The sequence below is a fragment of the Proteobacteria bacterium CG1_02_64_396 genome, from assembly GCA_001872725.1.
Lineage (GTDB): Bacteria > Pseudomonadota > MNWR01 > CG1-02-64-396 > CG1-02-64-396 > CG1-02-64-396.
Genome location: MNWR01000081.1, coordinates 1 through 57,671, shown reverse-complemented (window position 1 = coordinate 57,671; position 57,671 = coordinate 1). Strand labels below are relative to the sequence as shown.

The 57,671-nt window shown below is 62.0% G+C and carries 49 protein-coding genes, 1 tRNA gene and 1 other annotated feature (1 of these 51 running past the window's edge); of the genes, 19 read left to right on the top strand and 31 right to left on the bottom strand.

Annotated features, from left to right (window positions below):
* Positions 1-541: the 5' portion of a UTP--glucose-1-phosphate uridylyltransferase gene (locus AUJ55_09675; protein OIO55918.1), read on the bottom strand. 371 nt of this gene lie to the left of the window's left edge; only the first 541 of its 912 coding nucleotides appear in the window; its start codon is at positions 539-541; the stop codon falls past the left edge of the window.
* A gap of 51 nt (positions 542-592) precedes the next feature.
* Entirely contained in the window at positions 593-1,081 is a 489-nt protein-coding gene (locus AUJ55_09670; protein OIO55961.1) for a cyclophilin, read from the bottom strand.
* A 206-nt stretch (positions 1,082-1,287) separates the two neighbouring features.
* Between AUJ55_09670 and AUJ55_09665 the strand changes: the two genes are divergently transcribed.
* From AUJ55_09665 to AUJ55_09645, 5 genes are all read left to right on the top strand, one after another.
* On the top strand, positions 1,288-1,641 hold the full coding sequence (locus tag AUJ55_09665; protein OIO55917.1) for a hypothetical protein: 354 nt from the start codon (positions 1,288-1,290) through the stop codon (positions 1,639-1,641).
* Between the two features lie 133 nt (positions 1,642-1,774).
* Positions 1,775-2,455 (top strand): hypothetical protein, encoded by a 681-nt coding sequence (locus AUJ55_09660; protein ID OIO55960.1) that lies wholly within the window; start codon positions 1,775-1,777, stop codon positions 2,453-2,455.
* A gap of 112 nt (positions 2,456-2,567) precedes the next feature.
* Positions 2,568-4,304, top strand: a complete 1,737-nt coding sequence (locus AUJ55_09655; GenBank protein ID OIO55916.1) for a lipid A export permease/ATP-binding protein MsbA — start codon at positions 2,568-2,570, stop codon at positions 4,302-4,304.
* Positions 4,301-4,924 (top strand): hypothetical protein, encoded by a 624-nt coding sequence (locus AUJ55_09650; GenBank protein ID OIO55915.1) that lies wholly within the window; start codon positions 4,301-4,303, stop codon positions 4,922-4,924. Before AUJ55_09655 ends, AUJ55_09650 begins: the two co-directional genes overlap by 4 nt.
* 8 nt (positions 4,925-4,932) lie before the next feature.
* A complete protein-coding gene (locus tag AUJ55_09645) occupies positions 4,933-5,553 on the top strand; it encodes a hypothetical protein (GenBank protein OIO55914.1) in 621 nt (206 codons plus the stop codon).
* A 216-nt stretch (positions 5,554-5,769) separates the two neighbouring features.
* Here the strand turns inward: AUJ55_09645 and AUJ55_09640 are convergent, their stop codons facing one another.
* From AUJ55_09640 to AUJ55_09630, 3 genes are all read right to left on the bottom strand, one after another.
* Complete coding sequence (locus tag AUJ55_09640) at positions 5,770-6,891, bottom strand: hypothetical protein (GenBank protein OIO55913.1); 1,122 nt, start codon at positions 6,889-6,891, stop codon at positions 5,770-5,772.
* A 231-nt stretch (positions 6,892-7,122) separates the two neighbouring features.
* Positions 7,123-8,526: an adenosylhomocysteinase gene (locus AUJ55_09635; GenBank protein OIO55912.1), complete on the bottom strand. Its 1,404-nt coding sequence runs from the start codon at positions 8,524-8,526 to the stop codon at positions 7,123-7,125.
* Positions 8,527-8,541: 15 nt separating this feature from the next.
* Positions 8,542-8,626, bottom strand: a binding site (S-adenosyl-L-homocysteine riboswitch).
* Positions 8,627-8,644: 18 nt separating this feature from the next.
* Positions 8,645-9,817, bottom strand: coding sequence for a methionine adenosyltransferase (locus tag AUJ55_09630; protein OIO55911.1), 1,173 nt, complete (start codon positions 9,815-9,817; stop codon positions 8,645-8,647).
* A gap of 220 nt (positions 9,818-10,037) precedes the next feature.
* Here AUJ55_09630 and AUJ55_09625 point away from each other — a divergent pair, with 220 nt between their 5' ends.
* A complete protein-coding gene (locus AUJ55_09625; protein OIO55910.1) occupies positions 10,038-13,430 on the top strand; it encodes a hypothetical protein in 3,393 nt (1,130 codons plus the stop codon).
* Between the two features lie 27 nt (positions 13,431-13,457).
* Here the strand turns inward: AUJ55_09625 and AUJ55_09620 are convergent, their stop codons facing one another.
* The 8 genes from AUJ55_09620 to AUJ55_09585 form a co-directional block, all read right to left on the bottom strand.
* Positions 13,458-14,768, bottom strand: coding sequence for a hypothetical protein (locus tag AUJ55_09620; protein OIO55909.1), 1,311 nt, complete (start codon positions 14,766-14,768; stop codon positions 13,458-13,460).
* A complete protein-coding gene (locus AUJ55_09615) occupies positions 14,749-15,909 on the bottom strand; it encodes a hypothetical protein (protein OIO55908.1) in 1,161 nt (386 codons plus the stop codon). The genes AUJ55_09620 and AUJ55_09615 overlap by 20 nt, the downstream gene beginning before the upstream one ends.
* Positions 15,910-15,914: 5 nt before the next feature.
* Positions 15,915-17,291: a glutamate--tRNA ligase gene (locus AUJ55_09610; protein ID OIO55959.1), complete on the bottom strand. Its 1,377-nt coding sequence runs from the start codon at positions 17,289-17,291 to the stop codon at positions 15,915-15,917.
* A gap of 125 nt (positions 17,292-17,416) precedes the next feature.
* Entirely contained in the window at positions 17,417-18,331 is a 915-nt protein-coding gene (locus tag AUJ55_09605; protein OIO55907.1) for a hypothetical protein, read from the bottom strand.
* Between the two features lie 7 nt (positions 18,332-18,338).
* Positions 18,339-19,931: a hypothetical protein gene (locus tag AUJ55_09600; GenBank protein OIO55906.1), complete on the bottom strand. Its 1,593-nt coding sequence runs from the start codon at positions 19,929-19,931 to the stop codon at positions 18,339-18,341.
* Positions 19,915-20,121: a hypothetical protein gene (locus AUJ55_09595; GenBank protein ID OIO55905.1), complete on the bottom strand. Its 207-nt coding sequence runs from the start codon at positions 20,119-20,121 to the stop codon at positions 19,915-19,917. The genes AUJ55_09600 and AUJ55_09595 overlap by 17 nt, the downstream gene beginning before the upstream one ends.
* Positions 20,122-20,132: 11 nt before the next feature.
* Positions 20,133-22,439: a hypothetical protein gene (locus AUJ55_09590; protein ID OIO55904.1), complete on the bottom strand. Its 2,307-nt coding sequence runs from the start codon at positions 22,437-22,439 to the stop codon at positions 20,133-20,135.
* A 2-nt stretch (positions 22,440-22,441) separates the two neighbouring features.
* Positions 22,442-24,883 carry a hypothetical protein gene (locus AUJ55_09585; protein OIO55903.1) on the bottom strand — a complete coding sequence of 814 codons (2,442 nt, stop codon included), beginning with the start codon at positions 24,881-24,883 and terminating at the stop codon, positions 22,442-22,444.
* A 369-nt stretch (positions 24,884-25,252) separates the two neighbouring features.
* Here AUJ55_09585 and AUJ55_09580 point away from each other — a divergent pair, with 369 nt between their 5' ends.
* Both AUJ55_09580 and AUJ55_09575 read left to right on the top strand, forming a co-directional pair.
* Positions 25,253-26,080 (top strand): hypothetical protein, encoded by an 828-nt coding sequence (locus tag AUJ55_09580; GenBank protein ID OIO55902.1) that lies wholly within the window; start codon positions 25,253-25,255, stop codon positions 26,078-26,080.
* 628 nt (positions 26,081-26,708) lie between these two features.
* Positions 26,709-27,704 (top strand): hypothetical protein, encoded by a 996-nt coding sequence (locus AUJ55_09575; protein ID OIO55901.1) that lies wholly within the window; start codon positions 26,709-26,711, stop codon positions 27,702-27,704.
* On the opposite strand, the gene AUJ55_09570 is transcribed toward AUJ55_09575, so the two are convergent.
* The 11 genes from AUJ55_09570 to AUJ55_09520 all read right to left on the bottom strand — a co-directional run bounded on the left by AUJ55_09570 (position 27,701) and on the right by AUJ55_09520 (position 36,570).
* A complete protein-coding gene (locus tag AUJ55_09570) occupies positions 27,701-27,937 on the bottom strand; it encodes a hypothetical protein (protein ID OIO55900.1) in 237 nt (78 codons plus the stop codon). The genes AUJ55_09575 and AUJ55_09570 overlap by 4 nt on opposite strands.
* Positions 27,930-28,325 carry a hypothetical protein gene (locus AUJ55_09565; protein ID OIO55899.1) on the bottom strand — a complete coding sequence of 132 codons (396 nt, stop codon included), beginning with the start codon at positions 28,323-28,325 and terminating at the stop codon, positions 27,930-27,932. Before AUJ55_09565 ends, AUJ55_09570 begins: the two co-directional genes overlap by 8 nt.
* Positions 28,322-29,056, bottom strand: a complete 735-nt coding sequence (locus AUJ55_09560) for a pyridoxine 5'-phosphate synthase (GenBank protein ID OIO55898.1) — start codon at positions 29,054-29,056, stop codon at positions 28,322-28,324. Before AUJ55_09560 ends, AUJ55_09565 begins: the two co-directional genes overlap by 4 nt.
* A gap of 23 nt (positions 29,057-29,079) precedes the next feature.
* Positions 29,080-29,736, bottom strand: coding sequence for a hypothetical protein (locus AUJ55_09555; GenBank protein OIO55897.1), 657 nt, complete (start codon positions 29,734-29,736; stop codon positions 29,080-29,082).
* On the bottom strand, positions 29,733-30,650 hold the full coding sequence (locus AUJ55_09550) for a GTPase Era (GenBank protein OIO55896.1): 918 nt from the start codon (positions 30,648-30,650) through the stop codon (positions 29,733-29,735). The genes AUJ55_09555 and AUJ55_09550 overlap by 4 nt, the downstream gene beginning before the upstream one ends.
* On the bottom strand, positions 30,647-31,312 hold the full coding sequence (locus AUJ55_09545; protein ID OIO55958.1) for a ribonuclease III: 666 nt from the start codon (positions 31,310-31,312) through the stop codon (positions 30,647-30,649). Before AUJ55_09545 ends, AUJ55_09550 begins: the two co-directional genes overlap by 4 nt.
* Positions 31,312-32,073, bottom strand: a complete 762-nt coding sequence (locus AUJ55_09540; protein OIO55895.1) for a signal peptidase I — start codon at positions 32,071-32,073, stop codon at positions 31,312-31,314. The genes AUJ55_09545 and AUJ55_09540 overlap by 1 nt, the downstream gene beginning before the upstream one ends.
* Positions 32,074-32,136: 63 nt before the next feature.
* Entirely contained in the window at positions 32,137-33,942 is a 1,806-nt protein-coding gene (locus AUJ55_09535) for an elongation factor 4 (GenBank protein ID OIO55894.1), read from the bottom strand.
* A 94-nt stretch (positions 33,943-34,036) separates the two neighbouring features.
* On the bottom strand, positions 34,037-34,369 hold the full coding sequence (locus tag AUJ55_09530; GenBank protein OIO55893.1) for a hypothetical protein: 333 nt from the start codon (positions 34,367-34,369) through the stop codon (positions 34,037-34,039).
* Positions 34,370-34,462: 93 nt separating this feature from the next.
* Positions 34,463-36,490: a hypothetical protein gene (locus tag AUJ55_09525; protein OIO55892.1), complete on the bottom strand. Its 2,028-nt coding sequence runs from the start codon at positions 36,488-36,490 to the stop codon at positions 34,463-34,465.
* A gap of 3 nt (positions 36,491-36,493) precedes the next feature.
* Positions 36,494-36,570 (bottom strand) — tRNA-Arg (locus AUJ55_09520).
* A gap of 379 nt (positions 36,571-36,949) precedes the next feature.
* Here AUJ55_09520 and AUJ55_09515 point away from each other — a divergent pair.
* The 9 genes from AUJ55_09515 (at position 36,950) to AUJ55_09475 (ending at position 44,286) form a co-directional block, all read left to right on the top strand.
* Complete coding sequence (locus tag AUJ55_09515) at positions 36,950-37,762, top strand: hypothetical protein (GenBank protein ID OIO55891.1); 813 nt, start codon at positions 36,950-36,952, stop codon at positions 37,760-37,762.
* Positions 37,763-37,797: 35 nt separating this feature from the next.
* Positions 37,798-38,136 carry a transcriptional regulator gene (locus AUJ55_09510; GenBank protein ID OIO55890.1) on the top strand — a complete coding sequence of 113 codons (339 nt, stop codon included), beginning with the start codon at positions 37,798-37,800 and terminating at the stop codon, positions 38,134-38,136.
* A gap of 4 nt (positions 38,137-38,140) precedes the next feature.
* Positions 38,141-39,781: a hypothetical protein gene (locus AUJ55_09505; protein ID OIO55889.1), complete on the top strand. Its 1,641-nt coding sequence runs from the start codon at positions 38,141-38,143 to the stop codon at positions 39,779-39,781.
* 63 nt (positions 39,782-39,844) lie between these two features.
* Positions 39,845-41,260 carry a type I glutamate--ammonia ligase gene (locus AUJ55_09500; protein OIO55888.1) on the top strand — a complete coding sequence of 472 codons (1,416 nt, stop codon included), beginning with the start codon at positions 39,845-39,847 and terminating at the stop codon, positions 41,258-41,260.
* 256 nt (positions 41,261-41,516) lie between these two features.
* A complete protein-coding gene (locus tag AUJ55_09495) occupies positions 41,517-41,984 on the top strand; it encodes a hypothetical protein (GenBank protein OIO55887.1) in 468 nt (155 codons plus the stop codon).
* A 68-nt stretch (positions 41,985-42,052) separates the two neighbouring features.
* Entirely contained in the window at positions 42,053-42,832 is a 780-nt protein-coding gene (locus AUJ55_09490) for a hypothetical protein (protein ID OIO55886.1), read from the top strand.
* A gap of 169 nt (positions 42,833-43,001) precedes the next feature.
* Positions 43,002-43,541, top strand: coding sequence for a hypothetical protein (locus AUJ55_09485; protein OIO55885.1), 540 nt, complete (start codon positions 43,002-43,004; stop codon positions 43,539-43,541).
* A gap of 108 nt (positions 43,542-43,649) precedes the next feature.
* The gene (locus tag AUJ55_09480; protein ID OIO55884.1) at positions 43,650-43,910 is read left to right on the top strand and encodes a hypothetical protein; all 261 of its coding nucleotides are present in this window, start codon (positions 43,650-43,652) and stop codon (positions 43,908-43,910) included.
* A gap of 109 nt (positions 43,911-44,019) precedes the next feature.
* On the top strand, positions 44,020-44,286 hold the full coding sequence (locus tag AUJ55_09475) for a hypothetical protein (GenBank protein ID OIO55883.1): 267 nt from the start codon (positions 44,020-44,022) through the stop codon (positions 44,284-44,286).
* Between the two features lie 674 nt (positions 44,287-44,960).
* On the opposite strand, the gene AUJ55_09470 is transcribed toward AUJ55_09475, so the two are convergent.
* Together AUJ55_09470 and AUJ55_09465 are read right to left on the bottom strand one after the other, a co-directional pair.
* Positions 44,961-45,779, bottom strand: a complete 819-nt coding sequence (locus AUJ55_09470) for a DNA-formamidopyrimidine glycosylase (GenBank protein OIO55882.1) — start codon at positions 45,777-45,779, stop codon at positions 44,961-44,963.
* 84 nt (positions 45,780-45,863) lie between these two features.
* On the bottom strand, positions 45,864-48,224 hold the full coding sequence (locus AUJ55_09465) for a hypothetical protein (GenBank protein ID OIO55881.1): 2,361 nt from the start codon (positions 48,222-48,224) through the stop codon (positions 45,864-45,866).
* A 152-nt stretch (positions 48,225-48,376) separates the two neighbouring features.
* Here AUJ55_09465 and AUJ55_09460 point away from each other — a divergent pair, with 152 nt between their 5' ends.
* On the top strand, positions 48,377-50,953 hold the full coding sequence (locus AUJ55_09460) for a hypothetical protein (GenBank protein OIO55880.1): 2,577 nt from the start codon (positions 48,377-48,379) through the stop codon (positions 50,951-50,953).
* A 301-nt stretch (positions 50,954-51,254) separates the two neighbouring features.
* Here AUJ55_09460 and AUJ55_09455 read toward each other — a convergent pair whose 3' ends face one another.
* From AUJ55_09455 to AUJ55_09445, 3 genes are all read right to left on the bottom strand, one after another.
* A complete protein-coding gene (locus AUJ55_09455; GenBank protein OIO55879.1) occupies positions 51,255-51,638 on the bottom strand; it encodes a Co2+/Mg2+ efflux protein ApaG in 384 nt (127 codons plus the stop codon).
* A gap of 23 nt (positions 51,639-51,661) precedes the next feature.
* Positions 51,662-53,215, bottom strand: a complete 1,554-nt coding sequence (locus AUJ55_09450) for a hypothetical protein (GenBank protein OIO55878.1) — start codon at positions 53,213-53,215, stop codon at positions 51,662-51,664.
* A gap of 76 nt (positions 53,216-53,291) precedes the next feature.
* Positions 53,292-54,188 carry a hypothetical protein gene (locus AUJ55_09445; GenBank protein OIO55877.1) on the bottom strand — a complete coding sequence of 299 codons (897 nt, stop codon included), beginning with the start codon at positions 54,186-54,188 and terminating at the stop codon, positions 53,292-53,294.
* A 144-nt stretch (positions 54,189-54,332) separates the two neighbouring features.
* Between AUJ55_09445 and AUJ55_09440 the strand changes: the two genes are divergently transcribed.
* Entirely contained in the window at positions 54,333-55,178 is an 846-nt protein-coding gene (locus AUJ55_09440; protein OIO55876.1) for a hypothetical protein, read from the top strand.
* An 8-nt stretch (positions 55,179-55,186) separates the two neighbouring features.
* On the opposite strand, the gene AUJ55_09435 is transcribed toward AUJ55_09440, so the two are convergent.
* Positions 55,187-56,593: a hypothetical protein gene (locus AUJ55_09435; GenBank protein OIO55875.1), complete on the bottom strand. Its 1,407-nt coding sequence runs from the start codon at positions 56,591-56,593 to the stop codon at positions 55,187-55,189.
* A complete protein-coding gene (locus tag AUJ55_09430; protein OIO55957.1) occupies positions 56,574-57,257 on the bottom strand; it encodes a DNA-binding response regulator in 684 nt (227 codons plus the stop codon). The genes AUJ55_09435 and AUJ55_09430 overlap by 20 nt, the downstream gene beginning before the upstream one ends.
* Positions 57,258-57,671: the final 414 nt, after the last annotated feature.

Genomic DNA, 57,671 nt, shown 5'->3' with positions numbered 1-57,671 from the left:
CCTCACCACCTGGACGGATCACCCCATAACGGCTGATCTCGTCGTCGGGCACCTCTTGTACCGCCAGCAGCGCCCCCCCCCGATAGGCCGAGACCATCTGGGCCAGCGCCCCGGCTCGGTCGCTGAGGATGAAATCGTCGGCCAGAATCACCGCAAAGGGCTCGTTGCCCACCAACGCCTCGGCGCACAACACCGCATGACCTAGCCCCAACGCCTCACCCTGACGGGTATAGACCATGCGAATGCCCGGAGGGGGCATCTCGGTCGCCCGAGTCAGCAGTACCTCTTTGGCGGCGCGACGCAGCGATTCTTCGAGTTCAAGGGAACGGTCGAAGTGGTCTTCCAACGCCGTTTTGCCCCGCCCGGTAACAAAGATGATTTCGTCGCACCCCGCTGCCACCGCCTCCTCAACCGCATACTGCACCAGCGGTTTATCAACGATGGGGAGCATCTCTTTGGGGATTGCCTTGGTGGCGGGCAGGAACCGGGTTCCCAACCCGCCGACGGGAAAAACCGCCTTGCGAATCGTGGGGATCGTCACGATGGATTCCATGGGTTTGCGCTGAAACGACGAGAAATGGCGACGAACCGATCAGTTCTGAACGCGAACCGCCTTTTGGATGACCACCGGATCGACCGGCACATCGCCATGACCCCGTTTGGAGGTGGTGCGCACCTTGGCAATCTGATCGACCACATCCATCCCCTCGACCACCTTGCCGAAGACGCAGTAGCCCCAACCGTTGGGGGTTTTGCTTTTGAAATTGAGGAAGCTGTTATCGACCAGATTGATAAAGAACTGGGCGGTAGCGCTGTTGGGATCGGAGGTGCGGGCCATAGCCAGGGTGCCACGGTCGTTCTTCAGACCGTTGTCGGCCTCATTGGCAATGGGGGCCTTGGTCGGAGGCTGATTCATGTCGGCATCAAAGCCCCCCCCCTGAACCATAAAGCCGGGAATGACCCGGTGAAAAATCTTGCCGTCGAAAAAGCCGCTGTCGACATAGGCCAAAAAGTTGGCGACCGTCTTGGGGGCTTTGTCGGCATCCAGGGCGATTTTGATGGTGCCCAGGTTGGTGGTCATTTCGATCACGGGGGACTCTCCTGCAGAGGCTGTATTAGCGGAAAAAAGAAGGGCAATACCCAGCCAGACCGAGGTCATGAAGGCCGATACACGCATCAATTGGTTTCTCCTATAGTAACGTTTGAAAACGGCGGACCCAAATCGGGACGCGCGCTGCACACGAAAAGAGGTGTCGGCCCGACAGCTCGCCAACCCTTGGAGGCACCGTGGAACGTTACCGCATTGTCCAGGCCCAGCGCTTGAGAATTTATCTAACCGAGGACGACCATCGCCCCGGCGAACCCCCGTTGGCCGAGAAACTCCTCGATTTTTTTCATACCCACGGCCTGGCCGGCGCCTCGATCTTTCGGGCGGTAGCCGGTATCGGTCGCAGTGGAAAACCCCACATCACCAGCCTGCTACGCCTGAGCCAGGCGCTCCCGTTGGTGGTCGAGGTGGTCGACGATGCCGACCGTATGCGGACCATCCTGCCCCAGCTGGTCGCTCTGCTCGAAGGGACCCACCCCTTTTCCCTCGATCCGGTCACCCTGTTTCAGCCCGATACCAATACCGACGTTTGACTTGAGGGAATTCTGGAAAATCGTCCGGCATGGTCCCATCATGCACCTTCTGCTTGGGTTTTTCCGATTCGATCCCATCGCGACTGCGCTTGTAGCGACCGTGTAATTCCGGGGGGGCACGGCCTTGTTGAACATTGTTCATCGACTCAAAAACGTACCGATTTTCCAACGCTTGACCGACGATCAGCTCAAACGGATCGAGTCGTTGGTCACCCACCGCTGTTATCCCCGCGGGGCGATCATCGTCCACGAGGGGGAGATCGGCGACAGCATGGAGATCATCATCAAGGGTTCGGTGAAGGTGGTTTATTTCACCGGCGAGGGGCAGGAGGTCATCCTCTCGACCCTGGAGCCGGGGCAGTTCTTCGGCGAAATGAGCCTGCTCGACAACGAGCCCCGCTCGGCCACCGTCATGGCCCAGGAAAAAACCGAAACCCTGCATCTGCAGCGCGAACCCTTCCTGAACATGATGCGCAACAACCCCGACATGATGATGGATCTGATTCAAGAACTCGTGCGACGCATACGCTTGACTTCTCGGGTTCTGGAGCGTCTATGCACCATGGATGTGGCCCATCGCTTGATGGATTTTCTCATCGAGCTCTCCGAGCGTCACGGCGCCGCCTTCGACGAAACCCGGGTGCGCCTCACCCTGCCAACCCACCAAACCATCGCCAATCAACTGGGCACCAGCCGCGAATCGATCAGCCGCACCATCAGTCAACTACGCCGCGATGGCCTGATCGAGGCCTCCGAGGGGCGCGACGTGTTGATCGACATCGAAAAGCTGCGCGAAGGGATGGACCTGCTCTGAATATTCCCGTCGGCGATCCACCACTTGCTTGGAACGACATCGCCGTACATCGCAGCACGGGGTCGGGGGGTGGAATCATCCCTCCCCGACCTCGCCACGTTGAGAACCCTGCATGAACCACCTGCGCCGCCTGCTCCAGTATCTGCGCCCCCACGTTTCGACCCTGATCCTCGCCATGCTCTGCATGGTGGTGGTGGCCGCCGCCACCGCTGGAACCGCCTTCGTCATTCAGCCCATTCTCGACGACGTTTTTGTCGCCAAGAACGAGCAAGCGCTGGTGATTCTCCCTTGGATCGTCATCGCCATTTACACGACCAAGGGGGTGGCCTATTTCGGGCAGGGTGTGTTGATGGCCAAAACCCGGCACTCGGTGATCGCCGCGCTGCGTAGCGACCTGTACACCCACATCCTCTCCCTACCCATGACGGTCATCGACCGTCAGGGTAAGGGGCAATTGATGAGCCGGGTCACCTATGACGTGCTGACCATCGAGGCGGGGTTAACCATGCTGGTGACCGGCGCAGTGCGCGACCTGCTCACCGCCCTGTTTCTGGTCGCCCTGGTCATCTACCGCGATCCGCTGCTCGCCTTTTACACCCTGATCGTCTTCCCCCTGGCGATGATGCCGGTGGTCATCATCGCCAGGCGCATCAAAAAGATTGCTCAGCAAACCGCCCAAAACATGGGGATGTTGACCTCCCGCCTTGAAGAAACCCTGGGGGGCATCCGAATTGTTAAAGCCTTCGGCATGCAGAGGCACGAGGCGGGACGTTTCCGCAAGATGGTCGACGAGCTGGCCCGCCTGGGCATCAAGACCGAGACCTACAACACCACCTCTTCCCCGATTGTTGAGATGTTTGCCTCCTTCGGTATTGCCTTGGTGGTTTACTACGGCGGCAGCAACGTCATCGCCGGCACCACCACCCCCGGCAATTTCTTTTCGTTCCTCACCGCTCTGTTGATGGTCTATGAGCCGGTCAAACGGCTGTCGACCTTCAACAACAAGATGCATGAGGGATTGGCGGCCGCTGACCGGGTGTTCGCCATCATCGATAGCCCCCCCGAAACCAACACCGGGCAGCGCCTTTTGAACCGTCCCACCGGCGACATTGCCATCAAGGGGCTGCGTTTTGCCTACCCCGACAGCAAGGAGGAGGCGCTCAAGGGGATCGATCTGACCGTCAGGCAAGGGGAAGTGGTGGCGCTGGTAGGGGCATCGGGCTCGGGCAAGTCGACCTTGGCCAACCTGATTCCCCGTTTCTACGACCCCCAGGGGGGGAGCATCGAAATCGGGGGGGTCGACATCCGCGACATGGAGCTTGAATCGCTGCGCGGCGGCATCGCCCTGGTGACTCAAGAGGTGATCCTCTTCAACGAAACCCTGCACGAGAACATCGCCTACGGTCGTGACGACGTCTCGCCCGAGCAGGTGCGCGCCGCCGCCGCCGACGCTTTCGCACTGGAATTCATCGAGCAAATTCCCGAGCGATTCGAAGCGCTGGCCGGGGAGCGGGGGGGGCGACTCTCCGGGGGGCAGCGGCAGCGGGTCTCCATCGCCCGGTCGCTACTCAAGGATGCCCCGATTTTAATTCTCGACGAGGCGACATCGGCCCTCGATAGCGAATCGGAAGCGATGGTGCAGCAGGCGATTGATCGGCTGATGGTGGGGCGCACCACCCTGGTGATCGCCCACCGCTTGTCGACCATCCGCCACGCCGACCGGATCGTGGTGATGCAGCGCGGCGAGATCGTCGAAGAGGGCAAACACGACGAACTTCTGGCCCGCAATGGCGCCTACGCCGGGCTGTACCACATGCAATTTCGCGCCGAACAGGCGGCTACTTCATGAAGATTCATCCCAGGGTGATCGAAACGGTGCTGGCCGCCTACCTTTGGCTGTCCTTCAAGACCCAACGCTGGCAGGTCACCGGCACCCCACCCGAGGGGCAGGCCATCATCGTTGCTTGGCACGAACGGCTTTCGCTGTGGCCCTTCTTCACCCCCAAACGCCCCACCCAGTGCATCGTCAGCCAGCATAAAGATGGGGAGCTGGTTACTCTGTTTATGCGTCGTTTCGGCATCGAATCGGTGCGGGGATCGGGCAACCGAGGTGGCGCCAGCGCACTCCGGGGATTGCTCAAGGCGGCCCAGGAGGGGTTCAGCCTGGGTATTACCCCCGACGGCCCAACCGGACCGCGGCGTCAAATGGCCCAGGGGACCCTTGAGGTGGCGATGCGATACCACATCCCGGTGGTTCCCATGGCCTATGCCACCAGCCGTTTCAGGCAGGTGACCAAGGCGTGGGATCGCCACTTCGTCCCGCTACCCTTCGGTCGCGGGGTGTTTGTCTGGGGGGAAGCGGTCGATCTGGATGGGCTGAGTAAGGAGGAGGCCCAAGCCAAGGTGACCCAGGCGCTGAACGAAACCACCGCCCAGGCCGACGCGGCGGTCGGCATCGTCACCATCTAGCCGCCTCCATGACCCTATCACCCGGCACCACAGCCCGGCTAATCGCCCTGTATGTCTGGCTGATTCGCCACACCGTGCGCTGGCGGATACTCGGCGCCCCTCCCGAAGGTCAGGTTGTCATCGTCGCTTGGCACGAGCGGTTGAGCCTGTTCCCCCTTTTCGCACCGCGCCGCCCCACCCACTGCGTCATCAGCAACAGCCGCGATGGCGAGATCGTCTCGACCTTTTTCCACCGTTTCGGCATCGAGGCGATTAGAGGGTCGGGGAGCAAGGGGTCTGCCGGGGCGATTCGAGGGTTGCTGCGTTCGGCTCAAGAGGGGGTTTCCCTCGGGATCACCCCCGACGGCCCTCGCGGTCCACGTCGCTCCGTGGCCCAGGGGGCGGTCGAGATTGCCCAACGCTACAAGTTACCGATTGTCCCCTTCGCCTTCGCCACCAGTCGCTTTCGCCAGTTGCGCTCTTGGGATCGTCACTTCCTGCCGCTCCCCTTCGGTCGCGGGGTCTTTGTTTGGGGGGATCCGGTCGATCTCGGGGGGCTTTCAAAAGAGCAGGCCAAAGCCAGGGTGGCGGCGGCACTCAACGAGGTCACCGCCAGGGCCGACGCAGAGGTCGGCATTACCACGATCTAACCCGGATTTTTCATCAATTTGCCCGATGATCGCGTAGGAGCTTGTTCGCACTGGGGATTTTGCAAAAACGGAGCGTCGTCGTTCATACGGACTGTTTTTGCAAAATCCCCAGTGCGGACACCAATAAGTAGGCGCCTTGAGGCGAGAAACAAGCCAGGGCAGAACAATATTGATGAAAAATCCGGGCTCCATCGGGTGGGACCACCCTGTGGGGGGTTACAACGCCTGAACCCAGACGAACCCTCCCCCCTGCCCGAATCCAGTCACCTGCCCCCGATACAACCTTCCCATGGTCGCCAGCACTTGGTCTTGATAGGCCACCAGTCGCACATCGGCCTTGAAGGGGTCCCCCCCGTTCAGAGGCGCCACTCGGTGGGGGGGGGCCAGCCGTTGGGCCAAGTAGTTCTGACCACTCAGGCTTTCGAGTTTTTTGCGGGAGATCGAACGCCCCATGTAGACCCCCCGACTGCCAAAGCGGGCCGCCGGTTTGAAGACCAAGCGGTTGCGGTTTTGCCAGACCCACTCGGGATCACTCTCGTCGAGCAATCGGGTTTCGGGGATCACCCCGCGCAGCTGCGCCCCCTCCTCCTCTGTAAAGCCCAGCCCCTCCAAGAACCCCTCTTGCCGCCACACAGCAAACCGACCCTTGTCGCCGATCAAACCATAGGTTCGGGGATTTGGGGTCAGGCAGACCTCTCCATTCAGGTAGGCGGTCCGGATCGCCGCCATCACCGGCTCCTCTAAATAGAAATCGGTATGACGGTTGTAAATCAGGTCGATAAGCCGTCCGTCGGGGGCGATCAGCCCCCCTGCCCCCCCTTGGATTGCCTCGGGTGCCAGGATCAGTGTCGCAATCCCCGCCGCCTCGAACATCGCTTGAAACAGTCGCATCTCGGGGTAGAGAAACTGCCCCTCGGGGGCCTCGTCGACGATGGCGATCAGGCCGGGACGCCCGGACACCCCCCCCCGGCCCCGCCGCCATAAATCCCATTCTTGCTCGAACATCGCCGCCACCGGTCCGTCGCGCCACCCTTCTGGGGGGAGGCAGCGGCTGAGGTAGAGCATGCCGCCGGCGTTGGTGTTGACCTCAATCAGGGTCGGCATCCCCCCCTCGGGGTCGTCTGCGTCGAGGTGGAAGTCGTACCCCATCATCGCCGAGTGGTGTCCGGGATCGAATCGAGCCACCTCGGGCAGCAGTGGCTCAATCTCGCTGCGGTATTCGGGCAGGGTCGAAAGGCGGTGGATCAGGGAGACGGTTTGCCGCATGACCTCCATAGCTCGGGAGGAGGCCGGAATCGATTCGGGGACGGTGTCGTCGCGCAATTGGCGGCAGTTCATGAAACCCCCTAAAAAAGATGGCGGAACGTGGTTTGGCATAGGGTGGATCAACACGGTGCATTCACCAAAACAGGGGTGGGCAGCCATATAGGGAAAAGGTGGATGCGCTGCGCTTATCCACCCTACAACAACATCTACCTTACCAACCCGGAGAAGCAGACCCTCAGCCGACAACAAAAGGGCGGGTCCGAAGACCCGCCCTTAATGGCGACATCATCACCGGGCTTAGGCTCAATACCGGTAATGATCGCTCTTGTAGGGCCCCTCCACCGGCACGTCGATGTACTTGGCCTGCTCCTCGGTCAAGACGGTCAACTTGGCCCCCACCTTGGCCAAATGCAGGCGGGCGACCTCTTCGTCGAGCGCCTTGGGCAGGGTGTAGACCTGGTTGCTGTACTGGTCGCCCTTGGTGAAGAGCTCGATCTGGGCCAGGGTTTGGTTGGCAAACGAGTTCGACATCACGAAGCTGGGGTGGCCGGTGGCGCAGCCCAGGTTCACCAAACGCCCCTCGGCCAGCAGGATGATCCGCTTGCCGTCGGGGAAGATGATGTGGTCGACCTGGGGTTTGATGTTCTCCCACTCATACTTATTCAGGCTGGCAACGTCGATCTCGTTGTCGAAGTGGCCGATGTTGCAGACGATCGCCTGATCCTTCATCGCCGCCATGTGGTCGTGGGTGATGACGTGGTAATTGCCGGTGGTGGTGACGAAGATGTCGCCCAGCGCCGCGGCTTCATCCATGGTCACGACCCGGTACCCCTCCATCGCCGCCTGCAGGGCGCAGATCGGATCGATCTCGGTCACCCAGGTGGTCGCCCCCATGCCGCGGAAGGCCTGGGCACACCCCTTGCCGACGTCGCCGTAGCCGAGCACCACGCAAATTTTACCGGCGATCATCACGTCGGTGGCCCGCTTGATGCCATCCAGCAGCGATTCGCGGCAGCCGTAGAGGTTGTCGAATTTCGATTTGGTGACCGAGTCGTTGACGTTGATCGCCGGGAAGGGGAGATCGCCCCGGGCCGCCATCTGATACAGACGATGGACGCCGGTGGTGGTCTCCTCGGTCACACCCTGAATGTTGCCCTTGATGCGTGAATAGAAGGTGGGATCTTCGGCCAGCTTGGCCTTGATGGCGGCGAAGAGGAACTCCTCTTCCTCGCTGGTGGGGTTGGCGATCACCGAGGGGTCGTTCTCGGCCTTGGATCCGAGCACTACCAGCAGGGTGGCGTCGCCGCCGTCGTCCAGAATCATGTTGGGGGTGCCGCCGTCGCCCCACGCCAGGATGCGGTGGGTGTAGTCCCAGTACTCCTCAAGGGTCTCCCCCTTGTAGGCAAACACCGCAATGCCCTGGTCGGCAATGGCGGCGGCGGCGTGATCCTGGGTCGAGAAGATGTTGCACGACGCCCAGCGCACCTGCGCTCCCAGAGCCACCAGGGTCTCGATCAACACGGCGGTCTGGATGGTCATGTGCAGGGAGCCGGCGATGCGGGCCCCTTTTAGGGGCTGTTCGGCGGCGTACTTGGCCCGGATCGCCATCAGACCGGGCATCTCGGTCTCGGCGATGCGGATCTCTTTGCGGCCCCAATCGGCAAGCGACAGGTCCGCCACCTTGAAGTCTTGATGGGCAGCACTCATGGCATGCTCCTCTTCGGTTGGCGGGCGCCGTTGCAACAAGGATGGGTCCCCGGCGAGCCTGGCAGCGGGAGATCCCGCCGTCGCAACGCCCCTCGCCGGGGAAAATCTCAAACGTGGATCAGAGTCCGGCCCGGCTGCGCAGCGAGGCGATCCGGTCGGTTTTTTCCCAGGTGAAATCGGCCAGCTCGCGGCCGAAGTGTCCATAGGAGGAGGTCTGCCTGTAGATCGGGCGCAGCAGATCGAGCGCCATGATCAGCCCCTTGGGACGCAGGTCGAACTCCTCGCGCACGATCTGAGCAAGACGGGCTTCGTCGATCTTGCCGGTGCCGAAGGTGTTGACCATGACCGACAGCGGCTTGGCGACCCCGATGGCGTAGGCGACCTGAACCTCGCAGCGGTCGGCCAGCCCGGCGGCGACGATGTTTTTGGCCACATAACGGGCCATGTAGCAGGCCGAGCGGTCGACCTTGGTGGGATCCTTGCCCGAGAAGGCGCCGCCGCCGTGGTGGCCGAACCCGCCGTAGGTATCGACGATGATCTTACGACCGGTGACGCCGCAGTCGCCCACGGGGCCGCCGATAACAAACCGCCCGGTCGGGTTGATGTAGTACTCGGTATCGGCGTGCAAAAAGCCGGTTTCGCCCAGCACCGGTTTGACGACCTCTTCCATCACCGCCTCTTTGACCTGGGCGTGGGTCGCCTCGGGGGTGTGCTGGGTCGAGACGACGATGGTGTCGATCGCCACCGGCTTGTGGTTTTCGTAGCGGAAGGTGACCTGAGTTTTGGCGTCGGGACGGAAGAAGGGGACGGTGCCATCGTGACGGACCCGCGCCTGCCGCTCGGCTAGACGGTGGGCGTAATAGATCGGCGCCGGCATCAGGGTTTCGGTCTCGTTGCTGGCATAACCGAACATCAACCCCTGGTCGCCCGCCCCCATGTCGGGATCGAGCCCCTGCCCCTCGTTCACCCCCTGGGCAATGTCGGGCGACTGTTTATCGATCGTGACCAACACCCCGCACGACTCCCAATCGAACCCCATGGCCGAAGAGTTGTAGCCGATCTCCTTCACTGCCTGGCGGGCGATGGCGGGATAATCGATGTTGGCCTTGGTGGTGATCTCACCGGCCACCACCACCAGACCCGTGGTCACCAGGGTTTCGCAGGCGACCCGCCCGTAGGGATCTTGGGCAAGAATGGCGTCCAGAATCGAATCGGAGATTCGGTCGGCAACCTTGTCGGGGTGGCCTTCGGTAACCGATTCGGAGGTAAAGAGGAAGTTACCCTGGCTCATGGATGTCCACTCCAAAGATAAATGTATGTCGCGGCGAGGCTAATCGTCCGAAGTCGAGACCCCGGGCCTAATGCACAAAAGGGGCGGGATTCTAGCCAAGAGCATCCCCTTTGGTAAGGGCCGGTGACGAGTGCTGCCATTGCATTGCCCCGAATCAGGTCACCCCCCAAGATCGCGGGGGCGGCTGCTTCGGCCTCAAGACAATTTCAAGGAGTCGATCATGAAGATCGGGTGGACGCTGGGTGGTGGTGTACTGGGGCTATTGGTCGCGGGCCTCGTTGGGCTCCTGCTCGGGGCTTTCCTGGGATGGGTCATCGCCTATTTGCTCGACCCTGGCCGGGAGGACGAAAAGACTCCGTCAACCCCGGTTTCCTGGCCTCTTGCCACTTCGCCGACATCGACCCCCTCCACCCTTGAGGAACGGGTGACCCATCTGGAATGGGCGCTGGAACAGGCCCACAAACGGATCGAACGGCTGGAGCGGGCCCGTTTGGGACTCAAGGTCGAAGAGGAGGGGGGGGCGGCGGCGCCCTCCTCCACCCTGCCGCCCCGTACCACTGCTTCAACCCCGGCTCGGCAAACCGCCGCCATGGCGAGCGATCCGCGCATCCGCCAGGCGGATCCCCGCCCCGCCCCTTCGCCGGTCGCCCCTTCGCCGGTCGCCCCTTCGCCGGTCGCAACCGCACCCAAACCGCAGGAGCGCACCCCCACCCCGCCCCCGTCCTTCCAACAGAAACCGCCGACACCCCCCACCGAAAGCTGGACGTCGGTTTGGGCGCGCTGGCTCAGCGAAAACCTGGTGGCCAAGTTGGGGGTGGTGATCCTCTTTTTCGGGGTCGGCTTCCTGCTCAAGTACGCCTATGACCACGCCGTCCTCCCCCCCTGGAGCCGCCTGCTCGGAGTGGGGGTTGTTGCGGTCGGCATGTGGGTGGGGGGAGCCCGGATGCTGGCGGGGCGTCGGCTGTACGGGTTGATTCTGCAAGGGGGCGGGGTGGGGCTGGCTTACCTCGATGTCTACTTCGCCCTGAAAACCTTCATCCTGATCGGCCCCACCGCCGCCTTTGCTCTATTCATGGCGTTGGGGGTGGTCACCCTGGTGCTCGCGGTGCGTCAGGATGCCCCCTCCCTGGCGGTCCTAGGGCTGATCGGCGCCTTCCTAGCCCCGATCCTGGCCGCTACCGGCAGCGGCACCCACATCCTGCTTTTCTCGTATTACACCCTGCTCAATCTGGTCATTCTGGGGGTCAGCTGGTTCAAGTCGTGGCGGGCGCTGAATCTGGTCGGCTTTTTCTTCACCTTCGTCGTGGCGCTGACCTGGGGGTGGTTTTCGTACCGTCCCGAACACTTTGCCACCGTGGAGCCGTTCCTGATCGGCTATTTTGCCATCTATCTGGCCATTCCGATCCTGTTTGCCCAGCGTCAGCCTCCCGAGCTCAAGGGGTGGGTCGACGGCCTGTTGGTGTTCGGCACCCCTTTGGCGGTGGCGGCTCTGCAAGCGGGATTGGTACAGGGGATGGAGGGGCGTCCCCTGGCCTGGAGCGCGGCGGGAGCCGCACTGCTCTACCTGGGGTTGGGGCTGGCGCTGCTGCGCCGCGAAACGCTGCGGCTGCTGGCCGAAAGCGAGCTGGCCCTAGCCATCGCCTTCACCACCCTGGCCTTCTATTTCGCCTTCGAGGGCTACCCCACCTTCGCCCTATGGACGCTGGAGGGGGCGGGGGTGGTTTGGCTCGGGATCCGGCAAAACCGCCCCCTGGCCAGAGGCTTCGGCATGCTCCTGCAAGGGGGGGCTGCGGGTTATTTTCTGCACCTGCATGGCAGCTACGACGAATCCAACCCCTTCTTCAACGATTTCATCCTCGGTTGCAGCTTTATTGCCCTGGCCGGTTGGCTCACCGGTTGGCTCTACCACCGCTACCGCGACCAGCTCGACTCCGATTTTGCCCCCCCCGACATCCTTTCGACCTCGACCAGCTTCTGGGCCGCAGCCTGGTGGTTGCTCGGCGGGCTCCATCTGATTTGGCAGGGGATCCTCCCCCACGACTACCTCCCTGCCGCCACGCTGGCCTGGAGTAGTCTGCTCTTCGCAGCCAGCCAGTGGCTGGCCCAGCGTCTCGATTGGGCGGGACTGCGCCGGACCACCCATCTGCACACCCTCGTGGTGTTGTTGACCCTCTTGGGCGCCATTCGGGTGGCGGTGGTCGGCGACACCCACCCCCTGGATTGGGGGGGGTGGGTGGTCTGGCCTGTGGCGTTGGCGATCCACTTTTGGATCTTGCATCGCCAACACGACCTTGCTGAGGAGGGATTTTTGGATTTGCGCGGCGCCATCGGCTGGCTGGCCATGGTGGTACTGGCCAGTTGGGAGGCGCTGTGGTGTCTGACCCATGTTCACGAGGGGTGGGCACTGGGGTGGAGCGCGCTGGGATGGGTTGCCGCCTACCTGCGCTTCCGACTGCGCGAGCAAGGGGATACAGCCAAAGCGCCCCTGGCCGATGCCGCATTGATGTGGTCGCTGGCGGTGGGGGTGAGCGCCTGGTATGGCCTGTGTAGCCAATGGTTGAGCCCCGAGGCGCGTCCCGGCGCCTTGGTGGGGGGGATCGCCGTGGCGACCTGGTTGTTCGAGAGGGGGGGGCAAATCCTGTCGTGGCCCTCGCTGCGCCGCGCCACCCTGCTGTTGCTCCCGATCCTAGCTTGGGGTCTGGTGGATATGGCCGCAGGCGGCGGCCACCCTGGCAGCGCCTGGAGCTGGGGGGGCTGGCTGCTCGCCCTGGTCAGTCTGTACGACGTGGCCCTACGCCAAGAACGTGAAGAGACGGCATGGCAAACCCCGTTGCGGCACCTGACCGGCTATACCGTCGCCCTGGTGCTGATCGCCTGGGAATGGCACTGGCAGATCGAGCGGACCGGTTGGGGCGACGGTTGGCAAGGAGCCGGATGGGGGATGCCGCTGGCCTTGGGGATCGCCCTGCCCGCTTTACTGCGTCGTTGGCTCCCCTGGCCGCTCAACCGCCATCACACCACCTATCAGGTTCATGCCCCCCTTCTCTGGGCCATCCTTGGACTGCTCTGGAGTCTGTCGAGCTGGATCAACCACCCCGGCGATCCCTCCCCCTTGCCCTATCTGCCGCTGCTCAACCCGTTGGATCTAACCCAAGTGGCGATCCTTGCCGCCCTGCTGGCTTGGTGGCGGGCCATGCCGCAGCAAGATGAGACCCCTTGGCCCCATGGGGCGATGGTTGTGGCGGTGCTCGGGTTTGGTTGGCTCAACGCGGTGGTGGTGCGCAGCGTCCATCACTGGGGCGACATCCCCTTTGCTTTTCAACCCTTGTGGCACTCGATCCTGGTGCAATCGGCGCTGTCGCTGCTGTGGAGCGTCAGCGCCCTGGCTTTGATGCTCTTCGCCACCCGTCGGGCCATCCGCTGGCAATGGAGCGTTGGCGCCACGCTGCTCGGGATGGTGGTCCTTAAGCTTTTTGTGGTCGACATGGCCAATACCGGCACGGTGGCGCGAATTGTTTCGTTCATCGGGGTGGGGGTTTTGCTGCTACTGATCGGCTACATCGCGCCGGTACCGCCGGGCGATCAAGAGGCGGGCACTCAGGGGGAAGGTTGAGAGGGGAAAATCAGGCCGCTGAGGACTTTAGCGCATCCCCAACTGCTTCATCTTATTGAAGAGGGTTTTGTAGCCGATGCCGAGAACTCGGGCCGCCTCGGCTTTGTTGCCACCGGCCCGATCAAGGGCCGCCTGAATCGCTTGGCGCTCCGCCTCCTGCTCGGCCGCCTTGAGTCCACCCACCCGGATGGCGGGGGAACGGGGATCGGGCAGGGGGATCCCCAGCATCACGGGATCGGGTGCGGTGTTGGGGGGGGTCATGACGACCAAGCGCTCCATGACGTTGCGCAGTTCGCGCACATTGCCGGGCCAGTCGTAGTGGTTCAGGGCGGCCAGCACCCCCTCCTCAAGGGGGGGGGCGGGGCGGGCAAAACGCTGGGCCGCCTGCTGCAACAGATGGCGGGCCAGAATGGGCAGGTCGACCAGCCGGTCGCGTAGGGGGGGAAGACGCACCGGGAACGAGGCGATGCGAAAGTAAAGATCTTGCCGGAAGCGCCCCTCAACCGCCCCCTCTTGCAAATCTCGGTGGGTCGCCAGCACCCAGCGCACGTCGGCCTGCCGCTCCCCGCCCCCACCCACCGGGCGGTAGGTACCGTCCTCCAACACCCGCAGCAGTTTGGCTTGTAGCGCCAGCGGCATCTCGCCGATCTCATCGAGCAGTAGCGTCCCCCCCGCCGCCTCGCCGATCAGCCCAATCGAATCGCGCTCGGCGCCGGTGAAGGCCCCCTTACGGTGGCCAAAAAGCTCCGATTCCAACAACGCTTCGGGCATTGCGGCGCAGTTGATGGCCACCAGAGGGCCGTTGCGTCCGCTGCGTTGGTGCAAAATCCGGGAGGCGACCTCTTTTCCGCTGCCGGTCGGCCCTTGCAGCAGTACCGGAACAGGCAGTGGAGCCAACTGGCAGAGCTGCTGATAGGCCATCTTGGCCAGCGGCGCCTCCCAGACCCCCTCCTCAGTTCTCTTGCTCTCCTGCTTCTCGCTCCCCGACTGCCTTGCGCCCAGCAAACTCTCGACCCGCTGGCGGATCTCCTCGGGGGCGACCGGTTTGGCCACGAAGTCGTCGGCTCCGGCCCGCATCGCCGCCACCGCCGCCTCGATGTCGGCCTGACCGGTCATCATCACAATCGGCCCCTCAAACCCCTTGGCCCGCCATTTGGGGATCGCCGCTACCGCATCGCCGTCGAGCAGAAAACGGTCGGTGACCACCGCGTCGGGACTATCGCGAAAGTCGGCCTCCCCTAGGTTTTCGTACGAGCGTACCTTCCAGCCCCAGTCGCGCATCGCCTGGGCCATCCGAGTCCGCAACGCGGGGGTGTCTTCAAACAGCAGAACGCGCATGACCCGTATCCGGAATCGAGAATTCGATGCAAGCGCCCCGCTCGGCTTGGCAAAGCCGGGCCTGCCCCCCATGGGCCAGCGCCACCTTATGCACCAAGGCCAGCCCCAGGCCGGTCCCACCGGGACGGGCGGTCGCAAAAGGGGCGAAAGGATTGTCTTGCACCAGTTGGGGCAATCCTGGCCCCCCATCCTCGACCACAAACCACCAATACCCCGGCTCGCGTCGTACCGACAGGATCAAGGGTACCCCCTCCCCCCCCGCTTGCAGGGCGTTGTCGATCAGGTTGCGCAGTGCCCGACGCAGCCAAGCGCCGTCCCCCACCGCGGTGCAGGATTCCCCATCGGGAATATCTACCTGCAACTGCGGCGCGACCTCGCGATAGGGGGCGACGATCTCGGTCAGGAGGATGGGCAAATCGAGGGGGCGACGTTCAATGGGCAGGGGGCGGGCAAAATCGAGCATACCGTTCATATGCCCAACCAAATCGTCGATCTCAACCTGAAGCGCCTCTTGTAACGCGGTACACCCCTTGCCTTCGCTGGCGATCAACATTTGCAGCGATTGCAGGGCGTTGCGCACCTCGTGGGCCACCAGGGAAACACCCGATCCCATGGCGGCCAACCGCGCCATATCTTGGCGGCGGCGCTCCTCAAGACGGAGCTGGGTGACATCGCGGATTTGCACCCAGATCAACCGCGTCTCGTTGGGCAGGCTGAGATGTTCTTCGCGGATTTCGAGAATGCGCTCCCCCTGGCCGTCGTGGCTGGGGAAGGTTTGCTCCCGCACCCCCTCCCCATCGCGGTAGATCGAGGGCAAGTGGGGATGGGAGGGGGTCGAACGGTCAAGGTAGGGTTCGGCGGGGGGATTGCTGAGCACCACCGCCCCCGCTTCGTTCAAAAGCACCAGGGGATCGGGAAAACGTTCCAGCATCTGCCCCGCCAGGCGGCGCGCCTCGGCCCGTTCTTTTTCGGCGCTGGCCAAACCGTTGCCCATGACAGTCATGAGCGAAACCGCCGCACCGGGCAGGTGTTCCTCTTTATGTTTTTGCTTGCGCAGCCAAACGAACAGCTGATGCACCGCCAGGAGCATCAGCACCGCCGGAATCACGAAGCCAAAATAGAAGATCCAAAATGGGGACAAGCCTGTTAAACCCCCTGTTCTTCGGTGACTGTATCGACCGCCGCCTGCATCCGTTGGAGCGTCGTCTGCCGCCCCATCAACTCCAGGGTTTCGTAAATACCGGGGGAGACGGTTCGACCGGTCACCGCAACCCGGGCCGGCTGGGCGATTTTGCCCATCTTCACCCCCAGTCGCTCGGCCACCCCGTGAAACACACCGCCAATCGCCTCGCGCTCCCACACGGTTAGGGCTGAAAGCCCCGCGATCAGCGCCGACAGCACCGGCGCCGCATCCCCCTTGAGATGTTTGGCCTGGGCCGCCGGATCGATCTCGATACCCTGTGCGAGGAAAGGGAGCACCCCCTCGGCAACCTGACGCAGGGTTTCGCTGCGGGGTTGCAGTTCGCGAATCAAGGCGCCCCACCAAGCGCGGGGACGATCCCCGACATCCTGACCCAAAAGGGCCAGCTGCTCCCACAACGGCTCAATCAGGGTCTCGGGATCGCGTTCACGCAGATAGTGGGCGTTGAGCCAAAGCAACTTTTCGGGATTGAAAGAGGAGGCCGATTTACCGACGTGATCCAAATCGAACAGCGCCTCTAACTCTTGGCGCGAGAAGATCTCTTGATCGCCATGGGACCAACCCAGCCGCACCAGATAGTTGACCAGCGCCTCGGGCAGGTACCCCTCCTGCCGGTACTGAGTCGCGGCCACCGCCCCGTGACGCTTCGAAAGCTTGGCGCCGTCGGCGCCGTGGATCAGTGAAATATGCCCGAATTGAGGGGGTTCCAGGCCAAGAGCCCGGTAGATCTGCATCTGCCGGGGGGTGTTGTTGAGGTGGTCGTCGCCCCGAATAACGTGGGTAATCCCCATATCGGCATCGTCGACCACCACCGCCAGCATGTAGGTCGGGCTACCGTCGGAGCGCAACAGAATCAGATCGTCGAGCTCGGTATTGGCGAACACCACCCGCCCCTGAACCAGATCGTCGACCACCGTCTCCCCCTCGGTGGGATTGGCCAAGCGCACCACATAGGGGGCCCCTTGAGGGGCATCGCTGCGATGGCGACAACGACCGTCGTAGCGAGGTTTTTCCCCCTTGGCCTGCTGCGCCTCCCGCATTGCGGTCAGCTCCTGGGGTGTGCAGTAGCAGCGATAGGCCCGGCCCTCCGCCAGCAAACCCTCGGCGGCGGCGCGATGGCGCTCAATCCGGGTCGACTGGAACAGCGGCTCCTCGTCGGGGTTGAGATCCATCCAGTTCAAACCATCCAAAATCACCTGCACCGCCTCGGGGGTGGAGCGTTCCCGGTCGGTATCCTCGATGCGCAACAGGAATTGCCCCCCGTGACGGCGGGCAAACAGCAGATTGAACAGCGCGGTGCGGACCCCGCCGATGTGCAACATGCCGGTAGGGGAAGGGGCGAAGCGGGTGCGGACGGGTGCGGACAAGGGAGCCTCTCAAAGCAACGGGGTACAAAAATAAAAAACCGCCGCGATCATGACACATCCCCCCGGTACAACGAAGGCGCTCAAACGGTGCGATTGCGGGGATGGCGTTGGTGGTGGACCTGCTGCAAACGGTGGTTGGCGATGTGGGTGTAGATCTGGGTGGTGGTCAGGCTGGCATGACCCAACATCGCCTGAACGGCACGCAAATCGGCCCCATGGGCCAGAAGATGGGTGGCAAAGCAGTGACGCAGGGTGTGGGGGGAGATCCTCCCGGGGTCGATCCCGACCGACAGGGCGCGCCGCTTGACCAGACCCCACAGCGCCTGCCGGGTCATCACTCCCCCCCGCGTGGAGGGAAACAGTGCTCCCTCCTGCAACATTCGGCCAGGCGCCAGCAAGGGACGCCCCTCCAGCAAATACCGGGTCGTCGCCTCAATGGCCCGTTCCCCCAAGGGGACCAACCGCTCCTTGCCCCCCTTGCCCCGAACCACCAAAAAACCTGGATCGAGCACCACCTGGTCTTGGCGCAGTCCCACCACCTCGGAAGCACGTAGCCCGGTGGCGTACATTAGCTCCAGGATCGACCGGTCGCGGCTGGCCAAAGCGGTTTCGGGCCAGACGGCATCGAGCAGCAGGGCAACCTCCCCCTCCTCCAACACCTTGGGCAGGCGGCTGGGCAAGCGGGGACGTTGCAGCAGCGCAGAGGGGTCATCCTGCCGCACCCCTGCCGTGACCAAAAAGGAAAAGAGGGAGCGCATGGCAGCGATGCGCCGCCGCAGGGTCGAGGGTTTGGCCCCCTCCTGGGCCAACCGCCCCAGGTAGCGCCCCAGATCGACCCGCTGCGCCGCTTCGAGGTCAAGTCCTTGCTCCACCAAAAAATCGCACAGATCGCCGATATCGCGGCGATAGGCCTGCACACTTTGGGGCGCATGGCCGATGGCCAGCTCCCCGCTCCACCAGTCGACCCAACCCCGCCAGGCGAGCGGATGGCCCACTTGGGTCTCAGCCACCACGTCGCCAAGGTGGGTGGGGGGAAGGCAGGCGAACTTGGCGGCGGGGTACAGGGCCGACCTTGCGACCGCTCGCAGCGATGGGTGTAGCCATCGATTCAGGTTCGACAATGGCCTGACCACTAGCAGTTTCAGCAAGCGCCGTTTCCCCCCGTTGTTGTTTCAACATCTGAAGGGAGGCGACCACCAATGCTGTGGCAATCATGAAGGGCTCCATCACCCGGACGATGGCGAAGGTATTGGAGCCCACCGCATGGGCCAATAGGCCGATCAGGGCCGCCATCAAGCCATGAGCCACCCCTTTAAGGAGAGGATCGTCGGTTTCTCGGTAAAGCGCCTTGGCCTGTTTAAAAATGCGCACAAGCAACACACTAAAAAACAGAAACCCCATCGCCCCACTTTCGGCCAGAACCCGGACGTATTGGGCATCAACGAAGCGATATCCGGTGGCGCCGAAACCGATGACCGGGTGTTTGAAATAATCGCGGGTCAGGACGTTTTTCCACGATTCCAACCGCTCGGTGGTCGAGGTATCGACCGTCACCCCCGCCACCTCGACCCGCTGATAACCAATGGCCTCCCGCTCGCTTTGATTAAAGGTGTAGGAGATTCGATCAATGACCCGGTCGGGCACCACAAAGGGGGAAACCGCAAGAATCGCCAAGGTCGCCATGGCGATTTGTCGCTTGTTCTCGGCATAAAACCAAAATGCCACGTAGGCCATGGCTGCCGCCAAATACCCAGCGCGCGATTCGGTATAAAGGAAGGGGGGAAGGGTGAGCATCAAAAAAACGAACAGGATCAATCGGTTTTTTCCGGTGACCCCTTTGTGCCAATAGACCCCGGCCATCAGCCCCATCAGCAATACCAAATACCCTGAGAAGGTATTGGGCTCCCCCTCCTCCCCCTCGAAAGGGGCGCTAACCCGACCCCCCGAGGGGATCTGCATGATCCCTAGAATCGAAACGACCGCGCAGGTGACGAACATGATCGTCAGGAACCGGCGGACATCCTTCGGCCCCTCGACCGTGTTGATCACGGCAAAATAAATCAGAAAAAATTCCAGATACTTCAGGGCGTACATCAACGCCACAAGTGGCGAAGAGAGCCTTCCCTCAACAAAGGCCATGGTGGTGCCCAGCGCCACCACCGCCAGATACCCCTTCATGGGTCCGTTGAGCACGGTGGAACGCAGAAATCCTAAGTCCTTGCGCACCGCCATACGTGCAAGCCAGGCAAAGGCAATCAGAGCCAGCAAAAGGTCGTCGACCCGAATGGTGACGCCCCGCGAGGCGGTCGTTCCCACACCACCGCCACCCATCTGCAATTCAGGAGAAAGCAGGGTCGAGAGGATGAGGAGAACGACCGAAAATTGAATGGAGATAAAACAGGCGAGAAAAACTGCGGCCCCTAGAACCGCCACCATGGCCGCCACCACCGAAACCTGAATCAACAGGTAGGAGACGACGACCCCGAATACCAATAGGGCCAGGGCGACCGAAATGGGGGTGAGGGAGGCGGTCCCGCGGTTCCAGTCTTGAGCGCCGACGCCCCCCCTCAGGGGGAGGTTACTGCTGGGCTTCATGGGGCTGAACAACCACGCGGCCATGCTCGGAGGGGCGATCCATGGGGCGATAGAGATCCTTGGTCTCGACCTGTTGTCCGCAGCCCCGAATTTGAAACAGGAGCAACAACAGCACAACGCCGATCCCCATCAGCCCCGCAAATCCATGAATGGTGCGTCGATTGCGCACATACCACCGGGGCATGGTCATCGGTTTTCCCCCTATTCTTTACGCAAAAACAACCGTTTCACCCGCGACCACCCCGCCTCGATCGTATCGCCGATATCGGTCCACAGTTTTTCCATGGCCCCTTCGGGTTTTTTGCCCTCTTTGCGCCCATAGCCGTAGGCGTAATAGTTCTTCATCTTGTAGGCGGCGTAATCGCGAGAGATATCGGAATGCACTCCGTTGAGTGAAACCCCCAACAGACTGGCATTCACGTGCTGCAACAGGGTGTGGGTGCGACGTAGGGCCGAAGAGACCACCGAACCCACCTGATAAACCAACAGAACGTAATTCACCTTGGAGGCCAGAATCAGTGCATCGGTGGTATGAAGCACGGGGCTGACGTCGAAGAGCACCACATCGTATGCCTCGTGCACCTCCTCCAGGAAATGGTCAAAACGCTGCGAGTTGATGAGGTCGGTAGGGTTATGGGGGATTTGCCCCGAGGTGATGATCGACAGGTTATCAAGCCCAGGGGTACGCATGATCGCCTCAACCCCGATTTCGCCGGTCATCAAGTCGGTTACGGTGCGCACCACCTCACGCCATTCGAAACTCCCCAAAATCACATCGGAAAGCCCTGGTTCGCGTTCCACTCCGAAGGTGCGGTGTTGCATGGGTTTGCGCAGATCGCCGTCGACCAACAAGACCTGTTTGCCCTGCTGCGCCATGGAGACCGCAAGGTTGGCCGCCACGGTACTTTTGCCCTCCTTGGCCGATGAGGAGGAGACCATCAGCACCAGTTTTTCCTGGTCGATGGTGGCAAATTGAATATTGGTCCGCAGCGTTCGATAGGCCTCTGATAGGGTCGAATCGGGCGAAAAATGGGTAATCAGGCGCACCGCCCGCTCCAGCTCGTCGACCGACAACTCCCCTTTGTCCTCCCCCCCCTCCCTGCGTTTTCGGTCCCCCATCAAGAGGATCCGCGCCTCGTCCTGGGTCAATTGGGGAATGAAGCCGAGGACCGGCACCCCCAACAGACTCTCGATCTCGTCCACCGTGGCGATCGAGGTATCGAGGGTTTCCAGCAGCATGGCAAAGACCAGGCCCAACATCAGCCCAATCAACAGCCCCGCCACCATTGCCCCCTGAATATTAGGAGGATTGATGGGGACCGCAGGGGTCAAGGCAGGGCGGAGGATCGAAACCTCCTGCACCTTTTCGGCTTCGCGCAGCAGGATCTCTTGATATTTTTCTTGCAGCATTTCGAACAGGTTGTTGGTGATTTCGACATCACGTTTGAGACGTTCGAATTCAAGGACTTTTTCCGGCATGGCTTGGTACGAGGCCCGCAATTGGGCGGTCTCTTGGGTCAGCGCCTTAATTTTGCGCTCCCCCCCCATCACCTGGGCTTTGATTTCGTCGTGGATGCTGTCGAGGATCGAAGCGATCTGCTGGTCGATCTCCCGCACCTGGGGGTGATCGGGCATAAAATGCACCAGCAGCCCGTTGTGTTTCATGTAGAGCTCGACCAGGGAGCCGTTGAGTTTGTCGAACAGGGGACTGATCTCAATGGTCACCAGCCCTTCGAGAGGGTGACTGTCCCCTTCGGCCAAACGGCGATCCAATTCGTGGTAGATCAAATCCAATTCTGCCTGCCGTCGCCGAGCGGTATCGGTCTCCCCCTGCAAATCGGCTAAACGTTGCTCATATACGGTGTTGCCACCCCCGGAAGATTGGGTCAGCAGCTCGTTTTCTTCCTGATAACGGCTGACCTCCCGTTCCGATTTACGTAGTTTGTCGCCGATGCTCGCAAGCTGTTTCTCGATAAAACGCTTGGCCTCGATCACCTGAATGTTGCGGTCGAGCAGATTTTGTTGGCGATAAACCTCGGCCAATGTTTGGGCCAATTGTTGGGCAAATATTGGCGACGCCGAGACCGCCGAGATGTTGATGATGCTGCTCATCCCCTCCTGTTCGGCGCTGACCATCCCCTTGAGCGCAAGGATGGTCCCCATGGCCTCGGGATCGGCGCGGATCGCCTCGGTACTCTTCTTAGGGTCGATTTTCCCCAGGCGACGTGCCACCTCCTCAATCACCCCATAACTGGTAATCACCGAGATCTGGGTCGAAACCGAGTCGTATTCGTCGTACGAGAAGTTCTGTAGGAGCAGACCGGCCAGGTTGTTGAATTTTTCCAACTTGACCGAAGCGGTCGCCTCATAGAGCGGTTCTGGTTTGTTGATGTACGAAAAGAAGGTGCTGAATCCGAATAGAATCAGCGTCGACAAGATAATGATTGCCCGCCGTTTGACGACGATGAACCAGTAATCGCGCAGATTGAGTTCGTAGGTGGTCGCCATGGCTATTTGCCCAGCTGTTGAAGAATGTAGAGCTGGTAGAACACGCTCAAGGGCTGGGTAATCAGAGAGAACGAAGGCATCAACTTCTGGATGTAGGCATTCCAGTTGTCGATCGGACCGGTCGGCACCAAAACGATGTCATTGTTCTCAAGCAGGACGTTCTGACGTAGATCCCCCTCTTGCAGCAGACGGTTGAAATCGACCGCCAAAATGACGGGGCGGTCCTCCACCGTTCGCACCACCCGGACTTCGCTTAAATCGGCCGACGGTTTCCAGCTATCGGTCCGGGTTAACGCCTCTAAAAGATGAATTTGATCCTGGAAAGAGACGATGCCGGGCTTGTTGACCTCCCCCAACACAAAGATCTGGTTGGTGGTCATTTTCTGGGAGGGGACGATCACGGTATCGCCAGCATCCAAAACCAAATCCTGACTTTGGTCCCCCTCGTACATCGCTTTGTAAAGATTCACCACCATGGTCTTTTCGCCACGGCGTACCTGCACATGATTGAGGTCGGCGTCGCTGGTCGGCCCCCCTGCCCGGGAAATAAACTCAAGCAAACTCTCCCGCCCCGACATTTTGTAAGGGCCAGGGCCGGTCGGTTGGCGCAATAACGATTGCACACTGCCGAACAGGGTCACCACATGGGCTTTATGCTCCTTGACCTGAACATCGACCCGGGGATTGCGCACAATGTTGGACAACCGCTCGGTAATCACTTGGTCGATATCGGAAGGGGTCAACCCCTCCACCTTCAGTTTGTCGAAGTAGGTGAATGAAAGGGTGCCGTCGAACAACACCTCGGGGGTGAATGTGCTTCCCTGACTCCCTTCCCATAACGTGATGGTTAGAACATCACCAGGGCCGATCTTGTATTCGGGACGCCCCTCAACCATTTTGAAGATCTTGTTTTCGAGGATCGACATCCCATCCGCCGTTTGGCTGGAGCGGGGTATCGCGGCATCGCGTCGACTCACAGGCCGACGGAACATCTGCACCTCCACCCTCCGGTTTTGCCCCCATGCCTGTTCATCATGCCCTTCGACCAAGGGGTTTTGGTCCCCCAGCCCCTGCACCTTCATGCGCGAGGACTGCACCCCCATTTTGGCGATCAGATTGGCGACCGCTTGGGCACGCGCCAGCGACAGTTCGTGGTTGGAGGCAAAACGCTCGGAGTGGATCTGCCGTTCGTCGGTAAACCCGTCGATATGCAGTTCAAGGGAAGGATCGGATTCCAGATCCTTGGCCCACCGCTGGATTCGCAACTTGGCGGCCGGTTGTAGTTCGGCAATACCCGCATCGAAATAAACCCGTAGCGGCTCGCCCACGGTCACAGGCGTCAGATCCTCGTCGATCTGTACCTCAACCGGGGAGGGTTGCCCCTCGGACAACACCGAAAGGCCATCCCTATGGAACACGGCAAATACATCGAGCCGTTGGTTGCGCGAACCATCGGCCAGGGTTAAATCGTCCACAATGCCCCGGTCGGGCAACCCCATATCGACGCGCTGGAAACGACCACCGTCGTTGCGCCACTGCCAGAGCCCCTGGCCTGAAATCGAGCCTGCCAGGACATCCAGGTCGCCGTCCCGATCTAAATCGCCAACCCCCAGCGGGCCGAAGCTGCCGTTGACGGTTAAGATCTTCTCCTCCCAACCGGAAGGCGAATCCCCCCCCTGACGGAACAAGCGCACTCCACCCATATATGCGGTCGTTACCAGATCCAGACGTCCATCCCCGTCCATGTCGGCGGGGATCACCTGAACCAAATCACCCTCCGCCAAACGTTGACGCACCTGCCAACGACCGTCCCCATAGCCACGCCACAGAAATAGCCCTCCGTCGTTTCCCCCTGCGGTGGCCACCAAGTCGGGGACCGAATCGCCATCGATGTCGTCGACAACCACCCCGTGGAATAACCCGGTAACGGCGGGGCCAATGTTGCTCCCCCAATGCCCTTGCCCCACGTTGGGCCACACCTGAATGCCCCCCTCCTGGCTGCGGGTGGCATTAGGGGCGATCAGGTCGAGACGACCATCGCGGTTGATGTCAGCCAAGGCGATTTGCGGATAACGCCCCACCCGCGCCGGACTTTCCAGGGGGTGCCACCGCCGTCCAAAATCTTGGTTGCGCCAGAGCAATAAACCTGTGGTATTGCCCTCCACCCCCACAGCCAGATCCAAACCACCGTCGCCGTCGATATCACCGAGGGCCAAGCTAATGACCGTGGCGTCCACCGGAAAACGATTCCCGGGACGCCACGTGGTGCCATCGACATTCATCCAGATCTGCACCGCCTCGGGCCCTTGCTCGGAACCAACCACCAAATCGAGCAGACCGTCCCGGTTCAGGTCGCCCACCGCAATCGCCTTAACCTTCTCCCCCAATTGTGGGGCGAAATCGGTCCAACGACTGGCTGTGTTCCCACGCGATGGATCCTCCATCGTCGGCCTCGGCAGAGTGGGGTAACACCCTGCCAACAAAACCGCAGCCAGTACGACCGGCCATGTCACGCGCAGAAAACGCACCTGAAACCCCTTTTATATCAATGGGCGTCGAACGTCCGGACTACGGAAAACCTTGGGAGACAGAGTCCACCATGGCAACCCCGCTCCATTTTCGATTGCCATCCCACTCGCATGCCTAAAAGTAGAAACAGCATTAGGATGTACCCACAAGACCTTGAAAACAAGAGTTATATGGCCTATAACACACCCACTTGATTCGTGATGTACATTACCGCCCTTGCCCAAAGACGTATTCACCCACCCCCGGGGCTCCTCCAATTCGCTGCTTCGAAGGACGAGGCTGTCATGTATTTGAGTTATTGGGGACTACAACGCCCCCCCTTTGAGAACGTGGGTCGGCCTGAGTTTTTCTTCCGCTCTCAGCAGCACGAAGAGGCTTTGGCCCGCATGCTGTATGCGGTCACACAGCGTAAAGGGGCATTTTTACTGACCGGAGATGTCGGCTGCGGTAAATCGACCGTGATCCGAGCCATGATCGCACGTATGGCCGAAATGCGGATCGACCTGGCGAACGTCACCTACCCAAAATTATCGGCCTCCGATCTTTTACAAGAGATCTGTCACCAATTTTCGAGCGATTGCCACGACAAACTCAGCGCCCTGCGCGGCCTGCGCAAGGTCGCCCAAGAAAATCACCACAGGGAGCGCCACACGGTTGTGGTGCTTGACGAAGCACAAGTCATCAACGATCCAGAGGTCTACGAAGAGCTCCGATTGCTGCTCAACGAACAGGATGAATCCGGTTTCTTGATGACACTTCTGTTTGTGGGGCAACCCGAGCTGCGTGGCATGATCGATGCGATACCGCAGTTTTCGCAGCGGATCGGAATTCGATACCACCTCCATCCCATGGATTTTATGGAGACCGCCCGCTACATCGTCCACCGCCTGAAAATCGCTGGTGGCAGCCGTCCCCTGTTTACCCGCTCGGCGGTTGAACTGATCCACCGAGCCGCCAACGGCATCCCCAGGATCATCAACAACATTTGCGATTTGGCCTTGCTGTTGGGCATGAGCCTTCAGGCTAAGGTTATCGATCAAGACACAGTACTTAGGGTACTGGAAGAAGAGGGGATCGTTCCCCATGGCCAAGCCAACCCTGCGCCTTCGTGATTGGCTGTTCGAGGGTGAAAACCCTGCCGATGCCAACACTCAGACGCCCCTCCGGGCGGTGGTAGCCCCCGAGCAGGGGCAGGAGGATTGGTCCGCCCTTTTTGCAGATGAACCCGGACCGCAACCCCTGGAGTCCGAAGAGGGGTTGTTCTCGCCCGAGCCCCAATCGGATAGGGACAACCCGAGCCAACAACATACTGTTCAGGATTGGGACGCAGGTATTGCCGCCCATCCCCAAACGTCGCAAACCCCGCCCCCCCTGTTTGACGCCCCAACAAGCCGCGCCCCGTCGCGGCGAGAACCACCACCCATCGTCGCTGCCCCGGTCGAGCAGCCTATTTTTCAAGCCTCTCCAACTGCTACCCACAAGCCAGAAGCCCCTCTAAAAACCGCTGCGGTGATTCCTCACCCCTTCGGACTGCCCGAAACCCTGTTCGGTGGAACGTCCCCCCACGATGATGCAGCGGAGGTTCCAACGGTTGAACCGGCCGCTCCACGACGCACCACCCTGTTTGGCAGCGCCCCAGCTCAAGTTGAGCCCCAGCAATCGTCTCCCCCACAGGTCCCCCCTCCAGCGCCCTCTGCGGTCGTATTGCCGCCGATCCCGGAAACCCCTGAAGAACAGGCGTTGGCCATCTGGGAAATTGTCGGCCCAGAGGGGCTTCCCCACTCCATCGAGGGGTTGGTTTCGGCCTTTGCCCAGCAGTTGATTGCCCTGCTGCTTGCTATCCATCGGGGGGAGATCATCCCCCACGGCGCCTTTTTGCCGGTGGTGGATCAACTGCTCAGCTTGCTTGAGAAACAGCCGGATCAGATCCAAACCCTGGAGCAGATCCTGCTTGAAAATCCCATCGAGAAGCTGGCCCTTCCCCCCGTTCAGGGAGAGAACGACAGGGCAATCATGGAGGATCTGACGCTGCATCTGCTCAACGTCACCTTTTATGTCTACAAGGTGGGGATGGAGGTCCTTGATCCCCATAGTCTGAGGCTTGCGGTGCGGGCGGCAGCTATTCACGACCTGGGGATGGCACGTCTTCCGGTGGGGTTGTTGGTGGAGCGGGGGGTATTCAGTCAGCAACAGCGGGAGATGATGCAGCTCCACCCCTTGGAGACCCAGGATCTGGTCCGAACCATTTATCCCGACGAGCCGGAATTGGCCGCATTGGTGGTTCAGGAGCAAGAGCGATTTAATGGTTCGGGCTATCCGGCCCATCTAACCGGCGAGGCGATCCATCCGGCTGCGCGGTTGATCGGGTTGATCGACACCTTCGAGGCAATGATCCATCCCCGCCCCTACCGCAAGCGTTTACTGCCGGTCGAAGCGGTGCAGCGGATTGTGCGCGAACTCAAAGGGGTGTTCGACCCGAGGCAGGTCAAGGGGCTCATCAACAACATCTCGGTCTTCCCGATGGGGACTTACGTCCAGCTCAACACCAAAGAGGTGGGACGGGTGGTTCAAACCTATCGGGACTCGCCGCTACGCCCCAGGATCGAGGTGCGTTACAACGAGGCCAAACAAAAGCTCTCTATTCCACGGACCATCGACCTGAGCAAAACCCCACTGATCTTCATTACCAAGTCGCTGTACGCCGAAGATGTGGAAGAGAGCATCCGCGGGGGTTAACCCCCTTCAAGCAAAAGTGCAATGGCAACAGCATCGAAACGGTGTTTGGCGATGACCGCCCCGGCAGCATCAAGCAACACCGGGATTTCCCATCCCCAACGTGCGACCAGATCGGGGTCAGTGTCGATGTCGATCTCGGAGAAGGTCAGCCCCATACACTCCAGCACCTGACGGGCTTCGTGGCAGAGATGACAATCCTCGCGCCCCAGCAGCACCACCCCCCCCTCACCCATCGTTTTGCCCCCGTTGTTCCCAAATCGCCACGGCGGTGGCCATTCCGGCGGCGTGACTGATCGAGACGTGCCAAATCCCCCCACCCGCCGCTTGAAACGTCTCCTGGGCCACCCCGAAGAGCTCGATGCTCGGGGGGGTTCCCCGTCCACCCAAAACCGCCACGTCGCGCCAACCGATCCCCTTAGGCGCCTCCAAACATTTAAAGACCGCCTCTTTAACCGCCAAACGTCCGGCGATGTGTTCGTGCAACCGGGCCGGAACCATCCCGGCAAAACGGTGCTGTTCTGCATCGGTGAACAGCCGCCTGGCCGCCCGTTCAGGAAAACGGCCCCACCAGCGTGCGATCTGTGCCACCGGTACCAAGTCGGTTCCGACCGCCCGAATCACGCCCCCCCCTTTGCGGCCTCGATCATGATCCGCTTCATGCTGGCCACCGATTCCTCCATGCCGGTCATAACGGCGCGGGCGACGATGGCATGGCCGATATTGAGCATCTTGATGCCGGGTAGGCGGCAGATGGGGGCGACGTTGTGATGGGTTAGTCCATGACCGGCATGGAGGGTCAAGCCCAGCCGCACCCCCTCTTCGGCGGCCTGGTAGAGCGCCTCATATTCACGGGCCCTCTCAGCGGGGGTGGTGGCATCGGCGTAACGTCCGGTGTGCAGCTCGACCACCGGTGCGCCGACCGCCGCTGCGGCGGCCAACTGGCGGGGATCGGGATCGAGAAACAGACTGACCCGGCTGCCGACCGCGCTCAAGGCGGCAATCGCCTCTTGCAAACGAGAGATTTGACCGGCGGCATCCAGCCCCCCCTCGGTGGTCAGCTCTTCACGTTTTTCGGGGACCAAACAACACTCGGCAGGGGGATGGGCGCAGGCGAAGGCGAGCATCGCTTCGGTCGCCCCCATCTCTAAATTCAGCGGTACCTCGATGGTGTCGAGCAGAAGCAGAACATCCCGCTCTTGGATGTGGCGGCGGTCTTCACGCAGATGAACCGTGATCCCATCCGCCCCCCCCTTCTGGGCACGAAAGGCAGCCTCGACCGGATCGGGGTAACGGGTGCCCCGGGCTTGGCGCAGGGTGGCGACATGGTCGATGTTGATGCCCAGTTGAATCATGGCGTTGCCTCAAATAAGCGTGTTTACAGGGTGCGGTCCTCAAAAGCCTGCCCAACCCAGTGGCGCAGCACCTCGGCGGCCCCTTCGCCTGTGCCCCCCTCGACCAGATTGCGCAGGGCTCGCCACCGGTGGGGTGCCAGCGGTTGGGAAGCGCAACGGGGGCAGCCCAACCCCTGACGCAGCAATCCGGGGGGCGGGTCATCGTGCAACGGGGCGCCGCATCGCACGCAGCGGGTTAAATCGGGGGCCTGTCCAGCGGCCTGAAGCAGCCGCCACGCCAGGCGATGGCTCACCTGCTCCCCCCCTCGCCCCTCAAGTAGCGACAGGTGGTAGGCGGCGATCAAATCGAACAGACCGGCATCGGGGTGCCAATCCACCAGCTGCGGGTGACACAGTCGTGCCAGCAGGCGTCCCCAGGCCCGCCCCTTGGCGGGGTCGGCCAAAGCGATGCCCTCGAGCCCCAGCTCCACCTCTTCGATCAAAAATCGGTGATGCCCCATCGCCCCCCACACCAACACCCGGTTGGCGGGGTGAAGCAGGGCATCGCGGCGTCCACCGCTGCCGTACAAAACCGCTTTGACCCGACCGTGCAGGCGGGTGTAGAGGGTGAGCAGAAGCTGGATCTCGCCAAACGACTCCCGCTCCAGGACGAAACCGTCCAGTTCCTCTTTGCGGCTCAAGCGCCGTCCATGAAGCCCAACTGGGCCAACAGATGGCCACGCTCGTCCCACCCCGCGTGGACCTTGACCCAAAGTTCCAAGAAGACCGGACGCTCCAGCAGCTCCTCGATATCGGCCCGAGCCTTGGCCCCCACATCCTTGAGTACAGCCCCCCCTTTGCCGATGACCATCCCCTTGTGGTTGTCTTTGGCGACCCAGATGGTGGCAGAAATTTCGGTACGTTCGGCCCCTTCCGAGAATTTCTCGACCTCCACCGCCACCGAGTAGGGAAGCTCCTCCTGCAGAATGAGAAAAAGCTTCTCGCGCACGATCTCCGAGACCAGGAAACGCAAGGTGACGTCGGTGATTTGATCCTCGGGGAAGATCGGGGGCGACTTAGGAAGCGCCGAAATCCACAAGTCGACCAACCCCTCGGCGCCGTCCCCCTTCAGGGCCGACAGGGGGTAAAGGGTCGCCTGAGGGTAACGTTTGCCCAATTCCAGCAGCAGCGGCAGCAATTTGGGTTTGGCGACTCGGTCGACCTTGTTGAGCAGGATGGTCAAGGGGCGCCCCCCCTTGGTCAGCCGGTCGAGCAGCACCTTGTCGTATTCGCTCACCCCTTGAGCCACATCGACCAGAAAAGCGACCAGATCGACCTCTTCCGCGGCCCGCATGGCGGTGGCCACCATCATGCGGTGCAGCCGCGACTGCGCCTTGTGCAGACCGGGGGTATCGACCAAAACCAATTGCCCCCCCTCGCGGTGCACCACCCCGGTGATGCGGTTACGGGTGGTCTGCGGTTTGGGGGTGGTGATGGCGATCTTCTGCCCGACCAAACGGTTCAGAAGCGTTGACTTGCCGGCGTTGGGACGACCCAGCAGGGCGATGGCACCGGCGCGGAAATCGGGGTTGGGGGTATTCATTAAGTCGCTCATGAGTGGCCTTCGATCAGTTCCAGCGCCAACCGGGCCGCCTCTTGTTGGGCATTGCGTTTGCTGCCGGCAGTCGCCTGGGCCACCTCGGCCCCGTCGATCCAGACCGAAGCGCGAAAGAGCGGTTTGTGATCGCTCCCCCCCGGTTGCTCGATCCGGTATTCGGGCAGGGGGCGCCCCTGCCCCTGGAGCCATTCCTGCAATTGGGTTTTGGGGTCCTTCACCAGCCTGGCCAGGGCGGCGGGCTGCAACCGTTCGCCCCACCAGGCCAGAATCAACCCTTGTGCGGTGGCCAAATCGCGGTCGATCCGCACGGCGGCAAGGTAGGCCTCTAAGGCATCGGCCAGAATCGAAGGTTTGTACCGCCCTTTGTCGTGCTCTTCGGTCGGCCCGAGCACCAAATGAGGCCCCATGCCGACCTCGCGGGCAATTTCGGCCAGGGTTTCGCGGCAGACCAACTGGGCCCGCATCCGCGACATCGCCCCCTCGGCGATGGGGGGCTCGACCCGGTAGAGCGCCTCGGCAATGGTGGTGTTGAGTATCGCATCTCCCAGGAACTCAAGCCGCTCGTTGTGGGGCAGATTTTCGGCGGAGCGGTGGGTCACCGCCTGGCGAAACAAGGCCGGATTGTGGAAACCCGCAGGATCGATACGGGGGGTCGCCATCACTTGATGGGGACGAAAAAGCGGTCGGTACGCAACCCCCCATCCAGGTGATCCCACGACCACCCAACCATCTCGGCCCGACCGATCAGGTTGGCTTTGGGGACAAAACCCCAATAGCGCGAATCGTTGGAGTCGTCCCGGTTGTCACCCATAACGAAAAAGTGGTCGGGGGGGACATGGAAGGGGCCGCGGTCGTCGGCAAACGCCTTGGGATTGAGGATCAAGGTATGGGGCGCCGCCTCGGGCAGAGCCTCTTGAAAAGAGGCGGTGTCGATGGGGCGGCCGTAATGATCGAGGTAGCGGAAGTGGCCGCTCGGGTTGGCGCCGACCTCTTGCCCGTTCACATAGACCCGTTTGTTGCGGTATTCGACCGTGTCGCCCGGCAGGCCGACGATCCGCTTGATGAAGTCTTTGTCGGGCTCGCGCGGGTAGCGAAAAACGATGACCTCGCCCCGCTGGGGCTGGTGATCGTCGAGCAACCAGGTGTCGGTGAAGGGAACCCGCAAGCCGTAGGAGTGCTTGTTGACGAAGATGTAGTCCCCCACCAGCAGGGTGGGAATCATCGATCCGGAGGGGATGCGGAAGGGTTCGACCAAAAAGGTACGGATCGCCAGGGCGATCATCCCGGCCACCAGCAGCGCCTCGATCCAATCGAAGGATTTGTGCCGGTCGGGGCGGCGCAACGCCCTGGCGATGCGGTCGACGGCCAGCCATGTCGCAGCCACCACAACGATGGCGATCAACAGTACGATCCAGTCCATGCCCTACCTATGTATTCAAGTTTGTTCGCGATGAGGCCCTATCGAGGGGCTCGGTAGGGGGGATCAACGATCCTCCCCAAGTTGAAGGACGGCCAGGAAGGCCTCTTGAGGAATTTCGACGTTCCCCACCTGCTTCATCCGCTTTTTGCCTTCTTTCTGCTTTTCAAGCAGCTTGCGCTTGCGCGAAATATCGCCGCCATAGCACTTGGCCAACACGTTTTTGCGCAGTGCCTTCACCGTCTCGCGGGCTACCACCCGGCTGCCTATGCTCGCCTGAATGGCGATCTCAAACATCTGCCGGGGGATCAGCTCCTTCATCTTGGCAGCCAGCTCGCGGCCTCGGTAATAGGCCTTGTCTTTATGGACGATGATCGACAGGGCGTCGACCGGCTCGCCGTTGATAAGAATGTCGAGTTTAACCAGATCGCCGGGACGAAAATCGAGGGGTTCGTAATCGAGACTGGCGTAACCACGGGTGATCGATTTCAGCCGGTCGAAGAAATCGAGGACCACCTCGTTGAAGGGCAACTGGTAACTGAGTTGCACCCGGGTTTCGGTGATGAAGGCAAGGTCTTTTTGGATGCCTCGCCGCTCTTCGCACAGAGCAATCACCGCCCCCAGGTAATCCTTGGGCAGGAAGATATTGGCGGTGATGAAGGGTTCCAGGATGTGGTCGATCCGCCCCGGATCGGGCAAATCGGCCGGATTGTCGACCTCGATGCTGGTGCCGTCGGTCAACACCACCTCGTAGACCACGGTGGGGGCGGTGGTAATCAGCTCAAGGTTGTACTCCCGCTCCAGCCGCTCCTGGGTGACATCCATGTGGAGCAGCCCCAAAAAGCCGACCCGAAAACCAAACCCCAGCGCCGCCGAGGTCTCCGGCTCCCAAGCCAGAGCCGCATCGTTCAGGGTCAGTTTTTCAAGCGCCTCGCGCAGGTCGCTGTATTGGGCTGAATCGACCGGGTAGAGCCCGGCGAAAACCATCGGCTTGGCCTCGGCAAAACCGGGGCAAGGCTCGCTGGTGGGTCTGTCGGCCCGGGTGACGGTGTCGCCCACCTTACAGTCGGCCACCTGTTTGATCCCGGCGATAATGAAGCCGACCTCACCCGCCTTGAGTTCGGCCAAAACCTGGGATTCGGGGGTAAAGATGCCAACGCTCTCGACCTGAAACACCCCCCCAGCCGCCATCATCTTGATCTTGGTCCCCTTGGCGACCCGGCCGTCGTAGACCCGCACCACCATGATGGTGCCGACGTAAGGATCAAACCAAGAATCGAGGATCAACGCCTTGAGCGAAGCATCGAGATCCCCTTGCGGGGGGGGTAGGCGGTGAATGACCGCTTCTAAAATATCGCGAATGCCGATGCCGCTTTTGGCGCTGGCGCGGATTGTCTCTTCCTTCGACAGGCCGACCAGATCCTCCACCTGCTGGGCCACCCCTTCGGGATCGGCTGCGGGCAGATCAATCTTATTGAGCACCGGAATCAGCTCTAGATCGTGCTCCAACGCCAGGTAGACGTTGGCCAGGGTCTGAGCCTCGACCCCCTGGGAGGCGTCGACCACCAGCAGCGCCCCCTCGCAGGCGGCGAGCGAACGGCTGACCTCGTAGGTGAAGTCGACATGGCCGGGGGTGTCGATCAGGTTGAGCTGGTAGGTCTTGCCGTCCTGGGCGGGGTACATGAGCCGGACGGTCTGCGCCTTGATGGTGATCCCCCGCTCCCGCTCCAGATCCAGTTTATCGAGAACCTGGGCCTTCATCTTGCGTTGTTCCAGCGAGCCGGTGAACTCGATCAAACGGTCGGCCAGGGTCGATTTGCCGTGGTCGATGTGGGCAATGATGGAGAAATTGCGGATGGTTTCGAAAACCATGGGATACCGAAGGGGGGAAGAGACGACTTAAAAGGGAGAAGGCCCGGGAAATCCGGGCCTTCCATCGATCATACACAATGCGGGAACCCCAAAATCAAACCGCAGGTTCCTCGCTCTCGGGCTCGTCCACATCGCCTGCATCGTCTTCGGCATCCAGATCGAGGTCGGCGTCGACGTCCAGATCCTCATCGTCGTCATCCTTGTCTTCAACCTCGGCAACCGCCTCCTCCAGCACCACCTTACGGCGACGCCCACCCATGTAGGCAGGGATGGGGGCATCCTTCTGGTTGGCGTTGCAAACCGGGCAGATGGCCTCGATGGAGGAGCTCCCCTCGGGGTTGAGGTCGTAGAACGCCTGATGGCATTGGTAGCAGGTGTACTTCTTGCCGTATTGGGTGGCACTCAGCACGACATCCTCGGTAATCATCGCCTTGTCTCAAGCCTCTCGAACTCAATTCTTCAACCGCCAAAAGCGACGGCATGGGGGGTCCAAACCAAACCTTGCGGAAAGCGCCGGACTTTAACCGTCCGGCCCCCCGCCCGCAACGTCCCCGCCTCCCCTGTCGGCCTCACTCCCCGCGTCGCCCGCTTCGTGTTCGGCCACGATCCCCTCGTACCAGCGCGCCACCCCCGCCAGATGTCCCAATCGTTTCATGGGGGGGAGCGATTCGATGAAGATGCGGCCGTAATTGGCACGGCGCAGTCGGGGATCGCAGATCATCAACACCCCGAAGTCGTTGCTGTGGCGCATCAACCTTCCGGCCCCCTGCCGCAATTGGGTGACCGCCAGCGGAATCATCACGTCGACAAAGTCGCTGCGCCCCCGCTCCTTGACCTGGGCCATGCGCGCTCTCAGCACCGGGTCGTCGGGCGAGGGGAACGGAAGTTTGTCGATGATGAGGCAGCTCAAACTGCGCCCCTGAATGTCGACCCCCTCCCAGAAACTGCCGGTCGCCAGCAACACCGATTCGGGTGTGGCCCGGAACCGCTCCAGCAGCGCTCGGCGCGACCCTTGCCCTTGCGCCAGGACGGGGAAGTCCCAATCCTGGGTTTCGAACCACGCCCGCGCCTTGGTCAAGTGGCGATGACTGGTGAAGAGCAGCAACGCGTGCCCCTCGGTGGCCCGAACCAATTCCCCCATACGAGGCAGCAATTGGTCGATGTAGCGGGGATCCTTGGGGTCGGGCAGATCGGGCGGACAATACAGAACGGTACGATTGGGGTAATCGAAGCTACCAGGAACCACCAAGGTCGGGGTCGTTTCCCGGTCGAGCCCCACGGTGATCAAAAAGTGGTCGAATTTTCCGGCGGTGGTCAGGGTCGCCGAGGTCATCACCACCGTGGGGTAGCGGGCAAACAAGGTCTGACGAAGTACCCCGGCCACCTCGACCAGATGGCCGTGTAGGATCACCGACCGGGCACCCCGTTCGGCCCAATGAACCACCTCGGGCCGGGTACTGCTCTGGGAAAGACTCCCGACCCGATCGGCAAGCTCCTGCCCCCGCTCGGCCAGCTTGGCGATCTCTTCGGCCCCCTCTTTGCGCCGGTCGAGCAGATCGGCCAGATCGCTCAGCGCTTGGTGCCAATCTCCGAGCGCCTCGGGCAACTTTGGCAGTCGCTCGCGCAGCAATCCGATCTCCTCCTTGCCCTCCTCCACCCCGCTCGGCCAAGCGTGAATCACCTCTTCGGTGGCCTGATGAACCCGGTCGGCCTCGCGCAGTACAACCTCATCAACCCCCGCCTCAATGCCGAGCTTGCGCAGATCGCCGATCAGATCTCGGGTTTGCCATGTTGAGACCGAATCGCCAAAGACCACCGAGGTCAGGGGGGGCAGGTTGTGGGCCTCATCGACCACCACCATTGCAGCCTCGGGAAGAATCTGCCCGAACCGCCCCTCTTTCAGGGCTAGATCGGCCAAAAGCAAATGGTGGTTGGTGACGATCAACCCCGCCTCCATGGCGGCCAGGCGCACCCGGTTGAAGGGGCATTCGACGAAATCGGGGCATTCCCTTCCCAAACAGTTTTCGCGGGTGCTGGTGATCGAGCGCCGCCAGGGATCCTCCTCCGACAGATCGTGAAACTCGGCCAGATCCCCCTCGACGGTGCGACTGCTCCAATCGATCAAGCCCCGCAGGCGCAGCCGCTCCTCAAGGGTCATCACCCGGACATCGACGGTGGCGACCCACTGTTTCATCCGAAAGGGGCACAGATAGTTGGCCCGCCCCTTGAGACGAACCGCTTTGATGCCGGGGAAGAGCGGCAACAGTCGGGGCAGATCGGTTTCGAAGATTTGGTCTTGCAGGGTACGGGTGGCGGTGGCAACCACCACCGGACCGCGGGCCGCCAACAGTGCCGGCACCAGGTAACCGAATGTTTTACCGGTTCCAGTCCCCGCCTCGATGACCACGTGGCCGCCGGACTCGATGGCCCGGCCAACCGTCTGGGCCATGTCGACCTGACCGGCACGGGGCTCGAAACGGGCCACAGCTCGGGCAAGCGGCCCCTTGGGGGCGAGGAAGGATGCGATGGCGTCCGGAGTCATGGGCATTGGTGGTGCCCCCGACAGGATTCGAACCTGTGGCCTTCCCCTTAGGAGGGGGACGCTCTATCCATCTGAGCTACGGGGGCTTATAAGGTGGCCAGAATCACAATGTTCGGGCACAGAGGGGATCGACAAGGGGCGGCATTGTCGGGAGGGGGGCGGTCGTGGTCAACTTTGGGGGTAGCGCATGCCCCAATGTCGCAACCCTGACAAAACTGGACGGAAAATTGCCCTCGCAATATACAGAGACACTCACCGCGTGATGAAGCGCAGGTCATTTAAAAGGGATGGCACGCATTTCGCGCACCGCCAACCACCGACCTGTTTCTGTCCCATGATTCATCACCCCAAGGGTTTACCATCATGAAGAAAACAACCCCCGCACTCATCGCCCTCCTTGGCACGTCGTGTGCTTTTTCAACCCCCGTTTGGGCCGAGGGTCCAGCGCCTGTGCAAGCGGAGTCCTTGTCGGCACAAGAGACAATCTCCCAACCGGCCGATACCGCCAATCGCGACAGGGCCACCAGCGCCTCGACCCAAGGGGATCAAACCTCCGGCGGTGACGACGCAGCGTCGCAGGATCAATCCACCACCGGCACCGTTACCGTACCTACGGGACCGGCGACGACCAGCAACGTGGCATCTCCGGCGCCCAAAACCGTTGCCGACATCCCCCCGCCCCAAAAGGGCGGCCCTGAGATCGTCCTCGACGGCTCGGTTTGGATGGTTTCTCAGTATGTGTTGCGCGGCAACACAGCCTCCTCCGGGGTCACCCTGCAGGGAGTCTTTCAAGGACACAGCGGCCCTTGGAGCGGCGGGGTCTTTTTGTCGAGTTTCGACCGGCCCAACGTCACCGAGATCGATCCCAGGATCGAATTTACCGACCGCTATTTGGCCTGGGATGTCACCTACAAGGTCGGGGTGTTGGGCTTTTTGTACACCAACTTAAGCTCCCTGAATCAGGTTGACCTGTATGCCGGAGCCTCCTGGAAAGGGTACGATGCCACCCTGTACAAGACGGTTGCGGCGGGCAGGCTGGCCAATGCCGCCGATTGGTGGTGGGATGTGAGCCGAGGCATGACCATCGACGAGAAGACCCAGGCCCGGTTCGTTGTCGAGGGGGGGCGCGTTTACGGGAAAAACCGCGTCGTTTCCGATCTGGTAAGCACGGTTTCCCGCTCGGTCGGCAACGACCTAGAGGTTTTTGCCTCGGTGCAATTGGGACTGAACAGCAAGGTCGATCATATGCTTTGGTTCGGCGCATCGGTCGACTACTGATCGGCACAACAACAAGACTTAATAAGGGGAATGATGTGAAAAAGGTCGAAGCGGTCATCAAGCCTTTCAAACTCGACGAAGTGAAAGAGGCGCTCAGCGCCATCGGTGTCCACGGACTGACCGTGACCGAAGTTAAGGGGTATGGCCGCCAGAAAGGGCACACCGAGCTCTATCGCGGCGCCGAATATGTGGTCGATTTTCTGCCCAAGGTGAAGGTTGAGGTTGTGGTTTCGGCCGATCAGGTCGACGCGGCGCTCGACGCCATCGCCCAGGCAGCCCGGACCGGTAAGATCGGCGACGGCAAGATTTTTGTGACTGCAGTAGAGCGTGCCGTTCGCATTCGGACCGGCGAAGAGAACGAAGACGCCATCTGATTTGATGTCATCCACGCCGCTGAAGGTTCGTCTGGTTCAATCCAATCCCGTCGTTGGGGACGTGGCGGGCAACGTCGCGTCCATGGCGCAGGCCGTTGCTCAGGCACGCTGCGACCGGGTTGGTTTGATCCTGTTCCCAGAATTGGCGGTGTCTGGGTATCCCCCCGAGGATCTGGTGCTTCGGGGTGACTTTCTTGCCCTTTGCTGCGACGGCATCGCCCATCTGGCCGCTCAGATCCCCCCCGATATGACCGCCGTTGTGGGCACCCCTTGGCCTTGCCGCGAGGGGCTGCCCTACAACGCAGCAGTGGTCCTGCGGGGCGGGGAGGTCGTTGATCTCTACGCCAAGCGCAAACTCCCCAATTACGGGGTGTTTGACGAGGCCCGGGTCTTTCAACCGGGCGACCAACCGGTGGTGATTGAGGTGGGTGGTTGGCAGGTGGGAGTGACCATCTGCGAGGATGTTTGGCATAACCGAGGTCCGGCATTGGATTGCGTCCGCGCGGGGGCCCAGTGGATCGTCAACCTCAACGCCTCCCCCTTCCATGTCGACAAATGGGAGGAGCGCCGGGCGATATTAGAGGAGCGAGTCGCCGAAACCGGGCTGCCCATCCTGTACGTCAATCCGGTGGGGGGGCAGGACGAGCTGGTGTTCGATGGAGGCAGCTGCGTGCTGGGTGGCGACGGCACTCTGCGGGCGCTGGCCCCCCAATTTGCCGAGGCGCAACTCGACATCGAGATCGCCCCCGACGGAACAATCATCCCTCGTGCGCCGCTGGCCCCCATTCCTGAGCCAACCGACCGGTTGATCGAGGCGACGGTTTTAGGGCTGCGCGATTACGTGGGTAAGACCGGGTTCTCCAAGGTGGTTCTGGGGCTGTCGGGGGGGATCGACTCTGCGGTGGTGGCCACGCTGGCGGTTCAGGCGTTGGGGGCCGAACAGGTTACGGGGCTGATTCTTCCCTCCCCCTACACGGCGGCGATTTCGATTGAGGATGCCCTGGCGTTGGGGAGCAACCTAGGAATCCACACCGAAATCATCCCCATCGAGCCTGCGATGGCGACCTTGAGTCAAAGCCTGGGAATGCTCTGGCCCGAGCCCGTCGGAGGGACAACCGCCGAGAACATTCAGGCTCGATTGCGTGGCTTGATGGTCATGGCCTGGTCGAACCGGCACAGCGCGCTGGCGCTGACCACCGGGAATAAGAGTGAAGTCGCGGTCGGATACTGTACCCTTTACGGCGACATGGCCGGGGCCTTCAATCCGATCAAGGATTTGTGGAAGACCGAAGTCTTTGCCATAGCGGCGCGGTTGAACCATAGGTTGGATGGGGTTATCCCCAAGCGGATCATCATCCGCCCCCCTAGCGCCGAGCTGCGACCCGACCAAAAAGACGAAGACAGCCTGCCCCCCTACGCTGTTTTGGATCCGATCCTCAAACGCTATGTGGAGCAGGATATGCCCCCCGAGGCGATCATTGCCGAGGGGTTCGACCACGCGACGGTGCACCGCATCGTGCGCTTGGTCGATATCAACGAATACAAACGGCGGCAGGCAGCCCCTGGCGTCAAAGTTAGTCGACGCGCATTTGGGCGGGATCGCCGTTATCCGATTGCTCAACGATTCCTGGGGGGGCGTAACTAGCCCCCCTTGGTCCCTAGGTTTAGTTCCGGGCCTTTCACCCATCCAACATTGGAGGAGACCTCGATGTCCGACGCAGTCAGCAAGGTTTTTGATCTCATCAAGGAACACGACGTCAAGTTCGTCGACTTCCGCTTCACCGACAGCCGCGGCAAATGGCAGCACATCTCCGCCCCCATCCACATGCTCACCGAAGACACCTTCGTGGACGGTCTGGGATTCGACGGCTCCTCGATTGCCGGTTGGTGCGACATCCACAACTCCGACATGTTGTACATCCCCGATGCCGGCACCGCGATGATCGACCCCTTCTTCGAGGCCCCCACCCTGGTGATGACCTGCGACATTCGGGATCCCTACACCGGTGAAGGCTACGAGAAAGACCCTCGCGCCATCGCCAAGCGTGCCATGGCCTACCTGCAGTCGACCGGTGTGGCCGACACCGCCTACTTCGGCCCCGAGTCGGAGTTCTTCCTGTTCGACGACGTCCGGTTCGGTGCCGACATGGGCCACGTCTTCTTCCGCATCGACAGTGAAGAGGCGGCCTGGAACAGCGCCAAGGAGTACGAGTCGGGCAACATGGGTCACCGTCCCGGCGTCAAGGGTGGTTACTTCCCTGTGCCTCCGGTGGATTCGAGCCACGAGATCCGCAACGCCATGTGCGAGGTGATGGGTCAGGTCGGTCTGCACGTTGAGTACCACCACCACGAGGTCGCCACCGCCAACCAGTGCGAGATCGACTTCCGCTTCGACACCCTGCTGCAAACCGCCGACAACCTGCAATGGTTCAAGTATGTGGTGCACAACGTGGCCCATCAGTTTGGCCGCACCGCCACCTTCATGCCCAAACCCATGTACGGCGACAACGGTTCCGGCATGCACGTCCACCAGTCGCTGTGGAAAGACGGCAAGCCCCTGTTCGCCGGTAATGGCTACGCCGGGTTGTCCGAACTGGCGCTGTTCTACATCGGCGGCGTCATCAAACATGCCAAGGCGATCAACGCCTTCACCAATGGGTCGACCAACTCCTACAAGCGTCTGGTCCCCCATTTCGAGGCCCCAGTGCTGCTGGCCTACTCGGGTCGCAACCGCTCCGCCTCGATCCGCATTCCCGCCTCCGGCAACCCCAAGGGGCGTCGCATCGAGGTTCGCTTCCCCGACTCGACCGCCAACCCCTACTTGGCCTTCAGCGTCATGATGATGGCCGGTCTGGACGGTATCCTAAACCGGATCGATCCGGGCCCGGCGATGGACAAAAACCTCTACGACTTGCCTGCCGAAGAGCAAGCCAACATCCCCCACGTCGCCACTTCACTGACCGAGGCGCTCAACGCGCTGGAGGCCGACCACGACTTCCTGCTGCAGGGCGGCGTGTTCAGCAAGACCACCATCGACTCCTACATCGCCCTCAAGCGCGAAGAGGAGCAGAAGGTTCGCACCGTGCCTCACCCGGTCGAGTATCAGCTCTACTACTCGGTCTAATCGAGGCCCCTCCGTCGGAGGGGCTCTTCCCCTCCCTGGCGGTTTTATCGAAAAGCGCGCCCTGGCTTGCCGGGGCGCGCTTTTTTTGTCTGCTGAAAAAATCAAGACTTGGCGTCACCTGCTTTGCGGTTGCTCCAAGAGCATCATCTGAAAATCATGTTCTGGTCGTACCAGCGATTCGATGCACGATTAGAAAACGTCGAATATGATCGCCCGGTGACCGCCCCCCCTACCCCAACAACCGAAGGAGCATGCCATGCCTACACGCGACAAGATGGATGTGGTTTGGAAACTGCGGGACGCCAAGCGCGCACACATTGGCTGGGTTTCCAACGCCCGGGCCATCATCGAAGGGATGCCGCTCCAAAAAGAGCAGGTGCCGATCAACGAAACCGAGTGCACCTTTGGGAAGTGGTACTTCGGCGACGGCCAGATGTTATCGCATCTACGCGAATACCAAGCGATCTCTGAGAGTCACGAGAAGCTGCACGGTCAGTACCTTGAGATCTTCACCCTGCTGTTCCAGAACAATCACAAAGAAAAGACCACCCTGTTCCAAAAGCTGTTCGGCTCCACCTCCGATGCTGGCGACGAACATCGCAACCAAGCCCGTGAGAAATTTCATTTTCTCAAGGAGACCTCGATGGAGATCTCCAAAAAACTCGATGCCCTCGAAGGGGTGATTCTGGCCATGGACGACGCCACCTTCCAGGCTCTGCGGTAATCACTCGCCGGACGGTTCGAATCGCGAATGGCCCCCCACATGGGGGGCTTTTTGTTGGGGGAAACATCATGCCGCTGCGCCAAGCCAACGGCATCGCCATGCGGTTTGAGGTGCAAGGCCAGGGTCGACCGCTGTTGCTTCTCCACGGTCTTGGATCTTGCCTTGAAGATTGGACCCCTGTTGTCCCCCTGCTGACCCCCCACTTTCAAGTCGTCACCTGCGACCTGCGGGGCCACGGCCAAAGCGACAAGCCGCCGCCCCCCTACAGCATCGCCCTAATGGCCACCGATGTTGCTGCCCTGCTGGACGATTTGAACCTCGGACCGGTCGACGTGGCGGGGTTTTCGTTGGGGGGGATGGTGGCTTGGCAACTGGCGCTCGACCGACCCGATTCGATGCGCCGACTGGTGGTGGTCAACGCCCTGGCGGACTATCGCGCAACCACCCTGCGGCGCCGTTTCGAGGCATGGTGGCGCATCGGTTTGGTTCGGCTGCTGGGAATGAAAATGACCGGGCGCTGGCTGGCCCGAAGGCTGTTCCCCAAACCCGACCAAATCATGCTGCGACGTGCCACTGCGGCACGTTTATCAAGCAACGATCCCCGCGCCTACCTCGCCACCTTAAGGGGTATCGCAGCCTGGAGCATGGCCGACCGCTTGCCTGAAATCGACCGCCCCACCCTGGTGATCGCCAGCGAGCACGACTACGCCGATCCGGCCCAGCATCAAGCCAACGCCAACCGACTTCCTCACGGCTCTTTTGCCCTGATCCCGCACACCCGCCACGCTTGGCCGCTGGAGGCACCGGAGGCTTTTGCCTCCTGCCTTGAGCGATTTCTCGGCGCGTAAGCGTTACCCACCACCAAACCCGACCTCAGGACGTGTGGTTTCCATCACACCTGCCGGGCTGCGTCATTTACCTCACCCGGCTGAGGTTCTACCGTCCAGTCATGTCGGCCATGACCGACCAGAGCGCCACTCCGAAATCTCCGAACAATACCCACGGCAGGAGCCCATCATGTTCGCCATCCGCCCCGAAGAGCCCCAAGACCTCCATGCGATCCGTTTTCTGCATCGTCTGGCTTTTTCACCCAAACAAGCCGATGAGGCGGGGCAGTCGCTGACTTCTACCTGCGCCAACCGGGTTTCACTGGTTGCATTTGAAGGTGAAAAACTCGTTGGGCACATCCTCTTCAATCCGGTTTGGTTCGAAACCGAACATGGGGTCACCGGGGGGATGCACGGCATCATCGGGGGAATGGGGGTGCGGTTTATGGCGATTCATCCCGACCGCCAATCCCAACGGGTGGGGGGGTGTTTGCTGGAACAGAGCCTTCAAACCATCGCCCAGTTGGGTTGCCATTTTGTTGTCGCCTTGGAGCCCACCGCCCAGGATTTCTGCCAGTACGGCTTCAAACCGGCCAACCTTCGAGGGCTAACCTGCACCTGGAATCGCAACATCCAAGGCCCCTACACCATGGTCACCCTGAATGAAAAGACAATGGGGGGCATGCAGCGGGCGACCCGCTATCGAGGGCCGCTCGATCTGGTGGGATGAGGTTCCTCATTTTTCGGGAACACGGAACATTCAGGAGCCTCCATGCCGTTGCTCCCTACTCCATCCCCGCCGTCAGCACCCTTATTCCAGCGCGATGAAACCCTTGCCATGAAAGCACGTAAGCAGTCCATCGCCGAGATCGACGGCTTCATCGAGTTGATGGGCATGGCCAAAGAAAACCCCAAGATCCGCGCCTTTCTACTGGCCACCCTACAAAGCCCCCCAACGCCACGCCATGCGCAAATCCAGGCACTGGCCAACCAACTCACGATCAACCGCGCCCCGCCTCAACTCGTCGCCGCCGTCATGTGTCTGCGCGACGACGGGGTGGCGGGGCAGGTGTTGGAACTACTTGAAAACGGCCCCTAAATATCATCGCCCGCGAAATCTTCAATCCAGCGGGTGTACCAATCCGGCCCCCCGCCATCCCGTCCCCAAAAGAACGTACCCTCCGAACTCGAATTCAAAGGAGTGCATGATGCGCATCATCCCAGCCCTGGCCTTCGCGGCCCTCGTCATCCCCACCACCGCCATGGCCGCCGCCGACTTGGTCAACAAAGACAGCCGCAGCTACAACATCAAGATCCACGACGGCGGCACCACCAGCGGCTCGATTTCGGGCAACACCACCCGAAACAGCATTTGCTGGTCCTGCACCCTTGAGGTCGAGGGGGTCGGTGAGATCGACATTACCGACTCCGACAGCCGGGTGATCATTCGCGACGGACAGCTTGAGAAGGAGTAACCCCAAGCGGAGGGAACGAGGCCCAGGGAGGGGCCGCCCATCCACCCCATGACGCCGCCCACCGCCACGGATAGGTTTGGAACCCATCACCTCACGAGGGGGAGGGAGCGGCTTGGGAACGGGGGTTGGGATGGGCGCACGGGAAGTACCCAAAAAACGCGAACCTCTGCTATTCGGGATGAAGCATTACGTCCAGGGCTGTTGGACGCCCTCACACGCCACCTGCGTGCCGACCAACCGGGCGAGCCCCTGGTGATCGGGGGCTTCGGGGCGTGGGGCAGCGGCAAAACCAAGGAAACGCTGAATAAAGGCCCCCTGCCTTTTTCAGCGACGCTTCGCAAAAACCAACAGTAGGCGCCATGAGGCGGCGATGGTTTTTGCTTCGCTTGCAAAATCAGTTACTGCCGTTCCTGATTTTGGCGGCCCATCTGTGGGTCGCTCGGAAGCGCCATTAAATCAGCGCTTCCCTAATGTTTTGGGGCGGTGAAGAGCGCCCTTGAGGTTCGGCTCAACGCCGCCACAGACCCCCCCCCACCATTCCCATCTGGCCCAACCCCTGGCGTTTCGAAGCCGAAGAACACTTCATCATCCTGCTGCTCAAGACCACCGAAGCGGCCCAAGAGGTACGACTGGCAGGCAGAATTAGGGGGTGAGCTGGCGGCGGTTGAACCCGACTACCGCTGGCATCTGGCGCAAAAAAAGGTGGTGCGCCCCTGCTGCTTGATCGCCCGGATTTCCTCCCCACAGGCCGGGCATCCCTCCCCCGCCCGCCCGTAGACCTTGAGTTCGAGCTGGAAGTAACCGGGGCTACCGTGGGCCGCCTTGAAGTCCTGGATCGAGGAGCCCCCCGCCGCAATGGCCCGCTCCAACACCCCTTGCACCGCCTCGTGCAGCGCCTCGATCTGTTTGTTCTTCAGTTTGTAGGCCGGGGTTTCGGGGTGGATGCCGGTCGCAAAAAGGGCTTCGCAGACGTAGATGTTCCCCAGCCCCGCCGCCACGCTTTGATCCATCAGCAGCGCCTTGACGCTGCGACTCCCCTTCTTGGCTTTCGCCGCCACCTGGGCGGCCCAGGTTTCGTCCCACGGCTCCGGCCCCATCGTGGCGGTCATCTCGGTCCCAAGTCCCACATCCCCCACCGCCACAAAGCCAAAGCGGCGCACGTCGCGGTAGGTCAGGGTTGCCCCTTGCGACCAATGCCAGCGCAGGTGGTCGTGGGGGCTGGCATCGGCGGCATCAAGCAGGGTTTTGCCGCTCATCCCCAGGTGGACCACCATTTCAAGCGGCACGCCATCGGCCCCCAAAAAGTGCCAGATCAGGTATTTGCCCCGGCGGTCGATGGCGTCGAGGCGGGCTCCGCTCAACCGCCCCAAATCCCCCTTCCCCAGCGGCAGACGCAGGTTTTTGTCGCTCAGCTTTTCGGCGCAAGCCACGGTCAATCCGAGCAGCGGCAGGAGTTGGCGGCGGGTGACTTCGACTTCGGCCAGTTCGGGCATGGGGACTCCATGACTACCGGAATAAGGGGCGCGCCCGGAGACGCGCCCCGATGAAGCGGCTTGTGAAAAACCTGTCGTTCCCCCTCACCGCCTTGGCCGTCCCCACTCCCGCGCATCGCCCCGTCGCTCCTTGTCGTGATGACAGGCACGGCGGAAGGTGCGCAGGGTTTTGAGGGCGCGGCCGAAGATCGTCTCTTCGTCGGCCTCCCCCTCCCCACCATGACCCGCCGCGATGCCGGTGAGCAGCTCGATCCCCTCCTCGACCCGCTCCATGGCGTGGATGTGAAAATCGCCCGCCGCCACCGCCGCCACCACCTCAAGGTCGAGCATCAGGTGGCGCAGGTTGGCCGCCGGAATCAGCACCCCTTGATCGCCGCTCAGCCCCCGTGCCTGGCAGATGCGGAAGAACCCCTCGATCTTCTCGTTCACCCCCCCCACCGGCAGCACCTGGCCGTATTGATCGAGGGCGCCGGTCACCGCCACCTCTTGGCGCACCGCCACCCCCGACAACGCCGACACCAGCGCCACCAACTCGGCCACCGAGGCGCTATCCCCCTCGACCCCGCCGTACTCCTGTTCCATCACCAGGGTGGCGTTCAGGCAAAAGGGGGCCTCGGCGATCAGGGTCGCCCCCAGGTAACCCTGAAGGATGAGCATCCCCTTATCGTGGATCGGACCGGAGAGCTCGACCTCCCGCTCGATGTTGATCACCCCGTCGTCGCCGGGATGAACCCTTGCGGTGATCCGCATTGGGTGGCCGAAGCGGGCATCGCCAATGTCGATTTCGGCCAGACCGTTGACCATCCCGACCATTCGCCCCTCGGTCGCCACCAGATGAACCCCCTCCAACACACTTTGCCGGGAGTGTTCCTCGGAATCGCCGTGCCGCTGCCGCCGTCCGGCCAAGGCCCCCTCGACGTCGGCGCGGGTGATGAGGTTGCCCTTACGGGCGCGGCACCAGGCGCCGCTTTCGATCGCCAGCCCCTCAAGGTCGGCGAAGCGGGCGCTGATTTTGTGCTGGTCTTCGCTGGCCCGAATCATCTCTTCAAGCATCAGGGCGACCGCAGGGGCGTCGGCATGGGGCATGGCCGCCCGCACGCACACCCCCGCCACAAAACGGGCGCAGGCCTGCCAGGTCGCGATGGTCGAGGGGAGCTCGTCGGCAAAGTCGACCTTGGCCCGGAAGTGGCGCAGAAACTCGGGGTCGAGTTCGAGCAGGTCGTAGTAGGCATCCCGGGAGCCGATCAGAACGATTTTCACCGCCACCGCCACCGGCTCGGGTTTGAGCCCGACCACCGGCAGGGGGGAGGACAGGGCGCTGGGCTCTTCGATGCTCAACCGGCCCGAACGCAGGACCCGTTGCAGTTTTTCCCACACCGCCGGATCGCGCAGCAGATCGCGCAGATGCAGCATCACAAAACCACCATGAGCCTGTAGCAGACTCCCCGCCTGAATCTGCCGCCAGTCGGCGACCAACCCCTCGGGGCGAGGCTCGTACTCGATCCCCCCGAACAGGCTACGGTAGGAGGGGTCGTCGTCGATCACCACCGGGGCATGGTTGAGATCGCCGTTGTCGACCGCCACGTTGACCCCGTAGAGGGGGGCCAAGAGGTCGGGCTCCCCCGCCTCAACCGGCTCTTCGAGCAGATCCAGGCGACCGAGCAGGTCGGCCTGCATCAAAGCCAGCCAGCGCTCTAGATCGGCCCCGCCAATGGTGCTGCGGGGCAGGGCTGCGATCATCGCCGCCACCACCGGGGTGCAGACCTCAGTTTTGAGCCGCTCAAGATCGGCGTTGAGGCGGCTTTCGAGGGGGGCGATCTTATCGAAGTAGGCGCGGGTCGCCCGACGTAGGGTCCCCTCCTCGCCCGGCGGGGGAGGACTCCTCTCCTCCCCCTCGGCGGTGGTGAAGACGATTTTGCCCTCCTCCTGGTGCACCCCGAATCCCAAAGAGCGGGCGAGCTGGGTCAGTTGTTCGAATGCCTCCCCTTGGGTCGCCTCTAACACGCCACGCAGCGCCTCGCTTTGATCGCGATAATCGGGATGGCGCAGCGCCCGCTCGATGGCAATGCGCAGCGCGCTCAAGCCCGCAGTCAGCCCCCCCTTCAGGCGGCTTGCGGCGCCGGGATCGAGCCGCAGGGCGTGGGGGGCTTGGGGATTTGCGAAGTTGGGCAGAAAACACAAATCGGGGGGGACCGGGCGGGTGGCCGCGGTTTGCTCCATCGCCCGGCACAGCAAAGAGGAGCGGCCGCTCCCCTCGGAGCCGAGCACAAACAGGTTGTAACCGGGAGCATCGAGATTCAGCCCAAAACGGGCCGCCTGCTCGGCCCGGGGCTGGCCGATCCAATCCTCGATACGGGGATTCAGTTGACCGGTCGAGGTAAAACCTAATGCGGTGGGATCGATTGTTTGACGTAACTGGTATGGCTCAAGCAGGATCAGAGGCATCGCCCCTCCTGTCGGGTATGATTAAAAAAATTAGGCGCAACCTTACCCCATCCCGGTGACGGAACACCTCGGCCTTTTGGACCAACCGCCCTGTGACGACCCCCATTCCACCCGCCATGCTCAGCACGCGTTTCGCCAAAGGAACCGGCTGGATGGTCGCGGGCTGGAGCGCCCTGGCCTCTGTATCGATGGGCTGGAACATACTGCTCGAACGGGAAGAGGCGGTCGACATGGCGGCCCGCGAGGTTCAGGCCTACTTCATCAAGGATCTGGCCTACCGCGACTGGAACGCCCACCACGGCGGGGTCTATGTCGAAGTCTCCCCCGACACCCCCCCCAACCCCTACCTCAAAGTGCCCGAGCGCGACATCGACACCCCCTCGGGACGCCATCTCACCCTGGTCAACCCCTCCTACATGACCCGGCAGGTGTTTGAGCAGACCTCTAAAAAATTTGGCATCCACGCCCACATCACCAGCCTTAAACCGATCCGCCCCGAAAACGCGCCCGATCCTTGGGAGCGCAAGGCGCTGGGAGCCTTCGAACGTGGCGCCAAAGAGGTCATGGAAATCTCCGACATCGACGGCCAGCGCTATCTGCGTCTCATGCGCCCCCTGGTCACCGAAAAACCCTGCCTCAAATGCCACGAGGCCCAGGGGTACAAGGTCGGCGACATCCGTGGTGGCATCAGCACCTCCGCCTCGATGGCCCCCCATGAGGCGATCTCCAACGCCCACATGCTGGCGGTCGGGCTGGGCCACTCCCTACTTTGGCTGGTCGGGATGCTGGGCATCGGCTTTTTCTCGCGGCGGTTGCAAACCAAGCTGGAACAGGAACAACGCACCGCCCACCGCCTGGTGCTGACCAACCGTTCGCTGCGCACCTTAAGCGCGGTGAACCAGATGTTGGTGTGGAGTGACCGGGACGAGGAGCTGATCGAAGGGGTCTGCTCCAGCATCGTGGACATCGGGCAGCAAACCATCGCCTGGATCGCCCTGCTCCCCCGACCGGATGCTCCGTTCCCTGCGCTGGTGGCCTGTAGTCGGCAACACTTCAAAGAAGGGCAGAGCTACAAGATGCCCGACCCGGAACAAAACCCCGACCACCCGATTTGGCGCTGCTGGCGCGACAAGGCCCCTTTGGTGATCGAGGATCTTCCCGACGGCGAGGATCCCACAGGATTACAAGAACAGGGGCAACGTCTCGGTTTCCGCTCCATGTTGGTGATGCCGCTGCGCCGGGAGGCGCGAATCATTGGCATGATGGGGATCCACAACCACCTGCCCCATGCCTTCAGCGCCGAGGAGATCGACCTGTTTTTAGAGATGGGGGGCGATCTGGCCTTCGGTCTGCACACTCTAGCAGCCCAGCAGGAGCACCAGCAGGCCCAAGAGGCGGTCGACTTCCTGTCGCATTACGACCAGCTGACCCACCTCCCCAACCGGGTCATGCTGCGCCACGGCCTAGAAACCAGCCTCGACAAGGCCCAGGCCGAGGGGGGCTGGGCGGCGCTGCTGGCGCTCGATTTGGCTGGGTTCAGACGGATTAACGATTCGGTGGGGCATGAGGCGGGGGATCGGCTGTTGCAAGAGGCGGCGCGGCGGATTCAACGGGCCGTTCGTCCCCAGGATCTGGTCGCCCGTACCGGTGGGGACGACTTCGCCATTGTGCTGCAACCGGTCCACAGCCAGTTGGAGGTCGAGGAGCTGGCGCAGCAGATCCTCAACAACCTGACCACACCGGTCCGGGTTCAGGGGCTGCATCTGCGCCTGGAGGCCAACATCGGCATCAGCCTCTACCCTCAAGATGGGCAACAACCCGACCTGCTGTTGCAACAGGCGGCCGCCGCCCTCGACGAATCCCGCAAGCTGGGTCGCCAGCGTTATCAGTTCTTCTACAAAGAACTTGGGGAGTCGGCGATGGCCCGGGTCCGGCTCGATTCCGAGATCGCCCTGGCGTTGAGCGAAAACCAGTTCGTCCTGTACTACCAGCCCCAGATCAATCTTGAGACCGGGCGCATCGTTGGGGTCGAGGCGCTGGTGCGTTGGATCCACCCCCTGCACGACTTGACCCCCCCCCAGGTGTTCATCCCCCACGCCGAGGAGTCGGGTTTGATCCTGCCGTTGGGAGCCTGGGTGCTGAAGGAGGGGTGCGCCCAGCTAAGCCGCTGGCTCGATGCGGGGCTGCCGCCCCTGACCATGGGGATCAACCTGTCGCCCCGGCAATTTGCCGAAGCGGGACTGCTTGAGACGATTGCCCAGGTTATCGAAGAGACCAACATCCCCCCCCATCTGCTCGAACTGGAAATCACCGAGGGGATGGCAATGGAGAATGTGCAGCACAGCTTTGAAACGTTAGAGGCGCTGCATCGGCTCGGGGTCAAGGTCGCCATCGACGACTTCGGCACCGGGTACTCCTCGCTGGGCTACCTACGCCGCTTCCCGTTGAACACCATGAAAATCGACCAATCCTTCATCGTCGATTTGACCCAAGAGCGGGAAAGCCGGGCCATCGTCGACGCCATTGTCGGCATGTCGCACAGTCTGGGGCTAACGGTGATCGCCGAGGGGGTCGAGACTCCGGAACAACTGGCGGTATTGGGAAGGCTGGGCTGCGACGAGGTGCAGGGCTTTTTGTTCAGCACCCCTTTGCCCAGCGACCAAATGGAAAACCTGCTCCGCACCCCCCCGCAGTGGAAGATGCCCGCTTGGCACCCTCGGTTGCGTTAAGGGCAAAGGGGGCACTCCCCCCCGGTGCCACGAAAGACGCACCACGCACGAACACGGCAAAACAAGAAAAGCACGGGTTGAACGGACATTTCTCGGGGGGTGGGAGCAAAGCGGTAGCGAGGTCGTAGTTCGGCCACGGGGTGGCCTCCTGCTTGGGTTCGGCCACGGGGTGGCCTCCTGCTTGGGTTCGGCCACGGGGTGGCCTCCTGCTTGGGTTCGGCCACGGGGTGGCCTCCTACGTGGTAATTGCTCCTGCATCCATGCAGGACGCTCACGTCCGACCAGGTTTCTAACCCTCGGTTTAGTTCAAGAAACCGGGAACCGCCAACGTGAACGGGGGAATGGGGGCTTCGAAGCGGGTGCCCGATTCGTCGTGCATGCCGTAGCTGCCCTGCATACTGCCGACCGGGGTCTCGATCACCACCCAGCTGGTGTAGCGAAACCGCTGGCCCGGCGCTAGATGAGGCTGCTCCCCCACCACCCCCTCGCCCCGCACCTCGCGGGTGCTCCCGGCGCCGTCGACGATGACCCAATGGCGGTCGATCAGGCGGGCACCCCGCTCCCCCCGGTTGACGATGTCGACGGTGTAGGCAAAGGCGAAACGGTTTTCGTCGGGGGCCGATTGGTCTTCAAGGTAGTGGGGAACAACCTGAACCTCGATGCGGCCGTTGAATTCGGTACTCATGGGCCTCCTCGTTCAACCTGATTTTAAGCAATCAACACTTGATCTCGGCCCCGCTGCTTGGCCACCACCAGCGCCCCCTTGGCCGCCTCTTCGAGCGCCGCAGGGGTGGGGTTTTGGGGGAAGGGGGCGATGCCGCAACTGAAGGAGGCGTGGAAGGAGCCTCGCCCCGAATGGTGAGGTTGGTCCACAAAACGTTCCCGCACCCCCTCCATCACCCGCCGCGCGGTTTCGATGTCGGTATCGGGCAGCACCACCGCGAAGGATCCCCCGCCGAAATGGCCCACCAGATCGGAGCGGCGCATCCGCACCCGCAACAGGTTGGTCAGCGCCATCATCACCTGATCCCCCACGGCGCTGCCGTACAAACCGTTGATCTGCTTGAAGCGATCCAGATCGAGGATCGCCAGCGCCAAAGGTTCTTGATGCCGGGTCGCCCGGTCGACCTCCGATTCAAGCAATTCCAGTACGTGGTCGCGGTTGAGTAATCCGGTCAGTCGGTCGCGGGCCTGCAACGCTGCCGCCGCACGGGCGCGGACCGCCGCTTGCTCCACCTCGGTGGCAAGCAGATCGAGCCCCACCGGCAAGGCCAACCGCTGGAATCCCCCCATGAAGGGGATCGGATCGCCCCCCAGGGCGCTGAACGACAGGATCGGGGTACTCAGCGCCGCCTGATCGGCCAGGATCGCTAGGGCGAGGTCGTCGCACTCGGGCAGGTAGCGATCGACCAGGGCCAAATCGGGGGGATCGGCCCGCAGGGGATCGAGCAACCCCTCGGCGGTTTCAACCGTGACGATCTGAAGACCAAAGCTGGTCAGCACCTTGTGCAGCAGGGTGCGCACCATGGGATCGCCCGAAACGAGCGCCACCCGGTAGGGGTTGCCCGAGTGGCGGTGGCGGGTCCAGCGCCCCAGAGCGGCGGTCAACTGGCCAAAATCGAGGGGGATGGGAAAAACCGCCTTGGCGCCAGACCGAATGGCGGCCAACCGGTCGGCAAACCCGGCGCCGCTGGCCAGTGCCAAGGTCGGAGCCCCCGGCCAGAGTCCCGCCAGCTCCTCCCCCTGGCTTGCGGCCCGGTCGACGTCGACCTGAAACACCACCGCCTTGGGGGGCTCTTCATACCGATGGGCCGACGCCGGATCGTCGACGACCTCGGGGCGAAACCCGGCGCGGGTCAAGGGGGCCACCAGGTCGTGGCCGAAGCGATCCTCGGGATCGAACAGGGCGATCCAGTCGCCCCCGACATCGCTGCTCACACCCTTGGGGCGAAAGCCGCGCAGGGTCGCCTTGGCCCCCGCCTCCAACGCCTGCCGCATCTGCTCGAAATCGGCCAGGGCGGTGGGGTCGGGTTTGCCACCCGGCGGCCCCTTCTCGATCCGCCCCCCCAGCGACAGCGCGGCATCGGCGACCTCCCCCAAGCCGAGCCAACGGCTGGTCAGCGCCAGGTCGTGGAGCGCGCGGCGCAGCTCGTGCAGCGCCCCCTCCCCCTCCAGGTTGTTCCACAACCCCTCGATGTGGGTGCGCCGCTGCGGCAGATCGGCGATCAACGCGCTACGTAGTTTTTTCATGGTCTCGATCATGGCTCCCCCTCCCGTGGTTGTCTCATGGCGGCATGAAATCAGGATGCCCCTGTGGCGGGGTGGGAACAAGGGGGATTCACAGCAGATAACGCAGCCCGATCCCCAACAGCACCAGGGTCAGGAACCCCTTGAGCCAACGCTCCTTCATGAAGCGGCTCAGTCGGGGGCCAAGCCAGGAGCCGACCGCCACCCCGAGCAGGGTCAAGCCCAGCAGGGTCCAGTCGAGATCAACCCCCAAACGCAGGTAGTTGGCCACCGAGGTGAGCGAGGAGATCACCACCGCCGTGGCGGCGGTGGCGGCGATGACGAACATCGGCAACCCCATCACCGAGGCCATAAAGGGGACGAGCAGAAAACCGCCCCCCACCCCCAGCGCCGAGGAGACCACCGCGATGAGCATCCCGGCCAGAATCGGCAACCAGGGAGAAAACGCGAAACGCTCTCCGGCGAAGGTGAAATCGAGCCGTTTCAAACCCCACTGCAACCGTTCCACCCCAATCGCCTTGGGGTCACCCCCTTGGGCCAAATGAGCCTCAAAACGGGCGGCGGCACGCCCCCCTTTGCCCGCCGTGCGGTTGGGGCGCAGGCTCCAGGCGATCTGCCCCGCCACCGCCAGGGTAAACAGGCCAAACACCGGTTTGAAGGCCGAAAGGTCCGACAGATAGGTGGCCGATAAAGTCGAACCGACCAGAGCCCCCACCACCCCACCCAGACCGAGCAACACCGCCACACACAGCACCAGCCGCCCCTGGCGCACATAGCCGGGCACCGCCACCAAGGGGGTGACCAGCGTGAGAATCTGGGCCATCGGTTTAACCATGTTGGCGTGGGCGACCCCCATGACCGAGATGAACCCGACCGAGGCGAGGATCCCCCCCGCCGCCCCGACCAGGGAATACGCCAAGCCGACCACCACCCCCCAAACCACAGGAATCCAAGGGGCGATCTCAATCCCGGCCACCGAAAACGTCATCGTTTCATCGCCTCGCTGCTGTCGAAAAGTGCAACAGTCCCCCCGGTGTTGGGGGACGCACCCCAGGTTTCATCCAATCCGATATACTGGCCCGTGCTTTGCCGATGGCCCGCGTCCCCCCCACTGACCACGATAGAATCCCCCATGCCGCCGTTGCTCCGTCGCTGCCTGATCGCCCTGCTCCCCCTGCTCGCCGCCCCCCAACTCTGGGCCGACGAACGGGCACAGCCGCTATGGGAGGCGGGAATGATGCTGGGGGCAACCGCGATCCCCCACTACATGGGCAGCGATCAGTCCTACACGGTGGCGCTGCCGCTGCCCTACCTCATCTACCGGGGGGAGCGGTTCAAACTCGACCGGGATGGGGCGCGAGGATTGGTGATCGATGGGGGGCGGGTGTCGCTCGACGTGGGGCTCTCGGCGGGGATGCCGGTCTCCGGCGGGGCCAACCGGGCCAGGGCCGGGATGTCGGCGCTCCCCCTCACAATGGAGGCGGGGCCGCGGCTGAATATCCGCATTTCGAAAGACGCCGCCGCCGTCGAGCGGATCGTCCGTATTCCGGTACGGGGGGTCTTTGATGTTCAAGGGCGGGGGTACGGCTGGGTGCTTGAGCCGCGCTACACCGCCCGTTTCGACAGCCAAGAGGACAACTGGAAACTGCGACTCGATGTCGGGATGCTCGTCGCCTCGCAGCGCTACCTTGAAACCTACTACGGGGTCGCCCCCGCCCAGGCGACCGCCGAGCGGGCCACCTACACCTCTGGGTCTGGGTTGCACTCCCTGTTTGCCTACGTCACCGGCGACCTACCGTTGGGCAACCACCTCTGGATCAAGGGTTTCACCAAGATCCGCACCCTGGCCCCCGGCGTGGTGCGCGACTCCCCCCTGGTCAAACGCAACACCAACCTCACCGTCGGAGCGCTGCTGATCTGGCTGCCGTGGCAATCGGACGAACGGGTGAACAGCCTCGATTTGGCCTCGGGGAAGTAGTCCCACCCCTATGATTTGTCAGGCCCCGAAAACACCAGAGTGACCGTCAACCCTGGCTGGGGTTGGCCGGGATGGGTATCGCTCAGTTCAAGTTTGGCACCATGCCAAAGGGCTGCGGCCCGCACCATGCTCAGACCCAAACCGTTGCCGGGGGTGGTGCGGCTGGCATCAAGCCGCGTGAAGCGGTCGAGCACCCGCTCCCGGTCGATGGTGGGAATGCCGGGGCCGCTGTCGGACACCTGAAGCACGATCTTCCCCCCCCGCGACCAGGCACCGAGCCTGACTTGGCCCCCGGACGGGGTGTATTTGATGGCATTGTCGAGCAGATTGCCCAGCGCCTGGGCCAGCAGATGGCGGTTGCCTTGCAGGGTCAGCCCCGGATCCTCTTTGACCTCGAAGTCGACCCCCTCCTCCTCGGCCAGGGCGCCGTAGAGCTCCCCCACATCCTCGACCAGAGCGTTGAGGTCGATGGTCACCTTCGGCCCCCCCGCCCCCGACTCGGCCTGGGCGATGGCAAGCAGGGCGTTGAAGGTGGCGATCACCCCCTCTAAATCGGTCACCGTTTCGTCCAGGATCGACCGCAGTTCGTTGGCATCGTGGACCTCCATCAACCCCAGCTCCATGCGACTGCGCATTCTGCTCAGTGGCGTGCGCAGGTCATGGGCAACGTTGTCGGTCACGTTGCGCATCCCCTCCATCAATCGGTCGATCCGCTCCAGCATGGCGTTCAGGCTGGTCAGCAAGCGGTCGACCTCATCGCCGCTGCCGTCCAGGGGCAGTCGCCGTTTGAGGTTGCCCTCCATGATGCCGCGAATGGCCAGATTGACGGTTTCCAACCGGTGCAACACCCCCCGGCTGAGCGTCCCCCCCACCACCAGCGCCACCACCAGCATCGCCCCCATCGCTCCAGCCATGGTGCGCAGGGTGTTTTCTTGGATCTCTTGCCGCTCATGGGTATCGCGCCCGACCAGCAGCTTGCCTCCCCCCAGCAGGGAGGCAACCACCCCCTGCACCGGGTGGGGCTCTCTACGCCGTTGTTCGTCCTCGTGTTCCCACTCTTGGCGCAACGAGAAATGGACCATCCCGTCTTCGAGTGTCTCGATGTCGGGCCAGCCGGGCAGATTGCCGGCCACAATATGGCCGTCGGGGGCGCTGAGTAGGTAAAGGTGGTCGGTGGTGCCGGAGGGGGCCGAGCGGCGGGCGATCTCGTCGGCCAGATCGTCGATGCCAAAGAGCTCGGCACGGTGCTGTAAGAAACCCATTTCGGTGGAGATATCGTTCGCCACGGTGTGATCCATGTGGCGAACGGTATCCCAGTAGAGGTAGGAAAGCAGGGCGAGGACCGAGGCGCCGAAAAACGCGGCGTAGAGGATCGCCAGCCGAAAGGCGTTGGTTTTAAGGATGCGCGGAATCATCGCGCAGCAAATACCCGGCACCCCGGACGGTGTGTAACAAAGGGGGGGAAAAGTCGCGGTCGAGCTTGCGGCGCAGACGGCTGATGTGCACGTCGATAACGTTGGTCTGGGGGTCGAAGTGGTAGTCCCAGACCTTCTCAAGCAGCATGGTGCGGGTCACCACCTGTCCGGCGTGGCGCATGAGGAATTCCAACAACTGAAATTCCTTGGGTTGAAGCAAAATAGGGGTTCCCGAGCGTTTGACGGTGCGCGAGAGAATATCCATCTCAAGGTCGGCGATCTTGAGTTTGGTCTCTCCACCGCTCCCCCGCCGCCGGGCCAGAACCTCAAGTCGGGCCAGCAGTTCAGCAAAGGCGTAGGGCTTGGTCAGATAATCGTCGCCCCCGGCCCGCAAACCCCGCACCCGGTCGTCGACCTCCCCCAAGGCGCTCAGAATCAAGACCGGAACCTCGATCCCATCCTGGCGCAGTGCGGTAATGACCGACAGGCCATCGCGCCCCGGCAGCATCCGGTCGACGATGAGCAGATCGTAGTCCCCCTCCCGCGCCAGATGCAGTCCGTCTTCTCCGTCGGCCGCATGGTCGACAACATGGCCGCTCTCCCTCAAACCTTTGGTCAGGAAGCGAGCCGTCTCACGATCATCTTCGATAACGAGTATGCGCATGATTTGATGGTATCCATGGTTCCGAGAGAAAAGCATCTGAAGTGTTGTTCATGAACATCTGTTCATCTTTTCGACATCTTCCCGTCATCGGCCAACCGCATGATACCGACCTTGAAGGAAAAGAGGTCGCGAACACCATCGACGTTCTCCTCGATTTTGCACGATGAACGCCCCAACGCACCAACCTTTGTCGACATACAAGCATTCGCCTTTGGTGTCTGGCTTGGCTTCACCCTAATGATTGTGCAACATTGTTTCTGTAAAAAGTCCTGGTTTTTTCTGTTAAGCCACGGGATTCAGATTTTGAAGTTCAGGTAGATTTTGCCGGCCATCCACTCCTCGTCGAATTCGGCGAGGAGTGCGCTGACCAGGCGTAGGCACGCGTCTGGATTGGGGAAGATAGAGGCGACGCGA

What these genes read in the sequence shown, in the direction of transcription:
- AUJ55_09670 (OIO55961.1), bottom strand. Translation starts at nt 1,081, where the DNA reads ATGACCACCAACCTGGGCACCATCAAAATCGCCCTGGATGCCGACAAA.
- AUJ55_09655 (OIO55916.1), top strand. Translation starts at nt 2,568, where the DNA reads ATGAACCACCTGCGCCGCCTGCTCCAGTATCTGCGCCCCCACGTTTCG.
- AUJ55_09650 (OIO55915.1), top strand. Translation starts at nt 4,301, where the DNA reads ATGAAGATTCATCCCAGGGTGATCGAAACGGTGCTGGCCGCCTACCTT.
- AUJ55_09645 (OIO55914.1), top strand. Translation starts at nt 4,933, where the DNA reads ATGACCCTATCACCCGGCACCACAGCCCGGCTAATCGCCCTGTATGTC.
- AUJ55_09640 (OIO55913.1), bottom strand. Translation starts at nt 6,891, where the DNA reads ATGAACTGCCGCCAATTGCGCGACGACACCGTCCCCGAATCGATTCCG.
- AUJ55_09635 (OIO55912.1), bottom strand. Translation starts at nt 8,526, where the DNA reads ATGAGTGCTGCCCATCAAGACTTCAAGGTGGCGGACCTGTCGCTTGCC.
- AUJ55_09630 (OIO55911.1), bottom strand. Translation starts at nt 9,817, where the DNA reads ATGAGCCAGGGTAACTTCCTCTTTACCTCCGAATCGGTTACCGAAGGC.
- AUJ55_09625 (OIO55910.1), top strand. Translation starts at nt 10,038, where the DNA reads ATGAAGATCGGGTGGACGCTGGGTGGTGGTGTACTGGGGCTATTGGTC.
- AUJ55_09620 (OIO55909.1), bottom strand. Translation starts at nt 14,768, where the DNA reads ATGCGCGTTCTGCTGTTTGAAGACACCCCCGCGTTGCGGACTCGGATG.
- AUJ55_09610 (OIO55959.1), bottom strand. Translation starts at nt 17,291, where the DNA reads ATGTTGCACATCGGCGGGGTCCGCACCGCGCTGTTCAATCTGCTGTTT.
- AUJ55_09600 (OIO55906.1), bottom strand. Translation starts at nt 19,931, where the DNA reads ATGAAGCCCAGCAGTAACCTCCCCCTGAGGGGGGGCGTCGGCGCTCAA.
- AUJ55_09595 (OIO55905.1), bottom strand. Translation starts at nt 20,121, where the DNA reads ATGACCATGCCCCGGTGGTATGTGCGCAATCGACGCACCATTCATGGA.
- AUJ55_09590 (OIO55904.1), bottom strand. Translation starts at nt 22,439, where the DNA reads ATGGCGACCACCTACGAACTCAATCTGCGCGATTACTGGTTCATCGTC.
- AUJ55_09585 (OIO55903.1), bottom strand. Translation starts at nt 24,883, where the DNA reads ATGGAGGATCCATCGCGTGGGAACACAGCCAGTCGTTGGACCGATTTC.
- AUJ55_09580 (OIO55902.1), top strand. Translation starts at nt 25,253, where the DNA reads ATGTATTTGAGTTATTGGGGACTACAACGCCCCCCCTTTGAGAACGTG.
- AUJ55_09570 (OIO55900.1), bottom strand. Translation starts at nt 27,937, where the DNA reads ATGGGTGAGGGGGGGGTGGTGCTGCTGGGGCGCGAGGATTGTCATCTC.
- AUJ55_09560 (OIO55898.1), bottom strand. Translation starts at nt 29,056, where the DNA reads ATGATTCAACTGGGCATCAACATCGACCATGTCGCCACCCTGCGCCAA.
- AUJ55_09550 (OIO55896.1), bottom strand. Translation starts at nt 30,650, where the DNA reads ATGAGCGACTTAATGAATACCCCCAACCCCGATTTCCGCGCCGGTGCC.
- AUJ55_09545 (OIO55958.1), bottom strand. Translation starts at nt 31,312, where the DNA reads ATGGCGACCCCCCGTATCGATCCTGCGGGTTTCCACAATCCGGCCTTG.
- AUJ55_09540 (OIO55895.1), bottom strand. Translation starts at nt 32,073, where the DNA reads ATGGACTGGATCGTACTGTTGATCGCCATCGTTGTGGTGGCTGCGACA.
- AUJ55_09535 (OIO55894.1), bottom strand. Translation starts at nt 33,942, where the DNA reads ATGGTTTTCGAAACCATCCGCAATTTCTCCATCATTGCCCACATCGAC.
- AUJ55_09530 (OIO55893.1), bottom strand. Translation starts at nt 34,369, where the DNA reads ATGATTACCGAGGATGTCGTGCTGAGTGCCACCCAATACGGCAAGAAG.
- AUJ55_09525 (OIO55892.1), bottom strand. Translation starts at nt 36,490, where the DNA reads ATGCCCATGACTCCGGACGCCATCGCATCCTTCCTCGCCCCCAAGGGG.
- AUJ55_09505 (OIO55889.1), top strand. Translation starts at nt 38,141, where the DNA reads ATGTCATCCACGCCGCTGAAGGTTCGTCTGGTTCAATCCAATCCCGTC.
- AUJ55_09500 (OIO55888.1), top strand. Translation starts at nt 39,845, where the DNA reads ATGTCCGACGCAGTCAGCAAGGTTTTTGATCTCATCAAGGAACACGAC.
- AUJ55_09495 (OIO55887.1), top strand. Translation starts at nt 41,517, where the DNA reads ATGCCTACACGCGACAAGATGGATGTGGTTTGGAAACTGCGGGACGCC.
- AUJ55_09490 (OIO55886.1), top strand. Translation starts at nt 42,053, where the DNA reads ATGCCGCTGCGCCAAGCCAACGGCATCGCCATGCGGTTTGAGGTGCAA.
- AUJ55_09485 (OIO55885.1), top strand. Translation starts at nt 43,002, where the DNA reads ATGTTCGCCATCCGCCCCGAAGAGCCCCAAGACCTCCATGCGATCCGT.
- AUJ55_09480 (OIO55884.1), top strand. Translation starts at nt 43,650, where the DNA reads ATGAAAGCACGTAAGCAGTCCATCGCCGAGATCGACGGCTTCATCGAG.
- AUJ55_09475 (OIO55883.1), top strand. Translation starts at nt 44,020, where the DNA reads ATGCGCATCATCCCAGCCCTGGCCTTCGCGGCCCTCGTCATCCCCACC.
- AUJ55_09470 (OIO55882.1), bottom strand. Translation starts at nt 45,779, where the DNA reads ATGCCCGAACTGGCCGAAGTCGAAGTCACCCGCCGCCAACTCCTGCCG.
- AUJ55_09465 (OIO55881.1), bottom strand. Translation starts at nt 48,224, where the DNA reads ATGCCTCTGATCCTGCTTGAGCCATACCAGTTACGTCAAACAATCGAT.
- AUJ55_09460 (OIO55880.1), top strand. Translation starts at nt 48,377, where the DNA reads ATGGTCGCGGGCTGGAGCGCCCTGGCCTCTGTATCGATGGGCTGGAAC.
- AUJ55_09455 (OIO55879.1), bottom strand. Translation starts at nt 51,638, where the DNA reads ATGAGTACCGAATTCAACGGCCGCATCGAGGTTCAGGTTGTTCCCCAC.
- AUJ55_09450 (OIO55878.1), bottom strand. Translation starts at nt 53,215, where the DNA reads ATGATCGAGACCATGAAAAAACTACGTAGCGCGTTGATCGCCGATCTG.
- AUJ55_09445 (OIO55877.1), bottom strand. Translation starts at nt 54,188, where the DNA reads ATGACGTTTTCGGTGGCCGGGATTGAGATCGCCCCTTGGATTCCTGTG.
- AUJ55_09440 (OIO55876.1), top strand. Translation starts at nt 54,333, where the DNA reads ATGCCGCCGTTGCTCCGTCGCTGCCTGATCGCCCTGCTCCCCCTGCTC.
- AUJ55_09435 (OIO55875.1), bottom strand. Translation starts at nt 56,593, where the DNA reads ATGATTCCGCGCATCCTTAAAACCAACGCCTTTCGGCTGGCGATCCTC.
- AUJ55_09430 (OIO55957.1), bottom strand. Translation starts at nt 57,257, where the DNA reads ATGCGCATACTCGTTATCGAAGATGATCGTGAGACGGCTCGCTTCCTG.